This window comes from uncultured Dokdonia sp. (genome assembly GCF_947492535.1).
Classification (GTDB): domain Bacteria; phylum Bacteroidota; class Bacteroidia; order Flavobacteriales; family Flavobacteriaceae; genus Dokdonia.
This window is the reverse complement of sequence record NZ_CANLNH010000004.1, coordinates 288,357-344,488: the sequence shown is the minus strand read 5'-3', so window position 1 is coordinate 344,488 and position 56,132 is coordinate 288,357. Positions and strand designations below refer to the sequence as shown.

The following is a 56,132-nucleotide window of genomic DNA, read 5'->3' as shown; positions in this document are numbered from 1 at the left end:
AACAAAATACACTCATTAGTTATAAATTATTGAAAATCAGATAATTTACTGATAAATTGATTTATTCGGTTCGATAATGAACTAATAGGGGGAGCTATTAAACCCTTTGGCAATGCCAATAAAAAAGCCCTCTGAAAAGAGGGCTTTAAATCATTTATTATCTAGTTGTTTATTACACAACCATCGTTCTATCTTTTCCTAATATAATAGGAGTCCCGTTTACCAAGATTTCCAGATCACTCCCCTGATCTATACTAAAGTGCGCATTATCTTTCGTCACCTCGACGGTAAGGATTTGTCCTCTAAAGTTGACTTTAAAAGAATAGCTATCCCATGCATCAGGAATTTGAGGTTCAAAAGATAGTTTCCCATCCTTCATACGCATCCCTCCAAATCCTTCTACCACACTCATCCATGTTCCTGCCATACTTGTGATATGAAGCCCTTCTTCCACTTCCTTATTGTAATCATCCAGATCTAAACGAGAGGTACGTAAATAGAAGGTATAGGCTTGCTCCATACGTCCTAACTTAGCTGCCTGTATCGCATGTACACACGGTGATAGTGAACTCTCATGTACCGTAAAAGGCTCATAAAAATCAAAATGCTTTTCTAATTGTTCTGTCGTAAAATGATCTTCAAAAAAGTAAAACCCTTGTAAAGTATCTGCTTGCTTAATATATGGCGAACGCAAAATACGATCCCAAGACCATTTCTGATTGATAGGGCGTTCAGACATCGGTAAATCGGCTACAGAAATGAGTTCTTTATCTAAGAAACCATCTTGCTGTAAAAATACATCGTGCTTTTCTGAAAATGGAAAATATACCTGACTCGCGACCTGTTGCCATTCGGTGATTTCGGCATCGGTGAGTCCTGTTTTTTCTAGGATACGGGTATAATCTGCTTTAAAGTGTTGTTTTACATCGTGCGCTTTCGCGAAAGCGTACTCCAAACACCACATCGCTAAATAGTTTGTAAACCAATTGTTATTAATATTATTTTCATACTCGTTAGGTCCCGTAACACCAAGCATCACATACTTTTCTTTAGCCGTAGACCACGTAAAGCGCTGTTTCCAAAAACGAGCTACACCAATAATCACTTCCAGTCCCATCTCTGGGATATAGGACATATCACCGGTAAAACGCTCATAGTTATGAATCGCAAAAACCATAGAACCATTTCGGTGTATTTCTTCAAAGGTAATCTCCCACTCATTATGACATTCTTCCCCATTCATGGTCACCATAGGATACAACGCAGCTCCATCTGTAAACCCTAATTTTGCAGCATTTTCGATGGCTTTATCCAGTTGTTTATAACGATATGTCAACAAATTACGCGCTACGCCTTGATCTTTGGTCGCCATATAAAACGGAATACAATACGCCTCTGTATCCCAATACGTAGACCCTCCATATTTCTCTCCTGTAAATCCTTTAGGACCAATATTGAGACGGGCGTCTTTTCCAGAATAGGTTTGATTGAGTTGGAAGATATTAAAACGGATACCTTGCTGTGCTTTGACATCACCTTCTATCGTGATATCAGCCATGGCCCAAACGGCCGCCCAATCTTCTTTTTGCTGCTGTAATAAGGCATCAAAACCTATAGTTTCTGCTTTTTCAAGCACTGTTTTTGCGGCAGTAACTAACGTTTCTCTATCATGATTTAAATCACTTACATACCCTCCAAACTTATGAATCTCTAGTGTTTCTCCTTGCTTGACATCGGTTTCATAATAGTGTCCTATATAGGTAATGGTTTCTTGTTTGTTACCTACCGTACCTTGATAAGAAGATTTTTCAGTACGCTTTCGCGAAAGCTGAAGTTGCCTTCCTTCCACATACAATTGATTACTCATCATCGTACATACGTGAAACGCTGTCTTCATGGTATGTGCCACGATAAATGCACGCTGGGCATCATCTGTAATCGATAAGGTATTCCAAAACTGATCATCCCAATTGGAATCTTCATTGGTAATACCACTATCCAAATACGGTTCATAACTTATCGTCGCATCTTGATCAAGTGGTGTCACTTCATATTTAATCGCTCCAATTTCATCAATCGCAAGACTTAAGAAACGAGTTACGTGTACCGCAATGGTGATTCCGTTTTTTAATGTCGCTTCAAAACTACGATAGAGTACCCCTTCTTTCATATTAAGGGTTCTCTTAAAGTTCTGAACAGAAGTACATCTATGTAAATCAAATTTCTCTCCGTTTACAGTGACTTTAATACCTATCCAACTCGGGGCATTCAAAACCTTAGCAAAATATTCTGGATAGCCATTTTTCCACCAACCTACACGTGTTTTGTCTGGATAATAGACCCCTCCTATATAACTACCCTGAAAGGTAGCACCACTATATTTTTCTTCAAAATTGGCACGTTGCCCCATGGTCCCATTTCCAAGGCTCATCAAACTCTCTGATGATTTTACATAGTCTGGATTCCAGTTTTCTTCTATAATAGACCAAGCGTCGGGAATAATATATTCTAAATGCATGTGTATATTTTGGAATCAAGAATCAGGATCGTTCGCTTTGCTCACTTCTGGAGACAAGACTTTTTAAGTGCTTGTACTTCATTTTGATTCTTGAAATACTATTTAAGTACTAATTGATGGATTATTTATTCTTTTCAAAATTTATAATTCTATTAATTTCTTTAAGAAACTATCAGATAATTCTGTAAAATCTCTAAAGACATGAGTGGCTTCATGTAATACATCTGAATCACCAATACCGATACTAGTCATTCCTGCGGCATTAGCTGCTTGAATCCCTGCAATAGAATCTTCAAATACGATACAATCATGTGCTTCTGTTTCTAATGCTTGTGCTCCTTTGACAAAAACCTCTGGATCGGGCTTGGCAGCAGTCACATCATTACCATCTACAATGGCTTGAAATTTATCAATAAGTGAAACACGTTCCAAGATAGGACGTGCATTTTTACTAGCACTCCCTAAAGCAATGCCTTGTTGATTTTCAATTAAGTAATCTAGCACACGAGGGACATCAGGTAAGATTTCGCTCTGATCCATTTTCTGAATATACTTCAGATATTCCTCATTTTTTTGTACCAACCACACCTCTTTTTGTTCTTGTGTTGCCGTATAGTTTGCCATGTCTAGTAAGATCTCTAAAGATCGTACACGGCTCACGCCTTTAAATTGTTCATTCTGTTCTTCTGTAAAGTCAAAATCAATTCCTTTAGCAAGGTTTCGCCAGGCGAGGTAATGAAATTTTGCAGTGTCTACAATCACACCGTCTAAATCAAATATAAATGCTTTCTTCATAAAGTTGTATCTCATTTCCGCGAACCTGCCTGTCGGCAGACAGGGGTGGAAATCCTATCCCTCTCATCGCAAATCATATTTTAGTAACACGTCTCATACTCTTATCAGTGTAGAGACTATTTTTTTATCTTTTTTGTACTCTCTCGTTCTATAAGTGTGGTATCAATATACGCGGTGGTATATTCTTCGACCTCATCTTCTGGACGTTCTAATTTGTTTATTAATAGCTCAGCTGCTTTACGCCCCATTAATTCTCCATGCTGACTTACCGTAGTCAGGCTAGGAATAAAATGCTTGGACAACTCTCCATCACTAAAACTTACAATAGATACATCATTAGGCATACTTTTACCAAACTCATGTAAATGTTTTGCTGCAGTTACTGCAAACAATTCATTGACGGTAAAAAGTCCATCAATATCTTTTCCTTTCAAGAAATTTTTAATCTTTTTTGAACATTCACCTTCACAATGATCAATATTATCTAGTTTTAAAATAAGCTCTTTTTCTACTTTAATACCGTACGATTCTAGCGCTTCTATATATCCTTTGGTGCGTAATTTCCCGATAGTCACATAGTCTTCGGTTGTGATGATTGCTATTTTGCGACATCCTGTTTTTAAGAGGTGTCTTACGCCCATTTTTGCACCTTCGCGATCATCTATGAGTACTTTGTCACATGGGATTTCATCTACAATACGATCAAACATCACTACAGGCATTCCTTGATCTATGGCTTCAGTAAGATGTCTAAAATCATCTTTGTGTAAGGTTTCTTTTGCCAGAGATACAATAAAACCATCCGTACTTCCATTTGCCAGCAATTCCATATTTAAAACCTCTTTGTCAAAATCATTATTAGAAAGCGTAATGATCACATTGTAATTATGCTCTCTTGCCATTTGTTCAATCCCTCGTATTACTGTTGTAAAAAAGTGATGCACAATTTGAGGAATGATAATTCCAATAGTTCGTGTTTTACGGTTTTTAAGACTTAATGCTATATTATTAGGCTTGTAATTATACAGCTTGGCAAATGCCTTAATCTTTTGGCGTGTATCTTCGCTTATTTCGGCGCTATCACGCAATGCTTTTGATACTGTCGAGATAGACACATCAAGTTCTTTGGCAATTAGTTTAAGGGTGAGTTTACGTTTCATATGCTATATCATGTAAAAATAAGGGGTTCGCTATTGACTTACAATTTAGGCAAATCCTTTTTCCTACGAAAACGTTGTATTCTTAATAACTAATTTTGTTATACCATGTAAATTTTAAAATGGCACTTGTAGAAGTTGGATTATTTTAAAGTTTAAATGGTATTAGTATATTTAAGCAAACTTAAAACTATGCGAATTCTTCCATTTTTGTTTCTTTTTTTAGTTTTGACAGGTTGTAAAAAAGAAGCCACTTCAGATGTAAAAGAAGAGTCTACAGAAAAAAAGGACGTAGTCCGCTTTCGCGAAAGCTACCGACCTCAATACCACTTCACACCACCAGAAAAGTGGATGAACGATCCTAACGGATTGCTATTTTATAAAGATACCTACCATTTATTTTATCAATATTACCCTGAAGATATTGTTTGGGGCCCGATGCACTGGGGACATGCGACAAGTAAAGATTTAGTTTCTTGGGAACACCAACCTATTGCCTTATATCCGGACGAATTAGGCTATATATTTTCTGGAAGTGCGGTCATGGATCTTGACAACACGTCTGGATTAGGCACCAAAGACAATCCGCCGATGGTGGCTATTTTCACACATCACGAACCCAAAGGAGAAAAAGAAGGACGCAATGATTTTCAATATCAAAGTATTGCTTACAGCTTAGACGAGGGTACTACGTGGACCAAATACGAAGGCAATCCTGTGATTGGCAACCCAACAAGTATTCGTGATTTTAGAGACCCTAAAGTCATGTGGCACAAAGCCTCTCAAAAATGGATTCTTACGCTTGTTGCTGGTGATCATGCAAAATTTTATAGCAGTCCTGATCTAAAATCATGGACTTATCTCAGTGATTTCGGAAAAGAGAAAGGCGCTCATGGCGGGGTTTGGGAATGCCCAGATTTATTTCCGCTTACCGTTGCGGGAAGTGATGAAACAAAATGGGTCTTACTCATAAGCATGAATCCTGGCGCTCCCAATGGCGGTTCAGGTACGCAGTATTTTATAGGTGATTTTGATGGTACATCTTTTACTACCACTCAAAAAGATATCAAATGGCTAGATTATGGTTCTGATAACTATGCTGGTGTTACCTATAACGGTTTACCAGACAATGACCGAACTTTTATAGGGTGGATGAGCAACTGGAACTATGCACAAAAAACCCCTACTAAAAATTGGAGGAGTGCAATGACGCTTTCGCGAAAGCTTACCCTGCATAAAAACGATGCTTACTATCTAAAGAGTTACCCAGTACCTGCAATAGAAGAATACACCTATAGTTCGCATACCTACGACAGTATTACAAATAACTATTCTCTTACTTCTGAAAATTTTAATGAAATGCGTATTGATTTTGAAATCGAAGGCGACCTGAAGGATTTTGAAGTGAAGTTTTCAAATATCGCTAATGATCAGTTATTCTTAGGATATCATAAAGCAGATCATTCCTTTTACGTAGATCGTAGAAAATCTGGAAAAACTAATTTTGAACCTAAGTTTGCAGAAAAAGTACATGTAGCACCTGCCCTAAATGATGGAAATGGTAACACAGTATTCAGTATTTTTATGGACGCTTCTTCTCTTGAATTTTTAGTAGATCAAGGAGCCACCGTAATGACAGAACAGCTATTTCCAACACAGCCGTATACGGCGATGACATTTACAAGTAAAGATCATAAAATGACACAGGTACGCGTCTCAAAAATGAAACGTATTTGGGAATAATAATTAGATAATACTAACCCTAAAACTAGATACCCACCTTCGTGGGCATGAAGAACATATGAAAGAAATTACAAAATGGAGTATCACCGTTGCCTTAGCTGGCTTTCTCTTTGGATTTGATACCGTAGTTATTAGTGGTGCTAACCAACCTATCAAAGATATTTGGGAACTCTCTCCGCTATTTCATGGGACATTTATCATGAGTATGGCCTTATGGGGAACTGTATTAGGGTCTTTAATGGGTGGGATTCCTACAAAAAGATTAGGACGTAAAAAGACTTTGTTCTGGATAGGGGTACTTTTCTTTGCTTCTGCAGTAGGAAGTGCGCTTGCACCAGATCCGTATTCATTTTCTTTCTTCCGTTTTATAGGAGGTGTAGGTGTCGGTATTTCATCGGTAGCAGCACCTATTTATATTTCAGAAATCACCACAAGTTCCAACAGAGGAAAATTAGGAGGTTTATACCAATTTTGTTTAGTATTTGGTATTCTCATCGCGTTTGTATCTAACTATTTACTAAAAGGATTTGATGGCGCTAATGACTGGCGATGGATGCTTGGTATAGAAGCCATTCCTGCTTTACTATATACGCTTATGGTATTAAAAGTACCGAATAGTCCAAGATGGCTTGCTTTACAGAAGAAAGATGATGCAGGTGCATTAGAAGTACTAAATAAAATATATACGCCAACAGCTGCAGAAACTCAATTGAAAGAAATCAAAGCAGATTTTGACAACCAAAAAGGAAGCAATACCTTATTCCAAAAGAAATACAACCGTGTATTATGGTTAGGGTTTTTAATTGCTTTTTTTAATCAATTATCGGGAATCAACTTTGTATTATACTATGCACCAGAAATATTAGAACAAGCCGGACTTGGTGGTTCTGAGTCCCTATTTAACTCCATTGCTATTGGGATTGTAAACTTAGTGTTTACCATCATAGGGGTACGATTATTAGATAAACTAGGACGTAGACAACTTATCATTATAGGATCGATAGGGTATATTTTTAGTTTGGTAATGGTCGGTATTTGTTTCCAACAAGAACTAAGCTCTACACTTACACTGACATTTATTTGTTTATTTGTAGCCTCTCATGCTATTGGACAAGGTGCAGTGATCTGGGTATTTATCTCTGAGATTTTCCCGAATCGTGTACGTGCCTATGGACAATCATGGGGAACAGGAACACACTGGGTATTTGCCGCTATTATTACCTTAATCACACCTTTCTTCTTAGATGGTAAAGAAGGTATTCTTAAAGATGCTGTTTGGTATATTTACTATTTCTTTGCAGCAATGATGGTATTACAATTGTTATGGGCGATTTTTAAAATGCCAGAAACCAAAGGAGTTTCTTTAGAAGCCCTTGAGAAAAAATTAATTCCTGAAGATGAGTAAAACACCGCATATTGTTTGTTATGGCGAAATCCTTTGGGATGTATTTCCTGATGGCAAAAAATTAGGAGGTGCGCCTCTCAATGTAGCCTTACGACTACATTCGTTTGGTGCCAATACCTCCATTATAAGTACGCTTGGAAAAGATGCGCTTGGAAAAACAACACTGAAAACCTTAAAAGAAAAAAACTTTCCTGCCACATATATCCAACAGTCAAAACGTCCTACGGGGCAGGTGACTGTGACATTAGACAGCACGGGAAGTGCTCGTTATGATATACAGAAAGATGCTGCTTGGGATTATATAGCGGCGACTCCTGAAGCTATTGAAGAAGTCAAAAAAGCCGATGTTTTTGTATTTGGAAGTTTAGCCTTACGCGACACCTATAATCAAGCACAATTTGAGGCCTTAGTGACCGAAGCAACCTATACGGTATTTGATCTCAACTTAAGAGATCCGCATTATGATTTGGATGTGGTGTTACCGCTCATGGAAATTGCCAATTGTATCAAACTCAATGATGAGGAGTTAGAACTTATCGTTACGCTACTTGACCTAGAAAAAGAAACTTTAGAAGAGGAGTTAAAGGCTGTTGCCAAAGCAACAAATACCGACACGATTTGTGTCACGCTAGGCCCCGATGGTGCGATGTTGTATCATAACAAAACGATCTATACTCAGGTAGGTTTTCCCACCAAAGTAGTAGACACCGTAGGCGCGGGTGATTCCTTCCTCGCTGCACTCATCTACGGATTAGTATCAGAACAAACTCCAGAAGATTCCCTTGAAGTCGCTGCTGCTATCGGAAGCCTTGTCGCTGGTAAAGCAGGCGCTAATCCTGTAGTGACTAATAATGAGATTGATGAGTTATTGGATAGCTATTAGCTTGTAGACGTTAGCTTTTAGAACTTAGCTCTTAGATGAACTATATGTCACTTTGAGCTTGTCGAAGGGCTTAGTTGATAGTTTGTAGTCGGTGATTTTGATACAATTTTCGCGAAAAGCGAAAATCACTCAATCATCTTGCATTACGTATAAAATGTTGACTACAACCTATATTTCTTTTCGCGAAAGCGAAAAGACACACCCCTTACTCCCCTCTTCCTAGAGGGGAAACTCATACTCTTATTTTTAGTTATAAATATATGAGTCTTCCCTCCTAGAAAGGAGGGCTAGGGAGGTGTGAAGAAAAAATAGAGTAACACTCTATTTTAGAGTACTACTCTATTTTTATAGTATATAAATTTTCACCACACAAGAGTTCCTTCTCCCTCGGGGAGAAAGCTAGAGCCTGTGCTGAACTCGTTTTTAGCAATGAGGGGAAGTAAAGGAATTCAATGCTTCCGTTTATACCTCTTCCCACGTTTTAACACCTGTCCTTCATAGTCTTCAAAATAGATAGGTACGGCAATATCTCCAGGCTCGCGAACGACAAAATGCAAATGGGGTCCGCCGCTATAGCCTGTATTTCCAGAATAGCCTATATGTTGTCCTTTAGTGACGTGATCTCCTTTTCTGACAAGTGTACCTTTATGCATTAAATGCGCGTAGGATGCTAAGGTCCCATCCGAGTGAGCAATAACAATTTTATTGGCTTTGTGGGTAAGTTCTTTGCGCTTTCCTCCTTCTGTAAAACGATCTATCGCATAGACGACAATACCTTCTCTAGCGGCATATACTCTATCTCCTGTACGCATCCCAAAATCAATAGCATATCGAGAGGCGATACTTTTGTGTGATGACTTTCCAAAAAAGGTTTGTTCTATTTCTACTTTTCTTCCTCTTTGAAAGGGCAATGTGTAAAAATAGGTGCTATCATGTTTTGCATTTCTACGATCTCCATAATGAGCTTCGACAGTATAAATCTTTCGTTCTTTTCGGGCTTGTTTTAAGTTTTCAAAATCATCTATATGTACTTTAATAAATCCGCGGACGCTATCATTGGGTTGCACAGTAACTAATTCTTTATAGACGACTTTAGGAAACAGTGTATCTACTTGTTTGCTCACTACATCTATAGGAATGATAGCAGCACTCTTGACTTGAAAGAAAATAGAATCATTTTCTTGAATGTATTCTAATTTCACTTCATTATTTTGTGCGTAGTTATACGTACAGAAAAACAGAAGTAAAAGTAGTGTAACAATTTTAGTCATGTAGGTATTCATATATAAAGGCATTGTTCCTCACATCGTTGCAACAATTAAAATGCCATAATTTAATACGGTGTAAGGGGGTTTATTTCTTTCACTAAAATTACGACATCATAGGCAAAGATATTTTTTGCACTTCTTTAGAAAAGGTATGTGATTTAAATAATCATACCCGCTTTCGTACTCATCAAGCTCAATATAAACTTCACTTTCGTGAAAGCGTATACATCCAACCTCATTTCTTAGCTAATTTATTAATTCATAATACATTGTATAGATAACATTCACTATGTAAGGAATTCTTATTTTTAAGACTATTATACCGAACGTTAGTTAACATTATTATGAGACCTCAAAAAATTGATGACACAGCACTATTAGCAAGGCTTATAGACGTTTTCAGATCCAAAGGATACGAAGGCTCTAGTCTTAATGACCTTGCAGCATCTGCAGGACTAAAAAAAGCAAGCTTATATCATAGATTTCCTGGTGGAAAAGAAGAGATTGTTACCGCAGTACTTGAACATACCACTACATGGGGTAAAACACATATAGAAGAAACATTAGCAGATCAAACAGTTCCTGCCCGACAACGCTTAGAAAAAGTAATAGATAATATTGATGCTTTGTACGCGCAAGGAACAAAAACGTGTCTTTTTAGAGCACTTTCTATGGACACAGGTGTTCCAACATTGGACAGCCTTATTCAGATAGATATGAATAATTGGGTACAGGCTTTTAAGACTTTTGCTCAAGAAATAGGGTTTACATCTGAAGTAGCTCATCAAAAAGCGTTGCAAACATTAATTAATATTCAAGGTTCTTTAATCATTACAAAAGGCCTTAATGACACGACTATTTTCAAGAATACACTACACACTATAAAATATTTGTATTACCCAACCCTATAAATAGCATGGAACAGAAACATCCTTTACCCCCATTTACATTAGAAACTGCAAAACAAAAAATACAACTTGCAGAAGATGCTTGGAATAGCCAAAATCCAGAAAAAGTAGCTATGGCATATTCTATAGGTAGCGAATGGCGCAATCGATCTCAATTTATAAATGGACGCGAAGAAATACGTCAATTCCTATCAGGAAAATGGGATCAGGAACTAGATTATAAACTCAAAAAAGAATACTGGGCACACAGTGACAACCGTATTGCAGTTCGTTTTGAATATGAATACCATACGCCAGAAGGACAATGGTATAGAGCCTACGGAAATGAAAACTGGGAGTTTGATCAAAATGGCTTAATGAAAAAACGCTATGCAAGTATTAATGATGTCGCCATTAAAGAAGCAGACCGAAAATTATAAATCCAACTCAACCCAATTAAAATCATAAACAAATGAAAAGAATAGCAATCAACGGAATGGGACGTATAGGACGTGCTGCTCTCAAAGTAATTTTAGACACACCAGAACTGGATGTAGTGGCTGTAAATGATCTTGTACCTGTAGACAATATTGCGTACTTACTTAAATACGACTCTGTATACGGTATTTATGAAAAAGAAGTTACCCACGATGATAATCACCTGATTATAGATGGAAAAAAGATCAAGTATTATTCTAATCGTAATCCTGAAGAACTTCCTTGGAAAGAATATAACATTGAGATTGTCATAGAAAGCACAGGGTTTTTTACTAATAGTGAAGACGCTGCAAAACATATCACTGCAGGTGCAAAAACAGTCGTTATTTCGGCACCAACCAAAAGTGAGGATACACCTACCGTCGTGCACGGTGTAAATTCTGAAGAAGGGAAAACATCTATCTTTTCGTGTGCAAGTTGTACTACCAATAATATAAGTCCTGTTGTAGAAGTCTTAGGAAGACGTATTGGAATCAAAAAAGCAATTATGACAACGGTACACGCCTATACCGCTTCTCAAAATATGGTGGATTCTGTTTCTAAAAAGAACTATCGCATGGGGCGTGCAGGTGCAGCAAATATTGTTCCTACCTCAACTGGAGCCGCTATTGCAACAACTAAAGCATTACCGCAGTATAAAGGGAGATTTGACGGTGTAGCCTTACGCGTTCCGATTCCTGTAGGGTCTATTTCTGATATGACATTTGTCACAGAAAAACCAGTGACGGTAGAGGAAGTAAATGCAATCCTTGAAGAAGAAGCAAAAACAGCTCGTTATACAAATGTATTAGCGACTACACATGAGCCTATTGTTTCTTCAGATATTGTAAAAAGTCCGTATGCTTCTACCGTAGATTTAAGTATGACGCGTGTGGTAGATGGTGACTTATTAAAAGTAATGACGTGGTATGATAATGAGTGGGGATTCACCAACCAAATGATACGTCAGATTTTAGAAATATAATATGATGTTTCTGTATATGCTTTCGCGAACCTGCCTGCCGGTAATCAGAAGCGTATAAAGAAACTTTAAAACCATAAGACAAAGAGACTGTCTAAAAGATATAGTTTTCGTCAAACTGAACTTGCCTGTGCTGAACTTGTTTCAGTATTTCAGTTTCTCAATAGCATAACAATTAGTTATGATGAGATTCTGAAATAAATTCAGAATGACGTTTACCCAGTCTTTAGACAGTCTCTTTTTATTGTAATCAACTTTAATAGTTTATACGTACATTACAGAACAGTAGAAAATCACCTAATATTGAGTACTAAAAAAATAGGATTCTGGTCTAGTACATCCCTTGTGGTAGGAAACATGATTGGATCTGGTGTGTTCTTATTACCAGCTTCGCTAGCAGCTTACGGAGCCATTAGTATTATTGGATGGATCTGTGCTTCTATAGGAGCAATCCTATTAGCTATTATTTTTGGCAACTTAGGAAAATTGGCTCCTGAAACAACAGGAGGTCCTTATGCATATACCCGATTAGGGTTGGGTAGATTTCCAGCGTATTTAGTTGCGTGGGGGTATTGGATTTCTATTTGGTGTACAAACGCAGCCATTGCCGTTGCATTAGTAGGGTATCTAGAAGTATTCTTCCCTATTCTTGGACAAAATCAACTCCTCGCCGTACTCACAGGATTAGGATTTATTTGGGTCTTTACTTGGGTAAATTCAAAACCTATAAAAACGGTTGCTTTTGTACAATTAATCACCACCATTCTGAAGGTAGTTCCTATTATATTGATTGGTTTTATAGGGATTGCCTACATGAAAATGGAACACTTTACACCGTTTAACCTCAGCGGCACCTCTAGTCTTTCTGCTATTACGGCAACGACAACATTAACGCTCTTTGCTTTCTTAGGAATGGAAACCGCTACGATTCCTAGTTCTTCTATTAAAAATGCAGCGACCACAATAAAAAAAGCAACTGTTTTTGGCACATTGATCACCATTATCGTATACATCTTAAGTTCTGTGGCAATTATGGGAATCATTCCGCCAGAAGTTTTGGCCAAGTCAAACGCTCCATTTGCAGACGCAGCAGCGTTATTCTGGGGAGCATCTGCCAAGTATATTGTAGCGGGTGGTGCCGTGATTGCTACATTAGGAGCATTAAACGGATGGATTTTAATACAAGGCCAAATCCCAATGGCAGCCTCCCAAGACCAGCTTTTTCCAAAAATATTTGGCAAAGTAAACAGTAATAAGTCCCCTATTATAGGGATTGTACTATCCAGTATTTTGGCATCTATTTTAATGGGGTTAAATTATACAAAAAGTCTTGTAGAAGCTTTTACATTTATGATGAAGCTTTCTACACTTTCTGTACTAACCCCATATATATTATCTACTTTAAGTTTATTGATTTTACTTCGAAAAAAAGAAGGTTCTATTCCTGTAAGTAAACAGATTTTATCAGGAATAAGTATTCTATTTTGTATCTGGGTTATTATAGGATGTGGCGCCGAAACAATCCTTTGGGGACTCGTTTTATTAATCATAGGAATCCCTTTTTATCTATACCTAACCAAAAAAAGTTCTTAACTTAGTGAGATGGAACACTTCTATATTCATCCAGATATCACGCAAGCTGAAACCCTACCTGCCTCTTTTTATCGTAGTCAAGAGGTTTTTGACGCCATAAAAGAACGCGTTTTTAAATCTACATGGCAATGGATTGGTGATGCAAATTCTTGTATTCCATTAACAGAAAGTGTATTCCCTTTTGTTTTATTAGACAACTATCTCACAGAACCCATGATGGTGGTAAGAGACAAAGAAAATAAGATCTTGTGCCTCAGCAATGTATGCACTCATCGTGGAAACATTGTTGCGCACCACCCCGGGAAAATGAGAAGCTTCACGTGTATGTATCACGGAAGAAGATTTGATTTAGATGGTACTTTTAAATCAATGCCCGAATTTGAAAAAGCGAAAGATTTCCCAAGACCTTGTGATAGTCTACATACATTTGAATTGCGAGAATGGGGCTCTCACTTATTTGTTGGTCTCCATCCTGTATTTGATTTTTCTGAAGTTATTGAAGTGATGAAAGAACGTGTTGGTTTTTTACCGCTTAACGAATTCAAACTAGACACAAGTCTAAACAAAGATTATATCGTTAATTGTCATTGGGCATTATACTGTGATAATTATTTGGAAGGATTTCATATTCCATTTGTACACGAAGATTTAAACGATGCACTAGATTATGGACAATATAAAACCGAGGTTTATGAGCATGTAAACCTACAAATCGGATATTCAGGTAGCGGAGAAGAAGTTTTTAAACTCCCTGAAGGGCATCCTGATCAAGGAAAACATGTAGCTGCGTATTATTATTGGGTATTTCCTAATATAATGTTCAATTTCTACCCATGGGGATTATCTGTCAATATTGTAAAACCCATTAATATCCATAAAACAAAAGTGTCTTTTATCACCTATGTATATGACGAAACAAAATTACATACGGGTGCTGGTGCATTATTAGACAAAGTAGAACGCGAAGATGAGTTTGTGGTAGAAGGTGTCCATAAAGGATTGCAATCTAAATTTTACAAAGCTGGAAGATTTTCACCTACTCGTGAAAAAGGGGTGCATCATTTTCATAGTCTACTAGCTAAGTACCTTAACACCTAACTTATATCTAAACGCTTTTCTAATGCTTATGCTGCTAAGTACGCTTTAACGCTACGCTCTCCCTTTTGGTCGTGAATCTCGCTAGCTCGATTTCGCGAAAGCGTATAAAGAAGATTTTAAAACACCTATGAATATGAAGTATCCAAAACATCTCCAACCTCCTCATAATATTGATTTTGTACACGGAATTAATATCGCATGGCTTGACTTTGGAAAAGATGTTGGGATACATCCAATAACAAAAGAAGAATATCATCCAGATTGGGATAAATTCGATGAGATTATGGAACTAACTGTTGCAAACGGCGGCAATGTGATCCGATGGTGGTATCATACAGATACAAATCCAAGACTTGATGACACTAAAAAAGCACTTCCAAATCCTGAATTCTTCCATCAAGATGTCTTGCAACTATTAGATATGGCAGCTTCTAAAGGTTTAAAAATTCAGATCTGTTTATGGTCTTTTGATATGCTGAAAACCAAAGAAGGAGTAGATGCAAAAGCAAACAAAAAACTACTGACCGAAGTTGCGCATTATACCTCTTATATTGAAAATGCATTACTCCCGCTGGTTAATTATATAGGAGTTCATCCTGGGCTTTTCGCATGGGAAATTTTTAATGAACCCGAAGGAATGACCAATGAATATGCAAGTCATTGGGAAGGTTTTGCAGAACGTGTTACCATGGAAGACATTCAACGATTTATTAATAGAACTGCTGCTTATATACGTAAAGCGCAACCAGACGTTAAAATAACGAGCGGTGCTTTAGGTTTCTTATCTTGTGTAGATGATCCTGTGCATGGATTTCAAAACCGATATTCAGATCAAGTATTGGAAGACATTGGTGGCGAAATTACAGGCTATTTAGATTTTTATAATATCCATTACTATACATGGGCCAAAAAAGAAGGATCTCCTTTTCATAAGACATATGATACTACAAAATTGGATAAACGAGCTATTATTGCTGAGTATTATCCTGATCCTATATTTGAAGTACCTACAGAAGATCTTGTCAAAAAACTAAGAAATAATGGATGGCATGGCTCTATGGTTTGGTCATGGACAGATAAATCATGGGAGCTTATAGAGGCAGTCCTACAAGGAGGTTCAGATCTAAACATTACATAGCGTTTTATATTAAAATACTACACTTCTAGTATACGCTTTCGCGAAATCGAGCTAGCGAGACCTGAAGACAGGCAGGTTCATGACCAAAAGTAGAGCATAACGTTAAAGCAAATACAGCACAAAACCATAATTTTTCAAAAAATATAATTCAATACTGTAAGGAGTGAAATATGTTTCGACTTATTTTACCGAACGATCGGTAAAATATTAATTAAAAACACACTATCAATGAAACCAATTATTAAATTTTCACTCATTACCTTTTTAGCTATTATATCCTTCTTTACATTTTCTTCTTACACTGTAAAAAATACTAGTCACTCATTAACTGAAGATACCATCTCAAAGTATCCCACCATGTATCGCTCTTTAAAAGTAGATGGTGTGAATATTGCTTATAGAGAAGCTGGAAATCCTAAAAATCCAACCATTGTATTATTACACGGTTTTCCTTCCTCTTCACATCAATATCGTAAGGTTTTAGATCAACTTTCTGATGAGTATCATTTGATTGCTCCAGATTATCCAGGATTTGGGAATAGTGATTTTCCTTCTCCTGATGACTATACCTATACCTTTGATAACCTTGCTAACTCCATAGAGGGATTATTAGAAAAATTAGGACTTACTTCCTATGCACTGATGATACAAGATTATGGAGCGCCTGTAGGATTTAGAATTGCCACAGCACATCCTGAAAGAGTTACAGCTATCATTAATCAAAACGGGAATGCATACACAGAAGGTCTAGGTCCTGCTTGGGGAGATGTGCGTAAATTTTGGGCAAATAGAAATACCGAAACAGAAAAAACCTTATTACCTGTTTTCTCTTTAGAAGGTCTTAAATGGCAATATACACATGGTACACGTGATCCTGAAACGATAAATCCTGATACTTGGCATTTAGATTATTTACGTCTGTCAAGACCGAATGCACATAAAGTAAACCTTGACTTATTTTATGATTATCAAAATAATATTAAGCAATATTCGAAATGGCAACAGTACCTAAGAAACAACCAACCACCTATGTTGATTGTATGGGGTAAAAACGACTTATTCTTTCCTGAAAGCGGTGCAGTTGCTTACAAGAAAGATGTCAAAAGCATAGATTACAACATTTATGATACGGGTCACTTTGCACTTGAAGAAGAGGGGGATGCTATTATTTCTAAGATCCGTTCTTTTATGAAGAAAATAAAGTAAAATCAAATCGTTGCGTACATTTATATCTCCATGAATCGATGATGATATTTAACTTAGACGTAAGTCTAAAGAGATATGAAACATGTATAATAGCCTTACTTTCGTGAGGCTATTACGTTTTAGCTACTTATCTTTAATAGCGAATTAAATAATATTTTTCTTATGAATACTAGATGTCTTCATGTTATGAATTCCAAATAAAACCGACAATTTCACTGAATAAATGATATGATTTTAGATCGATTAACATTTGAATATCAAGAAAAGATTCTCATAGAGAAAATAAAAGTGAAAACGCCTTTTAAATATGAAGGTGTTTTTCAGGACAGTGGATGTTTTATTTATTTTAAAGATAACGCTCCTAAACTCCTATCTTCTGAAGACAATGCTCAAATAAAGCCTCAGGAAGCTGTGCTTTTAAAATGTGGGACACATTTTTTAGATTTATTACAACAAAAAGATAATGAAACAATTGAGGTCATTATCGTACATCTATATCCTGAAATATTAAAGAAATTATATGTAAGTGAACTACCTGCATTAATAGAAAAAAATAAATCTAGCAAACAAAGCCAAATTGTTGCTTCTCAAGACATCATCTCAAAATTTATTGATTCTTTAGAGTTTTATTTCAATAATCCTTCCCTTATTAACAATGATCTTCTCGAGTTAAAAATCAAAGAATTAATTTTATTATTAGTACAAACTAAAAACATTACTTCAATCGTAGAACTAGTTGCTGATTTATATGCTTCAAAATCTGTTCAGTTAAAAAAAATAGTTGACTTACATCTATTTTCAAATTTAAGCGTAGAAGATCTTGCAAAATTGAGCAACTTAAGTTTGTCTTCCTTTAAAAGACAATTCAAGAAAGAGTTTAATGATAGTCCAAACAACTATATAACGACAAAAAGACTTGATAAAGCAAAAGAACTTTTAAGCATTACCGATATGCCTATAAATGAAATTGCATACGATATAGGATATAATGATCCTTTATACTTTACAAGAACCTTCAAGAAAAAAATTGGGATTTCGCCTACGGCTTACCGAGTAAAGTAATTTTGAGCTAAAAATCCATATCAACGGACCTTTCCTCCATTCTTACCTATTTTTAATTAGCTAATTTTGAGCTTTAATTGTATAGAGTTATAGACAATATTAGTTATAAATTTCATACCATTTAGTAACCATACATCTGCTTTCACTATATTTAAAAAACACGTATATACTTGTCTATGAGCAAATCCTTCTCGACTTTATCAAAAAGAGGAAACAATCTAGCAACAACTCCTGCAAGAATAGATTCTGAAATATTTATAGAGGCATCTCAAAATCTTTATTGCCCAATTGAAAATCCAAATGGATCATTCCCTTTAAATATTGCAGAGAATCATTTAATGGCTTCTAAAATTAAAGATAGAATCACTTTAATTACTAAAAACAATGCTATTCCTGATTGGGTACTTAATTATACACATTTATTAGGAAACCCAGATGTTAGAATGGAAATTGCTACGTTTATGGAAGCATATCTTTGTGGTTGTCCTATTTCACATGATACTATAGGACTTTCGGCAGGAGCATCGGCTGTTATTGAGGCTAGTTCATTTGTTTTAGCTAATACGGGTGATGTTGTTGTAATTCCTGCACCGTCCTACCCTATGTATACTAATGATTTAGGATTAAAGAGTGATGTCACGCGTTATGATCTTCAAACACATTACGATATTAAAGAAATTAACTCAGGTTCTTTAATATCAATAGCTTCTTTAGAGCAAACTTGGGATGAATTAAAAGCACAGGGAAAACGTTTCAAAATCTTATTAATAACTTCTCCAGATAATCCAACCGGATATAGGTATAACGAGACCGAATTAAAAGAATTAGCTCATTGGTGTATTGAACACGAAGTGCACATGATTGTTAACGAAATTTATGCTTTATCTTTAATTGAAACATCGGTTGTCACTTCTAAAAATAATGAGGATGTAACCTTTTCTTCATTTGCCAAATTGATGAATGAATTAAAAAGTGATTACTTACATCTTTGGTATGCATTTTCTAAAGACTTTGCTATGTCTGGTTTACGCATAGGTGTTGTACATTCTTTAAATGAAGCATTTATAAAAGGGTTTGAAAATGTAAATGTTCCTCACTTAGTATCCAATCTTACACAATGGGTTGTTGGCGAGTTATTAAAAGACAACACCTTTCTTAAACCTTATATCGCAGAAAATAAATTACGCCTTACACATAGTTATAAATTAGTCATAGAACATCTAGAAAAGATTAATGTTCCATACTATTCTAGTAAAGGGAGCTTTTTTGTCTGGGCAGATTTCTCTCAATACTTAGAAGAAAAGAATGATGAAGGAGAGAAACAATTATGGTTAGATATTTATAAAAACACAGGAGTACTTTTAACGCCAGGCATAGGTTTTATGCATCAGAAAAAAGGATGTTTTAGAATTGTTTTTACAGCCGTACCCTTTGAACATTTAGAAGTATCAATGCATAGAATGACTACCTATTTTTCTAATAGAAATCAATTGAAAAGTGATTAATTAAAGTTTCTGAAATAAAAAAGTAATGATTTTAGAAAGACACACATTCGAATATAAAGATAGAGTTCTTATTGAAAAAGTGAAGATTGGAACTCCTTTCAAGTATGAAGCTATTTTTGAAAACAGTGGTTGTTTTATATACTTTAAAGATAGAGGACCTAAGTTATTATCTGCAGAACAAAATGTTCAAGTACATGGGCAAGAAGCTGTGTTATTAAAATGCGGAAATCATTTTCTAGAGTTATTAAAACGCACAGATGACGAGGAAGTTGAAGCAATGATTGTTCACTTATACCCAGAAGTATTAAAAAAAATATATTCAAACGAATTACCTAAAATAATAGAAAAAACTCCTTGCAATATTCAAAGCGAGGTGGTGGTATCTAAAGAAGTTATTTCTAAGTTTATTGAGTCTTTAGAGTTTTATTTTCAAAACCCTGTTTTGATAAATAATGATTTACTTGAACTAAAAATAAAAGAACTTGTTCTTTTACTGATACAATCTGAAAACGTGTGTTCCATACAAGAATTGATATCTGATTTATATTCCATTAGAAATGTTCAGTTAAAAAATGTAGTCGAATTACATGTATATTCAAATTTAGGATTAGATGAATTAGCTAAACTATGTAACTTAAGTAAGTCATCTTTTAAACGAGAATTTTCAAAAGTATTCAACGACACTCCTAACAATTATATCACTAATCAAAAGCTAAAAAGAGCAAAGGAACTTCTTCATATTACAAAAATGCCTATCAACGAAATTGCTTACGGAATAGGTTTTAATGATCCTTTATATTTTACACGAATTTTCAAAAAGAAAATAGGTATATCCCCTACCGAATATCGTTATCAAATAACTGTTTGAACTAATTATCCATATCTAAGGACTTTTCCTCCATTTGTCACACACTTGCTCTCTATATTTTTGTACTAGAAATATTTAGAAAAAAATGACATTCTCTTAAAAATCATATGAGCATGTCTCACAATGAATATATTATGGGAAAAACATTGGTTATCGTAACTCATCCTAAATTAGGAAGTTCTAAAATTAACAAACGTTGGATTGAAGAACTAAAAAAACATCCAGAGAATATTATTATTCATGATCTACATGCTACCTATCCTAGTTTAGAAATAGATGTCCAAAAAGAACAGCAATTATTAGAATCGGCAGACAAAGTTATACTTCAGTTTCCGTTTTACTGGTTTAATTGCCCTCCATTCTTAAAAAAATGGATAGATGATGTATTAGCACATGGATGGGCTTTCGGAAAAAACAGTGGGTATAAGCTTGCAGGAAAGAAATTTGCACTAGCAGTCACCGCCGGGATTAAAGAAGAAGATTACAGTGCAACTGGAAAGTATGATTTTACTCTTGAAGAGTTAACCACTCCTTTTGCAACTACGTTTAAATATGTAAAAGCAGACTACAAACCATTATATGCTTTCTATGGAGAAGAATACAATCCAACTCAAGAAGACATTGACACTAACGCTAAAAATTACATTGATTATATAGAAAACTTATAAATGATAAAATAATAATTAAATAGAAAAATTATGGAAACAATAACAAAAGAAACAGCTCAAGACGAAATTCAAAATTTTAATGAATACCAAGAAGTGGTAAAAGCGCTTCAACCTTATATTGAAAGTGCTCGTACTGGGGATGGAAAAGTGATGCGTTCTGCTTTTTATGACCATGCTCATATATTTGGCTCAATGAATGGTGAATACGTTAATAACACAGCCGACGAATTTGGAGAAGCTATAGGCACTTTTGGTAGTTCTGATAATGTAAAACATCATATCGCTTGGATAGATATTTCAGGACCTGCTGCAGCTGCTAAAGTAGAATTTATTGATTGGTTAGGATTTAGATTTACTGACTTCTTTGTACTGTACAAAAAAGATGGACAGTGGAAAATAAGTGGAAAAGTCTATGACTCACACGCCAAGAATTAACTTCCCGTCAAAATAACAAGGGTTAGATTATAAAAGAGTACGCTTCTTAAGCTTAAAATTATGTAATCTAACCCTATTTATATCTCATTTATTCTCGTGTAAAGCACACTAATAACCTATAAATAATTACATCATGAAAAAAGCATTTTTAGCACTTATCATTATAGCGATGTCAGCAACAAAATTACAAGCACAACAAACAGATTTACAACGCATTGAGACTACATTAAATTATTATCTCACAGGACTCGTTAATAACGATGCAAAAACACTTACAAAAGCTTTTCACCCTACTGCAACAATGAAATGGATTGGCAAGGATTACAAAGAAGTAAATGCTATTGAGGGATTAACCGAAGGTATGGACGGAACTCCATATAAAGAAGAGATAAAAACAAGGGTTGTTACTGTACATGTTGCAGGCAATACTGCAAGCGCTCAACTTGAAATTCAATTTCCAACATTTACATATATCGATTTTATGCATGTATTAAAGATAGATGGGCAGTGGAAAATTGTAAGTAAAATATTTTATACAAGACAGGATTCAAAATAGTAACATTCAATAAAAGGATATGATTTAATATATAGGAGAGTCATTATTTTAAATCTGAATCTAATTAAAAAAATAGAACTGTAACATAAATCATTAATACAAATGGACAAAAACAAAACTACCAATGTAAATGATATAGTACATTTTACTAGTGGTAAAAAAATGAAAAATCGATTTATGTTGGCTCCGCTTACAAATAAACAAAGTCATGACGATGGTACATTATCAGACCAAGAAATCAAATGGCTAACCATGAGAGCAAAAGGGCAATTTGGTTTAGTAATAACTGGTGCTTCTAATGTACAACCCAATGGAAAAGGCTGGCATGGAGAATTAGGCATCTATTCTGATCATCAGATACAAGGACATCAAAAGCTAACTAAAAGTATCAAAGTGCATGGAAGTCTTGCCGTTATTCAAATTTTTCATGGGGGCATGCGATCTCCAAAAGAATTAATAAACAGTCAACCTGTAGGACCTTCAAATAACAAGACTTATAATTCTAGAGCATTGACCTTACAAGAAATACAACAGCTCAAAAACGATTTTATTTCTGCTGCCCTAAGAGCACAAAAAGCAGGTTATGATGGGGTAGAAATACATGGCGCACATGGATATGTACTTGCTCAGTTTTTAAGCAGCGAATTTAATCACAGAAAAGACGTATATGGAGGATCTCTTGAGAACAGATCTCGACTTTTATTTGAAGTTTTAGACGGTATTAGAGAAGCTTGTGGTTCAAATTTTTTAGTTGGTGTCAGATTATCTCCAGAACGATACGGAATGGTCTTAGAGGAAGTTAAGGTCATTGCTCAGAGATTAGTAAACACTGGCAAAGTTGATTTCTTGGACATTTCTTTGTGGGATGTTTTCAAAAAACCAGATGGGCAAGAAGATACTAATATAATGCTTCTCGATCATTTTTTAGAATTAGATTATAAAGATGTAAAACTTACAGTAGCTGGAAAAATTACTAGTGGTTTTGAAGTCCATAAAGTCCTTAGTTATGGAGTTGACTTTGTAACTATAGGAAAGTCTGGAATTATACATCACGATTTCCCAAAAAAAGTTCTAGAAGATAAATCATTTACACCATTAAAACTTCCTGTAACTGTCTCTCACTTACAGAAAGAAGGTCTTAGCCAAAAGTTTATCGAAATGATGAAATCATGGCCAGATTTCGTTGAAAATTAATATTAAAATATAGTAATGTATGAAGTGTTTTTTTCGAACAATCAATATGGTTTTTTTTCCAAGAAAAATAACGTTACAAAAACAAAAAACTGAGTTAGAACGTGTGCAAACAACGCTTAACTATTACTTAAATGGACTAGTAAAGAATAATTACGAACAATTAAAAAAAGCGTTCCGCCCTAATTCCAGCATAAAATGGATTGACACACAGTATCATGAAGCTAATGCTGTTGATACTTTAGTTGAAAGGCTAGAGTCATTTTCGCGAAAGCGAATAAATACTGAAATAATTTCTATAGATATCTCAGGAAATGCAGCGAGTGCTCGATTAGAAATACAACTTCCAGCATTCACTTTTATAGATTATATACACCTATTGAAGATAGATAGTAACTGGGAAATTGTAAGTAATATATACTACAAAAAAGAGTTGAAAAACACATTAAAACGGTTTTAAAAAATAAATAAAAATGGAAAAATCAATTAAATTCTTATTCTTAATATTTTTTTCAGCATTCTCAGTATCTGCTCAAGATGCTAAAAAAATTGTCGCTGAAATGATTAATGAATTAGGAGGGAAAGAAACTTTTTATAATTTAAAAAATGTCACTTATAACGTTGAATATAAAGATCCTAATACACCTATGATTCTTATCAGTAAAGAAACGTATGTTTTTGATAAAGAACGTTCTTATTCAGAGTATTCTGAACATTCAATTTTAGGAGCTAATGGTAACATTTCTGAAGGGTATGATGGAGAGAAAACATGGATAAAATTTAATGGTAAAATCTCTACCGACAAGCAGGCAAATGCCATAGCTGATTTTTGGAGAAAAACAAATTATTATTGGTTTGCGATGTTTTTTAAGTTACAAGATGAAGGTGTAAACCTAAAACATATGGGCAATAAAAAAATAGAGGGTCGTGACTATGACTTAATAAAAGTTACTTTTGGTCAGAATGTTGGAGATGATCAAGACACTTATGTATTATACATTAATCAAAGAACAAAACTTGTAGATCAATTATTGTTTACTGTCATTGCATTTAACATCACAGAACCAGAATTAATGAAATTTAATTATGAGACTATAGATGGAATTAAAATACCTACAGAACGTGTTGAGATTTCATCTAACTGGGAAGGTGACTTTTTAGGAAAAAAATGGTCAACAACCTACTGGACAAATATCAAATTCAACACTAAAGTAGACTTAGAAATGTTTTCTAAATAAGCGACTATTAAATTTTAAGAAACAAAAATCCGACGTATATACATCGGATTTTTATATGTAAGGGTAAGTTAATCAACCTGTATTGTAATCACTTAAACAGAAAGCACATCCATTATATCCTTTATCAATACCATCGTTTATATTTCTAAAAGGAATCTTATTCTTATCTGATATTTTTTCCCAGAAAGGACAGTCGGTCGTATGAAGTTCCAAACTTCTTGGATTCCCATACACATAGTCTTCAGAATCTTTAATCGCTATTACGTCAAAAGTGATTCTTCCAGCAATTTCTCCATCTTGTTCTTGTGTTACTACGATAGGATACAGTTTTTCATGCTCTGCATTTACAGAAAAATCAATATCTAACCTAAAGTTTTTGTCTGCATTAGCTGCTAAGGTAAACCCTTGGAGAATTCCTTTTCTATTTCCTCGCATCTGGAAGGTTACAAATCTAGAGTTCCTTTTAACTTCCTCAAAGTTTTCTAGTGTAATCCCATCTGAAATACTCGCTGGAATTCGTAATGATATTTCTGTATCTGCAGGAAGTGCAGTTACATCAATTTCAAAATCATTGATGGTTTCTATAATAGAACCTCGTACTCTAATGGATTCAGAAATAGTACCTCCAGCAAACGCATTAATAGGAGATACATTTCGCTGTCCTACGTTATTGTCAAACCTAATAGGTTTCCAATGAGGTTCTGGACTATGGAACATCCTGATATCATTTGGGTCTTCAGGTGAGTTTGCCACCGCCATAAGGCATTCGTGATTCAAGATTGTTGGAGTCCACAAAAATGGTCCTACCTGCATATCCCCTCCTGCAGAAATGGTTCCAGGAGGATTTAAAATTCCCATAGAATTAAAATCTGTAGGCCAAATCATTCCTGTCGCAGGAATACAGTTATAGGCTTCGACAGAAATATTTCCAATGGAAGTACTACCACTGTTTCTAACAGTAACATATAGATAATTTACCTGATTAACGATAGGATGCTGGTGTCCTGCTGCTGGGTTTTCACCAGGAGTAGATGGTGCATTGTTCCTTACCCATATATCTGGAGATTCCCAATGAGGTATCGGACTTGGGTACGTTCCTGTATCAGGATTAGAATCTTTAATAAAAAGATTTGCAGATCGAGCATCACCTGTAGCAATAGACGTACCTTCTGATTGATACCAAGCAATCTCTAGTAAGATATCTCGCTCGTACAAATACCCTAAAGCAGTATGATCTAATACACTATTTGGAGTTGCTGTAGTTCCTACTTGCATAGAATCATTGAGTCCTACTACGTTTGGATTGGGTGATATATCTGAGCTATGCCCTATTGTGCTATCATATTGAGTAGCAGTTGGGTTTTTTTGTTGCCATATAGCCCAGAGTCTATCCAAATTACAATGGTGGAGAAAAAACAAGGGGTCTAATGGCGAATTTCCACTAGCCATAGTTCCTCCAGTCCATGTATGTCCTGGAACATGACTTCCTGATTCCATCTCCCTATAATCAAAATAGGTAGTTGGCTTTAGTTCACTTATAATATCGGCGAGTGATGGAAGTACGTTTCCTCCCGAAGTACTTCCTCGGGTATAAGTCCAATGGTCAAATTGCCCACCCGAGTTACTACGGCCTCCAAAAAATGTTTCCCAAATTCCTCCATCATCCAAATTTCTTGAATCCGCACGCGTCCAATCCCAATACGGAAGATTGATACTTGGATCAACGGCTTGTAAATCTAATTCTAACCTTCTCAGAAAATCCCTATGCCAAGGCAAGAATGAAGGACACCAGTGAATTTGTCCTCCGTTGAAATTGGCACTATGTAAATTTGCATATGACTGCATGGTACCATTAGCTTCTAGTACATTAAAGGCATTAGCTAATGCAGTTCTTTCTGTATTTGTGAGCTGTGTAAAATCTTTTCTATACATGGTTACTTTTTTAAATGGTTGTTCATTTAGTGCTGTGTATCGATAAAAGCTTTTAATGCTTCTTCAATGGTATCATGGTTCTGATTATAGAAAATTCCAAATTTTCCATTCTTTTCCATTACTGGAATTACTTCTCCATCAAGAGTTGTTGTATTTCCATCTTTAATTTCAATGTTCACCCCTTTGTATGTTAGTTTCTTCATAATAGATGTTTTGATATTATTTATTTTGAGATTTTGTAATCATGAAATTTTAGACAATAACTATCTAAAAATCAAAACTACACGCCATCTGCTTAATAATCAGTAGGTAAAAAACTATTATAAAAAGGGCATATACCCTTTTCTTCTATTTCTTCTGCGTTTTTGATGTGGCTATCTTTTTTCAAGGATGTTTCGCATCATATAGGGTAGCGTCATTTTACTAGTAGAAAATGTTTCGTTTAATACAGTGTGAAAGTCCTTAAGGTTTTATTTTAGCGAAAGCCTATCGATTAAAATAAAAGGGAGAGATTTAAAACAAAAAACCTCACCATTTCTGATGAGGTTTTCGTGGTACAGGCGGCGAGACTCCCTTCGACTACGCTCAGGATAAACTTCTCGTCTGCTCATATATCATATTTCTGCAATAAAAAAGCCCATCATTTCTGATGAGCTTTTCCTTTGTACGGGCGGCGAGACTCGAACTCGCACACCGTGAGGCACTAGATCCTAAGTCTAGCGTGTCTACCAATTCCACCACGCCCGCATTTCAATACATCGTTACGCATCTCTTTGTAACGGGGTGCAAATATAAGAATAGTTTTTAATTGCAAAATAATTTTTTAGCAAATTTTAATCAAGAATTTAATATGTTTTGAATCAACTCTTGAGATACTGCTGTTCCTTGTCGTTGTAGCTCCTCAATAATACGTTGTTTTTCTTCTTCAGAATACAATACTTGTTGGTTTTCTTGCTCAAAATCATATCCTAATTTTCCAAACAATGCATCACTCCACGCATTTCGTTTACAATCCATGACTAAATGTACACGATCTGACGTTCCATTATTTTCAACTGCATGTGGTAAATTAAAATTTCCATACCAGCAACTCCCTACCTCCATAGTCACTAATTCTTTATTGATATAAAAACGTACATCCTTATTGGTCGTAATAGGTACATGCACTCTAAACAATCCATCTTCATACCCTAAATCAAGATCTGTATGTTCATGTATTCGACTTCCAGGCCTAAGGTTCAGTAAACGTATGGCTTCTTTATCACACTCAAAGGTTTCTATAATTTCTTTAAAATAAGTGCATTTCTCTAGTAAAGGGGTATCAAAAAATTCCCCTGTAAGAGAAAATGCCCTCACATTATCGGTCGCACCATCCATAGATCGAAGGGCAATCAACTTCCAACTACCCTCATAGTCCGCATTATTATAATGCTCAGAAAAAGCAAAAGTCTCACAAATTTTATAATCTTCAAGAAGTCGGTCTTCAGAAAAATTAAAAGGAAAGCGGGCACTAGCAAGCGTCATAGTTCTTTGGTTTATACTCCTTAAATGTAGTTCAATTTTAGTACTTTTAAACAAAAATTTATAATCTACATGGAATCTATAACATCCTATATTCAAGAACACAAACAACGCTTTATCGACGAACTTATCGAGCTACTAAAAATCCCTAGTGTGAGTGCTGATTCCGCTTTCGCGAAAGCGACCACACAAACAGCCACCGCAGTAGCCGACAGTCTAAAAGCCGCTGGATGTGACACCGTAGAAATATGCGAAACGCCTGGATACCCTATTGTATATGCCGATAAAATTATAGACCCTAATCTTCCTACCGTATTGGTATACGGTCATTATGATGTACAACCGCCAGATCCATTAGATCTTTGGGATTCACCACCGTTTGAGCCTGTTATCAAAACTACTGATAAACATCCTGACGGCGCTATTTTTGCACGTGGCGCTTGTGATGATAAAGGGCAAATGTATATGCATGTCAAAGCCATGGAATACATGACAGCCAATGGAAAACTGCCTTGTAATGTCAAATTTATGATCGAAGGCGAAGAAGAAGTAGGAAGTGTGAATCTTGCGTGGTATGTAGAACGTAATCAAGAAAAACTAGCTAATGATGTGATCTTAATTTCAGATACGGGAATGATCGCTAATGATATTCCAAGTATCACTACAGGACTTCGCGGCCTTAGCTATGTAGAAGTAGAAGTAACAGGTCCAAATCGTGACTTACATAGTGGTTTATATGGAGGAGCTGTTGCTAATCCTATTAATGTACTCTCAAAAATGATTGCATCCCTTCATGATGAAAACAATCATATTACGGTAAAAGGATTTTATGATAAAGTAGAAGAACTTACTGCTGCAGAACGTGCAAAGATGGGAGAAGCGCCTTTTAGCCTAGAGAACTATAAAAAAGCTTTAGACATTAATGCTGTGTATGGCGAAAAAGGATATACAACCAATGAGCGTAACTCTATACGCCCTACCTTAGACGTAAATGGTATCTGGGGAGGCTATACAGGTGAAGGTGCCAAAACAGTTATTGCGAGTAAAGCCTATGCAAAAATATCGATGCGACTCGTACCTCATCAAGATTGGGAAGAAATTACCGAATTATTTAAAACCCATTTTGAAAGTATTGCACCCGAAGGAGTCACTGTAAAAGTAACACCGCATCACGGAGGGCAAGGGTATGTAACTCCTATTGACAGCATAGGATATCAAGCCGCCGAAAAAGCCTATGAAAAAACATTCGGAAAAACACCGATTCCTCAACGTAGTGGAGGAAGTATTCCCATTGTAGCACTCTTCGAAAAAGAACTAAAAAGCAAAACCATTTTGATGGGATTTGGTTTAGACAGTGATGCCATACATTCTCCAAACGAACACTTTGGGATCTGGAATTATTTAAAAGGTATTGAAACAATCCCTTATTTTTACGAGTATTTTACGGCTCTAAAAAACGCATAAAAATCATTATATAAAATGCTAAAGTCCTTTAAGTTCTCATCAACTTAAAGGACTTTTTCTATTTTAGAGGATAACTAACGACACCTTTATGATACTATCACATGAGTTAAGAGGATATTGGTCTCCTACCCGTAAACTTGTATTCAGGTTTGTTTTCCTTTATTTTTTGAGCTATATCCTCTTTACCTATTTCGGGAGACTATTTTTTGAATCACTCTTTGTTTGGGTAGGAAAAAACATACTGCAATCTGAGGGTCGTTTAGCATATTTCTCTACAGGCAGCGGAGATACAACGATGGCCTATATCAGTTGGCTTGTACAAAGTAGCATGACTATAGTAGGTTTGTTAGTATGGTCTCTTTTAGATCGGAAACGCCCTTCTTATAATCAGCTTTTCTATTGGTTTATAGTCATACTACGTATGTATTTAATAATACAGCTATTTATATATGGTTTTGCTAAAGTATTTAAAGGGCAATTTCCAGGACCTTCTTTAACCCGTTTATTACAACCTATTGGAGAGATGTCTCCTATGGGACTTGCATGGACATACATGGGACATAGTGAAGGGTTCAATATGTTTGTAGGCGGTATGGAAGTATTAGGAGGACTTTTATTAATCCCTCGTAAAACAATTACACTAGGAGCTATCGTCACGACAGGAGTCATGTTACAAGTACTTATGATGAATCTGTTTTATGATATTCCTGTTAAGTTATTTTCTGCACATCTGATGGCCATGGCATTCGTAATTTTTGCGGCAGATTGGAAACGATGCAAACAAGTATTTATCAAAAACGAAACAGCCCAAGCCATCAATTATTATGAGGTTTCTGAAGATTCTCATTACAAAAAAATTATCTTCTGGCTTAAAATTATTCTCACCTTATTTTTAGGAGGAGCTATGTCATGGCAAGGATATCATGGAGAACGCACTTATGGCGATAAAAGAGAAAAACCCGCATTATACGGTATTTGGGAAGCAAATACGTTTGTAAAAAATAAGGACACACTGCCTCCATTAATTACAGATGCAACACGTTTGAGATATTTAATTATAGATCGTAAAGGCAGTGCTACCCTTCAATTTATGGATGATCAAAAAAAGCGCATGACCTTACATGTAGATACCATAAAAAAGCAACTTACTTTATATGAAGGAGAATGGGAGCTAAGTGATAACTTTACCTATACGCATTCTGATGATAGACTACATATAAAAGGAAAGCTCTATGGAGATACGTTAGATATCCATCTTAAAGCAAAAGATTTACGTGATTTTGAACTCATAAATCGTGAGTTTCATTGGATTAATGAAACTCCATATAATAGGTGATGGTAGTATATTCAAACATATAGGTTGTAACATCCTTGATCATTAGTATACACATACGTATAACACAAAACCCAAACACTATATGAATACACTATTGACCAAGCTTAACTTACTTATAACTACTACTATTGAACTTCCAATAGAAAAATATAACTTCATCTCAATTGTAAATACGAGTATTGATCAAAGTGATTTAGGGTATTTTTCTGATATGGGAGATGTTTTTTCTTCTAGTAAAGCTGAGTATAAAGGTCATATCAATTCTTATGGTTTTAAGTTAAAGAAAAAACGAAAATTTTTTGATTACAATATGAATCTTGCAACAGCAAAAGGACATTTTAATCAGCAAGGAGATACCTTAAAAATTAATATGGAAATCAATGGTTTTTCAAATCAAATGGCTCCCTTTTTTATAATAGTTCCCATATTCTATATTTTCTCTATTACTATGACATTACAAGGAGAAGATGTAGCTTCCTTAGCTATCATTCCATTTTTACTACTACACGGATTATTTATGCTTGGAATTCCTTACTTTATAATGCGAAGATCTGTAAAGCGTATGCAGTATGAATTAGAAAGAGATTTCTATTTTATGATTAAAAAATAATAGTGTTGCTTGTATACGCTTTCGCGAAAGCGAACTCAACAATACGCAAAACGTAGCCAACTGGTTTCGGAAAAAAGTAGCTATCGGACTAGAAAGACATCAGCATGCCAAGGGAAATTGAAATCAAATCAGTACTTAATAAAACCAAACGTCGCGACACATGGTTTCTGGATGATTACACCGTAAACCTCTATAGTAGTTGCTCTTTTAATTGTCTGTATTGTTACATCCGAGGAAGCAAATACGGAAGCAACTTGGAAACCAGTCTTTCGGTAAAAACAAATGCGATTGAAGTCTTAGATAGACAATTGTATAATCGATCTAAAAAAGGGCAATACGGAATCATTGTTCTCTCTTCTGCTACAGACCCCTATTTGCGCATTGAAAAAAAATATGAACTCACTAGACAAGCATTAGAAATTATTGCGAAGTATCGTTTTCCTGTACATATCATCACAAAATCTGATTTGATTGCACGTGATTACGATCTGTTACATCAAATAGATAAAACAGCTATTTTACCTGGTGATTTGCAACAGTCATTAAGTCGTGGCACCATTATATCCTATTCTTTTTCTACATTGGATGATCAAGTAGCTCGTATTTTTGAACCAGGTGCTACACCTCCATCCCTACGACTACAAAGTTTAAAAAATACAATACAAGAAGGCTTTTTATCTGGAGTAAGTTTGATGCCGTTACTCCCTTTTATCTCCGATACTACCGCGCATCTTGATCTATTATTTTCTACTTTTAAAGAAGCTAATGCACATTATGTATTACCTGCTACACTTACCGTATTTGGAGAAGGAAAAGCTGCTAGCAAAACATTAATGCTTCAAGCCATACAAAAGCACTACCCAGAACTCTTCCCTAAATATCAGAAGTATTTTCAATATGGCTCGGAAATGCCTGCCTATTATAAAACAGCTTTTGCTAAAAAAATGAAAGAGCTTTCAGATCAATACAAGCTAAAATCATCGATTCTGTAAGGATTAAAAAAAGTAACTGACTATTAAAAATGAACAGACTTGTCTGTTTTTAAAAAATTAGTATATATTTGCAGTATAATATTAAAATAGATGAAACACAATCTTGTCAGACAAACTATTATAGAAACGGCTTCTCGTTTATTTTACGAGAAGGGCTATAATCTGACAGGTATTAATGAGATTATTAAAGAAGCAGGTATTGCAAAAGCGACTTTATATAATCATTTTAGATCTAAAGAAGAGATTTGTGTTGCCTATTTACAATATAAAGATCAGTTATTTTTTGAGCAACTAAAACCTTTTATTGCAACCTATACGCCAGGAAAAGATCAACTTATTGCTTTGTTTGATTTTCTAGCGGCATTTTATAATCAAAATGATTTTAATGGATGCTGGTGTTTAAATACGATTTCTGAAATTCCTAAAGAAAATAAAGAGATCCGAGCTGTGATTCAAAACGGAAAAGAAACGCTTATCACCTATATACAAGAACTCTTAGCTGCTATTCCTGAACTTACAGAAGCAGATCTGAACATATATGCAAAACAAATATATGTGCTCTACGAAGGTGGCTTATCAGAAAGTCATTTACATCAAGAAATATGGCCTATTGAAACCGCTCGTGGGCTTTGTAAAAAATTAATAGCATAAAAAATTTATCAATAAAAAGACAGACTTGTCTGTCTATAATTTAAACTCTAAAATAAATAAACACACAATGGCAAACAACAAAACAGCATTAGTAATCGGAGGTACCAGCGGTATCGGTCTAGCAACAGTAGAAAATTTACTAAATGAAGGTGTAACTGTACATATTGCAGGACGTACACCTAGCAAAGTAGCAGATACTCCTAATCTAGTAAAGCACCAACTAGATATTACAGATACTGCCGCAGTACAAAACTTCATCAATGAAGTGACGAGTTGGGATAACCTAGACTATCTAGTAAATGCATCAGGTATTTTTGGACCAAAAGCTTTCTTAGATCACACACAAGAAGATTATGATTCATATCAAGACTTAAACAGAGGTTTCTTTTTTATCACACAAGCTGCTGCTAAAAAAATGAAAGAGACACAAGGAGGTGCTATTGTAAATGTAGGATCTATGTGGGCAAAACAAGCCGTAAAGGCAACGCCTTCTTCTGCTTATTCTATGCAAAAAGCAGGATTACACTCATTAACTCAGCACTTAGCTATGGAACTTGCAGATGATAATATTAGAGTAAATGCAGTATCTCCAGCAGTAGTCTCTACACCTGTATACCACGGTGTTTTTGGAGGGAAAGAAGAAGCAGAAAAAGCCCTTGAAGGTTTTCACGGTTTTCATCCTATAGGACGTAATGGTACACCACAAGATGTAGCCGATAGTATCACCTTCTTACTTTCAGACAAAGCTTCTTGGGTAACAGGCGCTATTTGGGATATCGATGGTGGTGTACGTGCAGGACGTAATTAATTTTCACTTTATTAATAAATACCATATAAGGGCAATACATATTTTTAGTATTGCCCATGTTTTAATTTAAAAAAATAGATCTTTATGTATGATATGAGTCACCTAAAGAAGTTAGGTACATTAGGGAAAAATGCAGAACAAGCTATGAAAGCTTTTCAACAATTAGATCAAGCTGCACTTGCTGATGGTGCTATTCCAAAAAAATATAAGGAGTTAATAGCCATTGCTGTTGCACTCACTACACAATGTCCATATTGTTTAGAAATTCACAAAAAACATGCAATTGATGCTGGAGCAACACAAGAAGAACTTTCTGAAGTTACTTTTGTGGCAGCTGCATTACGAGCAGGAGCTGCAGTAGTTCATGGCACACATTTAATGAATGATTAACACAATTTACATATCAAAATGTAAACGTGAATGTAGTGTCATACGCATTTAAACATTACCTCATTTTATCAAAAACTTCATTATAACCAATAAATTAGTTGGTGTAATGAAGTTTTATAGTTAATAGTAATTCCTCCAAAAACTTTATCGGTATTCTCTAATTGATACTTTTTAAATTCACTTAATTTCATAATTATCTTTTTTTAATTAAACAATTACATAACAAAAACACACCATTTTTTGTTAAATTTTTACTCTACACTTGTAGAATTAAAATTTTATTCTACATTTGTAGAGTTAATTCTAAAAATGTAGAAAGAAATGGCATTATCTGCTTCAGAAGAACAACTCATGCAACTCCTTTGGAAACAAGAACGCGCATTTATGAAGGACCTTATAGATGCGTACCCTGATCCCAAACCAGCTACCACGACTATTGCTACCTTACTTAAAAGAATGCAGGATAAAGAGTTTGTAGATTATGTACAATACGGACGCTCTAGAGAATATTTTCCATTGGTAAAGAAAACGGATTATTTTTCTAAACACGTAAACGGACTTATTAAAAATTTCTTTAACGACTCTGCTTCCCAGTTTGCTTCTTTCTTTACACAAGAAACAGATCTAAGCGAGAAAGAATTGGAAGAATTAAGAGGGATTATAGACAGTCAACTTAAAAAGAAAAAGCAATGATTACTACATATCTTATAAAAAGCACCTTGTGTCTTGCGGTCTTATTTGGGTTTTATAAAATCGTATTAGAAGCAAAAGCACTTCATCATTTTAAACGGTATTATTTATTAGCGAGTCTTATTTTTTCATTAACGATACCATTAATAACATTTACATATACTACTTCCGAGGCACCTCAAGAAATTTGGATAGGCGAGTTTGCACACGCTTGGGATCAAGTTTCAGCACCTGTACAATCCGTACCTATAGAAGAAAAAACAAATTACCTTCCCTATATTTTATGGGCCATATATGGATTAGGAACCCTTATTTTTGGAGGACGTTTTCTATTAAATTTAATTCGCTTAAAGCGAAAAATCACAACGGCAGAAACCCTAGACCGAAGACATTTTACGTTAGCGCTCTTACAACAGTCTATTATTCCACACTCGTTCTTGAAGTATATTTTTCTTTCGCGAAAGCGGTATGAAAACAAAGAAATACCAACAGAAGTAATTGCGCATGAAGCTACACACGTACGTCAAAAGCATTCTTTAGATATCTTATTTATAGAATTTTTACAAGTGGTATTTTGGTTTAATCCGTTGTTTTGGATGACTAAAAAATCTATCACATTGAATCATGAATTCCTAGCAGACCAAGGGGCAATTCAAAAAGAACACGACATTTATCAATACCAACATATACTCTTAAACTATGCCAGTAGTGCTCATCACACTACCCTTGAGAGTCCATTTAATTATTCATCAACAAAAAAACGAATTCTTATGTTATCACAATCATTTAATCGAAAGCGACTCGCAATAAGTGCGCTACTACTCATTCCCATTATTGTAGGCTGTGTATTGGTCTTTAATCAAGGGATTATTGCACAACCAAATAACGATCTTGCTATTGAGGGACATTGGATAGACCATGCTAATGAAAATCAAGACGTATTTATCTATGAAGAGGATGGAACACTCTGGTGGGATCAGAAAGTTGTAAAAGCCCCTATCACAGTTAAGGATGGAAATTATTTTTTACCATCTGGTAATTTACCTGATAGCGAATTATGGGAGTTATCTATTGCAGATAATGGATTTTTAAAATTAGGTGACAGCACTTATTTTACGCCGCCAGAAGACACCGTAAGTTATCGTATTGATGGTATTTGGTCAACACCAGATGGTGAAACCAAGTATCATTTTATCACCAAAAATGGAGGTCCGACCTGTGATGTTATTAATACATCTACAAACAAAAGTACACGCTATTATCCAAATCTTGTTGACAATGGAATGGAATTTACAATAGGTAATGATTGGCACACATTTACATTTGACAACGGTAAACTTACGATGCAAGATGGCACTGAACTTAAACGTATTGAAAACCATTCTGTGTATAAAACCCATACCACAAATGAGGATGTAAATTATCTAAATATTGAAATTATAGATAATGATAATTATACAATCAATGATATTCCAGCAACAAATGCTACGTTAATGACAGTACTGGAGAGCTTTAACACAAATAATACAAAAGAAGAAAGACAACAGCTTATTAGTGCCACAATTTCAGAACCAAAACCAGAGCAACAAGATCAAGTAGACATGCTACATAACGTTCTTTATGAATACGGTGTTAAAGAAGTACAAGTGTATATGGGTAATATTTTCCCAAACACTACCCTTGAAAACTCTTTAAAAGAGAAACACCCAACAAAGCAAGATCTTAAAAGATGGTTAGACACAAATCAATATGGCATATGGATAAACGGAGTAAAAGTTAGCAACGAAGTGTTAACTGCATATCAACCAGATGATATCCCTTATTTTACAGAAAGCACTATAGAGAAAAATACTATAGACTATGGGAAGTATGATGTACAAGTAAATCTAATGACAAACACCTATTGGAGAGAAAAAGGAGGATATCCAGAAGGGCATAAAGAATATCTAGAAAAATTTTTGGAAAAAAATCAAGAAGGAAATTCACAAAAACAAAATATTGAAAAAGAGGCATTTGAAGCTATGTATAACCAAACAAAGCAAAACTATGCTAAAGAGTTTGTAGAAGGCGCCGAAAGAAATGGAGAGAAAGGACTCGTTATTGAAATAAGAAAGAACACTGTTCGTGTAAACGGAAAGCCTTCGTCTCTAGCAACACTACGTAGCGATATTGATGCCATTACAAGAGATTGGTCAGCAACAGATTATGCAGAAGCATTTCCTTCTACACTTGTTAAAAATCCAGCTAAAGGTTTTATTAAAAAACTAAATGAAGAATTCTTAAAAACCAATTTTTCAAAAGCCAATGGAGGGATGGATTTAGTGCCACCACCTCCACCGCCACCACCAGCACCAGGAGCTCCTGAAGCACAATTACCGCCACCGCCACCACCGCCAAGTGTAGAAGACCATCTAAAAAGCATGAATGATATAGGTGGCGTGTTTTATTATGAAGACAAACAGGTAACTTTTGAAAAAGCGGTGAGTCTTGTAAAAGCAAATGAAAATCTTAATGTACAGACAAGACATCCTTACACAAATGCTCCTAAAACTTATATTTCTGCAAAACCTATTGTCGTAGAAACTCAAAAACAAAGCAAAAAACCTGTCTCTAAAAAAGACATTAGCGTTTATAATAAACTTGCAAAGAAGTATGGTAAAAATCCTAATGGGGAAATACTAAAAACGGAGGTGGCTTTTATGTATGAGATTTATAGCAGAATGACAAAAACGCAAAAGAAAAATGCTGAGCCCTATCCTGCACTTCCTCCACCACCGCCACCTGCTCCTGTAAAAGTTAAAACAGCGACTCCTAACTCAGGTCAGAAAATGGCAGCAATAAAATCTGGTGATACAATTCCTATAGAAATAAGAGGTCCTATATCTGCTAGAGACACTAAATTTTTCTATCAAGGAAAGGCTTTATCTACACAAGAAGCGTTGGATTATTTGAGCACACATCAGTATGGTATAAAAGATCAAGTTATTAAGGATGAAGTAACGTATCAAAACATATTTATGGCTACATTATATAAGCTTACCGATAAAGAAATACAGTATAATTTAGATTCAGGCATAGACAATAACATCTATGCAAGTGACTATGAAAGATTAAAGAAAAAAACCAGAAAATTTCGTTATAATGGGAAAGAATTATCTGTAGCAGAAGGCGAAAAATTATTATTAGCGAGACCCACTATTGTCACAGGAAGAAGACTTGCTGAAAATGAGAAAGAAATAACCATCCTTTTAGCAGACATTTAAGCTATAATTCCATAAAAAAGCATACCAGAGAAGTTCACTACTAGTGAGCTTCTCTTTTTATATATCTTTACAAATAGATAAAATTTTCCTTTTCTATATTTACAGAAGGAAGTTTCTATAATAAGACCAATCATCTTATTGAGTTTAATCGCTATCAAACGTAACATCATTCATCATGAAATTTAAATCACTCTTTCTTTCTGTTTTTCTTGTATTCGCTTTCGCGAAAGCGGTCTCAGGACAAATCAAAACTCCACCTACGCACATTAAAATTACTCCAGAACTTGCTGCACAAGTAGATGCTGTATTTGCAGATACTGACAAAGCAGATCATCCAGGAGCAGCTTTAGGCATTTTTAAAGATGGAGAAATCATCTATGCAAAAGGATATGGATATGCTAATTTAGAATATGACATCCCTATCTCATCAACCTCTGTATTTAGAATTGCCTCTACGTCAAAACAATTTACAGCAGCTTGTATTGTATTACTTGCTCAACAAGGAAAACTATCTTTAGACGCAACATTAGATACCTTTTTGCCTGCATTTCCTAGCTATGCAAAAACAATCACCGTACGACACCTCCTTAATCATACCAGTGGCATACGTGATTATCTAACACTTGCATCGCTAAGCGGCTTAGGTGATGAAGATTTTTATACAGACCAAGATGTTATGAAATGGCTCATCAACCAAGAAGAGCTTAATTTTAAGCCTGGAGATGAGCATTTATATAGTAATTCTGGGTACTGGCTACTTGGCCAAATTGTTCAGAAAGTAACAGGAACATCTATGGCAGATTATGCCCAGAAAGAGATTTTCAAACCTTTAGGAATGAATAATACGCATTTTCATAATGATTATACAGCGATTGTAAAAAACCGTGCTTCAGGATATTCTCCTACACAAGATGGAGGGTTCCAAATTAGTATGACCACGCTTAATATGATAGGTGATGGAGGGATCTTTACAACTATAGAAGATGTAAAGAAATGGGACGATGCCTATTATAACTCTACCGTTCTTACTCAGAATTTCTGGAAGACGATGACAACCACAACAATACTTAATGACGGAACCACCAATGAGTATGCTTCAGGTCTTGAAGTGGGTTTATATGATGGTCATAAAATCATAAGTCATGGTGGTGCCTTTGTGGGATTTCGTGCACAAAAATTTCAATTTCCTGATAAACATTTTACCGTTGTTGTTCTTGCAAATCGAGGTGATGCAAATCCTGATGACCTTGCTTCTAAAGTAACAGACCTATTTTTAGACCCTATTGAGACATCTACTCATGCTGAAGATGCTGCTGTTTCTAATTCTGCTTTCGCGAAAGCAAACTCCATAAAAATCCCAACAGCCGATCTTAAAAAACTAGAAGGTTCCTATTGGGGTGCAGATTCAAAAATAAGTAGAAACCTAACCTTAGTGAACGATACACTCGTATATGATCGTGGAAACGGAAGAATCACAAAAATGGAACCTATCTCAAAAAATACGTTTAGATGGATAGGCCCTAATATTCCTATAAAACTTACCATAGACAATCCAAACAAACCTTCAAGTTTTATATTAGATATTCCAGGACAAGGAGTTTCTAATTTTCAAAAATACGAACCTGTTACACAACTTACACCAGAACAGATACAACGCTATGAAGGTGATTATTATAGCAAAGAACTTGATGTGACTTACACCTTCAAAAATGAAAATAACCAATTAACTTTATACGTAAATGGAGAAAGTTTTTCTTCGGTTGAACCAATTATGAAAGACGTATTTAGTGTCTTTGGATTTATAACATTTGATTTCGCAAAAGATCAGCAATCATTTAGAACTTCTGCTGGGCGTGTTCAAAACCTGCATTTCGTAAAAAAATAAATTAGGCCTCTAATTAAGTAAATCGTCATGGCTCAGGCATCTTCAAAACGCATCGAATCTATAGACATCCTGAGAGGTTTAGTGATGATTATTATGGTATTGGATCATGTAAGAGATTATTTCCACATCAATGCTTTTGCAGGGAATTTTCCTGAAAACTTAGAATCAACAAACCTCGCATTATATTTTACACGTTTTATAACGCATTATTGCGCACCTGTATTTGTATTTCTAGCAGGAACTTCAGCATTTTTATACGGACAAAAGAACGGCACAAAGACACTTTCAAAGTTTTTGATTACCCGAGGAATATGGCTTATTATTGTCGAAATCGCAATTAATAATTTACTTTGGTGGTTTGATATTAGTTATGGAATGATTAATCTACAAGTAATCTGGGCGATTGGTTTCTGTATGATTGTTTTAGGGATACTCATTCATCTTCCAAAAAAAATATTAATAGCACTTGGTTTTCTCATTGTACTAGGTCATAATACACTTGACGGTATTAGTATTCCTGATGAAAATCCATGGTCTACCCTATGGAAAATATTTCATGAGTTAAGTTGTATTTCTATAGGCGAAGCCCGTCTATTATGTTTTTCATATCCTGTACTCCCATGGATAGGGGTTATTATTTTAGGGTATTGTTTTGGACATTTTTATAAAAAGAATGCCTCTATAGATACAAGAAAAAAAGGATTACTTATTTTAGGGATTTCATCTATTGCACTCTTTTTCATTTTACGAAGTTTCAACATATATGGAGATCGTATGTTATGGTCTGAACAAGAATCTTTTTCTAAAACGATTATCTCTTATTTTATACTCTCAAAATACCCGCCATCATTGTTGTTTCTATTAATCACTTTAGGGCCTGCATTTTTATTTCTATATGCTATTGAAAACATAAAAAACCGAATTACCAATTTTTTAATTGTTTTTGGAAGAGTTCCTTTCTTCTTTTATGTCATACATGTTTTTGTGGTACATGCAGGTGCTGTACTAGGCCTCCTTATCACAGGCAAAGACTGGCGCACTATGATCTTAGATAATGAAACCATGAGTTCTGGAGCACTTTCTGGCTATGGATACTCCCTAGGGATTGTGTATCTTGTATGGGTTGTTATGATCATACTGTTATATCCCATTTGTAAATGGTTTATGAAATACAAAGCAACACACAAAGGAACTTGGTGGCTCAGCTACATATAACACAAACAGAATGAACATAGTAAAATCTTTTTTCGTATTTCTCTTCTTAGGATTTGGTATCACATCAACACATGCACAGGAATTCTCTGACACAGTAAAACGTTTTATCACAGTAGATAATGCCCATTTTGCTATCACGAATGTCACTGTTATCGATGGTACAGGAAACACCATCAAAGAAAATCAAACCCTTATCATAAAAGATCAACGTATTGAAGCTATAGGAAATACAGCTTCTATGACACTCCCTAGTGATCTTAAACAGATTGATGGTATAGGAAAAACAGTTATCCCGGGACTTGTCATGTTACATGAGCATATGTTTTATACCAAGCCTTTCGAAGATTGGTTTAGTGTAGGACAAATGACATTCACATTCCCCAGACTCTATTTAGCTGGAGGAGTTACCTCTATGCGAACAGGTGGAAGTATTCAACCACAAACTGATTTGAATGTCAAAAAATGGATAGAAGAAGGGAAAATGACAGGACCTAAAATGCATATCACAGGACCTTTTATAGAACGGGAAGGACCACGTGTTCCTGAATTAGGTTTTATAGGAAACACAGATGAAGTTTCTAAAATTGTCAACTATTGGGCAGATAAAGGAGTGACTTCATTTAAAGTATATAATAATATCACAAAAGAAGACCTTAGAATCTGTGTCGCCGAAGCACATAAACGCGGTCTTAAAGTAACCGGACACTTATGCTCTATCACCTATGAAGAAGCTTCAGAAATAGGGATTGATAATTTAGAACATGGATTTATGGCTTCCAGTGATTTCCTTGATGGAAAAGAAGAAAATAAATGTGATCCTTTTGGATCCAGAAGTGCCTTGATACGCGAACCTGAAGATGGAGAAAATATCACAAAACTTATTGATTTACTAATCAAAAACAAGACGGTAATTACAACAACGCCTAATGTCTTTGAACCTTATACCAATCATGAGGTAGTACCCGGAGGTGGTCTGGAGGCCTTAATGCCACAAATACAGGAACGCTTACAATCTGGGTATGACAGAGCACAAGGTAGAGATGATATTGCTGCAAAACTCTATCACAAAAACCTAGCTTGGATCAAAAAATTCTATGATAAAGGCGGGTTTCTTGTTGCCGGAACAGATCCAACAGGCGCAGGACGTACCGTCGCTGGTTATGCTAATCAGCGTACGGTAGAGATTCTCATAGAAGCTGGATTTACACTTGAAGAAGCTATCAAGATATGCACACTTAATGGCGCTACCTTTTTAGAAGTAGATAACGAAGTTGGAAGTATTGCTGTAGGTAAAAAAGCAGATCTTTTAGTAATAGATGGAGATCTCAGAACAGATATTAAAAACATCAGAAAATTAGAAACTGTTTTTAAAGATGGTATTGGCTTTGACTCTCAAAAGCTCTTTGAATCCGTAAAAGGAAAAGTAGGTTTAAACTAAACCATAATAGCATTTCAATTAGAAAAAATTATTCCAGTTTTAGAACGCACTCCCGTTATTCTAAAAACATTTTTAGAAAATTTAGATCCCGATTGGGTGCATCAAATTAAAAGTATAAAAACACATGGAGTCTATATAATAGTATTTGGCACATCATCCATGGGGAAAAAACAGACTGGATTCCGCGTATAAAGCAAATTTTAGATTCTACACATACAGATGCATTTGAGCCTTTTGATCGTTTTGCTCAATTTGAAAATAGCAAAGGAAAAACATTAGAAATGCTATTAGAGGAATTTAAAATTCTAAGAGCGGAAAACATCGACATCTTAAAAAGTCTTGCCCTCACTCAAGAGGAGCTTGCTAAAGAGGGAAAACATCCTCAATTAGGTAGTGTCACTTTAAAAAATCTACTGGCCGCTTGGACAATTCACGATCTTAGCCATATCAATCAGATTACGAGAGTACTAGCAAAATATTTAAAACATGATGTAGGTCCTTGGGAGGCTTATCTAACTGTTATAAAATCATAAATACAACTTGTTGTACATTTTGAGTAATTCCATTGATTTCTTCCCTAACCCTAAAGGGAATATCGACGAAATTTTTAGTTCTTCCTTTAGGATTGAGGTAAAAACTAAAAATTTCACTAGAAAATTAGAGTAATGAACAGATAAATACATTCTTAAAGTAATGGTTTCTTTATACGCTTTCGCGAAAGCGTATAGTTATGCACTCACAGGTAATATAATCGTAAATGTAGTTCCTTCATCAGGCATGCTTGATATTTGTATATCTCCATGATGCTTCTCAATAAATTCTTTACAGAGTATTAAACCAAGACCTGTACCTGTTTCCCCACTTGTTCCTTCTCTACTTACCATCTCTCCTAATTGGAACAAGGAAGAAGCGAGTTCTGGATTCATCCCAATCCCATTATCTTTTATAGAAATATGAATTTTATCATCTTGAAGGTACGAATTGATAACAATCTCCCCACCTATATCTGTATACTTTATAGCATTAGACGTTAAATTACGCACAACCGTTCGGATCATATCTACATCTCCATAAAAACGAATGGTATCATCTAAATTTTGAACAATCGTAATCTTTTTTGCCAGTGCCTGTTGATCTACCAATGCAATTGTTTTTTGAATAACTGTTGTCATATTAAACGTAACTGGATCATAAGCAAGTTCTCCTGTTTGCGAAAGTGCCCAACGTAATAAGTTATTCAATAAGTCAACTGTATTTCTTGTAGCCTTTCTAATCTCCTTAAAAAGAGAATTGATAGAAGGATCATTTGTTTTTTCATTCTGCAATAACCCCAATAACCCTTCCACCGATTGTAATGGTTGTTTTACATCATGACTTATCATGGTAAAAAACCTGTTTTTTGTTTGATTCAAGTCTTGTAATTCTTCATTTTGACTTGCAATCTCTGTATTTGCAATTTCTAATCTGTTGTTTAATTTTCGATATCTATCTAATTGCCACGTAATAATGAATAGCACTAAAATCAGAAGCCCATAATACAATAACAAAATATTTCTGAAACGTTTTCCCTGAAGTGGCAATTCTTTATACGCTGTTGCTATGGTTATCTCAAAACCAAAATATTCTTTTGTTGTAGAGATAAAAGCATCTTCTGGAACATCAAAGTTTTTATAAAACTCTGTATCTACTTCCTCTGTATATACGTCTGTCCCATTATATGATCGTGTACGATCAAACTCATGCCCATGCTCTGTAGAAAACTTAAAGACAAAATCTTTAGTCACCGCATCATCATCATAAATACTAGACATAATGGTAGCAAAATTTAGAATAGGAGCTCCATATCCTTCTACAATACCATGGCGTTTTATTCTAAAATTTATAGGTATTCCTAACCAACCCTCTCTTAGATTTATAGGCGGAAACATCGTAAGATCATCAGTTTCCATTAAAGTATCTAACGCTTTTATTTTTTCTTCACTACGAAAATCTCTTACAGAACTACCTATTAAATTTGCTGGATCATTTTCATACCGAGTAAATGCTTGCCTAAATATATGTGATGTATCTATCACTGAAATAACGATAGAATCTTTGCTATTTATATCATTTAGCTGACTTTGTACAAACTTCTGAAATTGATGCTGACTCGGCATCTCCTCAGACATATTAACATATGATTTCATACCTGCTACAAGTCCTGCTAGATTCTGTATACTACTAGAAAATTGATTTACAGCACGATTATGTATGTAAGCTAATTGCTGTTTATTAGAAATCTTAACTTTCTCTACATTATTTTGGTGCAATAGATAGACAGCAACTCCTCCTAGAAAGAGTAAGAAAAAACATAAATACCAATGAATGGAGCGTTTCAAAATAATTAAATTTTAACTAGCTAAAGATACAACTTATACATATGGTGTATTACAATATCTTTTTTTATGCTTTAATGCTTCGCTCTCCCAATGATTGTGAACCTGTCTGCTCGCAGACAGGTCTCACATGTTCGATATCGTAAAAAATATACTGAGTTTATCAAAGTAACGTATATCCCAGAATTCAAGTAGCATATCACACTTCTTCTAAAAAAAATGTAACATTCTATACATTTTTGCGTTCTTATAGGCACAGCATCATCAATCAACCAGTTCGTTACTAGCGAATACAAAACATACTTTTATGATACAGCAATTTTTCATTCTCTGTTCTGGAGCAGACAGAGATGTGCTAGACACCTGTTCTCGTGGGGAGAAAAATAAATATGCAGGCATAGGCGCCACCGTATTTTTTACAGCTGTTCTAGCAGCTATCGCAGCAACCTATGCATTATACACTATTTTTGACAATGTATATAGAGCCATTCTTTTTGGAGTTCTTTGGGGCTTTGTTATTTTTAATTTAGATCGTTTTATTGTCTCTACACTCAAAAAAAGAGATAATTGGTGGAGAGAATTTGGCATGGCAGTACCACGTCTTATTCTAGCGGTAATTATTGCTATTGTAATTTCAAAACCTCTGGAACTTAAGATTTTTGAAAAAGAAATAGATCGGGTGATGCTAAGCCAAAAGAACGATTACACCGTTCAGAATCAAGGCGAAATCCTAGCTGCGTATACTCCAGAAATCAATAAACTTGATGGAGAAATAACAAGTCTTAAAGACGAGATTGCAACCAAAGAAACAGAGGTCAATAACCTCTATGAAATCTATATTGCCGAAGCAGAAGGCACGGCAGGCACCGAACTTTTGGGCAAGGGTCCCGTCTATCAAGAAAAGCGTGATAAACACGATGCTGCCTTGGAAGAACTTACCGCACTTAAAGCTTCCAGTGCTGATAAGATCGCTTTCGCGGAAGCGGAAAAAACACGCCTTAGAGATGAGTTCAATACAGCCGTAAGCACGAGCCAGCCTATCATTAATAATTTTGACGGACTCATGGCACGTATAGACGCCATGAAAGAATTACCTTGGCTTCCATCCCTATTCATATTTCTATTATTTCTAGCGATCGAAACAGCGCCTATATTTTCAAAATTGATCTCCCCTATGGGAGAATACGATATAAAACTCGCCGATCACGAAGCCACCATAAAAGCATGGAGCGCACAAAAAGCAGCACAACGTAAAATCTTAACAGAAACAGATCATATTTTAAATGATCGTATCTATACTGATATTGCCAATGAGGAAGAGCTTTATAGCTATAAGAAAAAGATGGCCAAAGAAATTATGAAGCGACAGCAAGATGCTTTTTATCGCAGGCAAACTAAGATATTAGGATAATCATATACGGGTGTGATGAATCTATCCATATAGTAGATAGATACCGCTTCATCGTCACACCCTTTTTAGTAAAACGCTATTTTGAGAAATTTGAAAAATATACTCAAAATAGTTCGCTGAACCTGTGTTTTCTGGCAGGCAGGCTAATCCCGTTTTTTTAGCGAAATCGAAAACTACCTTTTATTTATTAATATATTATATCTTTATAGCAAAACAACCTACTACTTGAATATTCAAATAAATAGCGTAAAACTCTATCATAGAGGATTACGCTATTTTTACACACAATGTTTACTAAATACTATATTCGGGTATATAGTATAGAATTATATATGAGGATATGTTATAATTCTATAACACTATTTTCTGCAGCGGCATATGAGTTCCATTCAAAACGATCTGCTTCCTGCTCATTCGTCCATTCTCCATCTATCACATAACGGAATTCATACGACTGTTCTGTTGGAATATCAAAAGTTCCTTTAAAGTTTCCATTTTTAAGTTTCTTTAAAGAGGCTGTAGTGTCCCAATCATTAAAATCTCCAGCTACAGCTACCGTAGTTGCTTCGGCTGCAGGAACAGTAAATGTTACTTTACATACAGGCTTTGTTTTTAGGTATTTCTTTGTAAGTGGCATACGATGATTTATTTAAAATTGTACGCTCCAAATATAGAAATAGCACCTAACAAAAAACAGTTTATCAAGGAGTTAACAGCATTTTTTACAGAATGACAATATTCACTAGGTAAAACAAACAATACGGTAAAACGCAAACGTTTTCAACTATGAATTTGCTAGTAAAATTTCCTATTTTCAATAACTACGTATCACAAATACAACCTAAAAAAACTACAAAACCTCCAATAATTGCTGTAAATCGTCTTCTGTATTGAAATAATGAAACCCAACGCGCAACCCATTACCACGTAAAATACTTACGATATTCTGAGACTCAAGACGTTTTAGAAGAGCCTCATCTCCTTTTAAATTAAAGATGGAAGAATGTGCCGTTCGTTGTACAACAGCTTCTTCCAATAAACCTCGTTCAATAAAAGCTTCCTTTGCTTTTTTAGAAAGTGTCTGTATTTGTTGTGCAATGGTATCGATTCCAAATTCATTAATAAGATCTATCGCAACCCCTAGACTTCCGTAGTTTAAGGTATCTTGATGTCCTGGTTCAAAACGTCCTAAAAAGCTCCCTTCTTGTGCTTTATATTTCCCCTGTAAAGAATTGAATCCTGTCGTTTTTGGAAATACCTTTTCTGCTACCGATTCTTTAATAAGGAAAATCCCATTCCCATAGCCTGCATTCATCCATTTATAACAGCTTCCTCCCATCACATCAATAGCCGATGTATCAAAATCAAAAGCTTCCGTTCCAAAATACTGCGTTGCATCGGCAAAAAATAAGGTGTCAGTATAAGTAGCTTTCAACTGTTTGAGAAAGTCAAAGTCTATTTTGATTCCGTTGATGTATTGTACGACAGAAAATGCAAATATATCAGGCTGCGCTTTCGCGAAAGCGGAGACAATATTTTTCTCCAAATCACCATCTATGTGCGCATATACAATCTCAAAATCACGCGACTCAAACGGCCAATTTACCGAAGGATAATCGTTCTCCAATAACAATACTTTTTTAGGCGTTGGCACACCTTCTAAAAGTGTATTAAATCCGTACGAAAAGTTAGGCACCAATGCCACTCGGTTAGGAGCACAAGAAAATAAGGTTCCTACTTTCTCACGTACTGCTGTGAGTGCAGGACCTCGATTATCTTTAATCGCACTTCCCATCACAAAAAAATCTAAATCATGTTCTTGTCTATATTCCAATACTGGTTCAGGCAACAAACCCGAAGCGGGTGTATTTAGATACGTACATTGTTTTGTGATAGGGAAATATTTTTTAAATGCTGTCATAACTTTTCTGTGCGGGTTAAAAATCTTAATTTTGAGTAAAGGTCGTATATATGTCTATATTCTCAAAGAAAACACCACCCGCTATCGATCCAGAACAACGTGCATTAATTGAAAATGCACAAGCGCGTATGCGTCAAAAAAAGAGACTGTATCGTCATTTTGTGCTTTTTTTAGCAGGCGCTATCCTGATGATTATTGTAAATCTTGCATTGGGTTTTGGAAAAGATATTAAAATATTTGATACTGATTGGTTTGTGTGGGGTATTTTACTGTGGACCTTTTTCTTCCTCGTACACGGAATCAATGTCTTTGTCTTAAACCGTTTTATGGGTAAAGATTGGGAGGAAGAACAAATCAATACACTCGTAAAAAAACAACAGGATAGAATTGCTGTATTAGAAGAGAAAGTAGCAGTAGAACATCCATTACCTGAAAAAAAAACTTCAGCCGAAAACACAGTAACACCTATAGATCCGAATACTCCCCTATGATAACAATGATCGCTGCTGCGGCAGAAAATGACGCCTTAGGAAAAGACAATGACCTTGTATGGCACTTACCCGATGATTTTAAACGTTTTAAAACCTTGACTACGGGACACCATATCATTATGGGACGTAAAACATGGGAATCGTTTCCAAAACCCTTACCTAATCGTACACATGTAGTCATCACCCGTAATACCGATTATAAAGCCGAAGGCGCTGTAGTGGTACATTCTATGGAAGATGCGCTCGCTTTCGCGAAAGATGACTCAAACGCATACATTATTGGTGGTGGAGAAATTTATACGATTGGTCTCGACTTTGCTACCCATATCGAACTCACCCGCGTTCACAGTGAATTTGAAGCCGATGCGTTCTTTCCAAAAATAGATACCGCTATTTGGGAATTACAAGAAAGTGTGTTTCACGATGTAGATGACAGGCATAAATTTGGGTTTACGTATGAGACGTGGAAGAAGCGTTAGTAAAATACAAAAATTACAAACAAAAGAAACCACTTTTAATACGACTAAGACAGGACTAAAACAAACACGATGAAAAATCTAATAGGGATTGACCAAGGTAAAGCCAAAGTACTAACTAGTGAGCTCAACCAATTACTCGCAGACTATCAAGTTTTTTATCAAAACTTACGCGGGTTTCATTGGAACATCAAAGGACGTGAGTTTTTTGAATTGCATTTAAAATTTGAAGAATTTTACAATGATGCCGTGATTAAAATAGATGAAATTGCAGAACGCATCCTTACCTTAGAAGGAGAACCTTTACATACCTTTACGGCCTACGTAAGTCATGCCGATATCAAAGAAGAAAAAGGAATCACTAATGGTATTGAAGGTGTTGAAATTGTAGTCAAAAACTTTGCAACCATTATCTTAAAAGAAAGAGAAATTTTAACCCTTGCCGCCGAAGCAGATGATGAAGGAACCGTTGCATTAATGAGTGACTATATCTCTCAAACAGAAAAAACCCTTTGGATGTTAAACTCATATTTACAATAAAAGGTATAAATCCAAAGGCAAGTACTAAACCCGATAAAGAAATCGACCCAAGGGTTGAGATATTAAACCAAGAGCCCGCTGAAAAAGCGGGATTAGCCTGCCTGCCGGCAAAGGCAGGTTCAACTATCTATTTTATATGCGTCTTACAGACTTTACAAAATAATATTTCACTAATAATCTAATGACAAAACTAAGAGACCAGAACACCGCTTTACTTTTGATAGACCTTCAAAAAGGGTTTTCTGAAGAAGCCCATTGGGGTGGCAATAGAAACAATAGAGATGCCGAAGAAAAGGCATTACAGTTACTAGAAACATGGAGATCATTAAAACTCCCTATTTTCCATATTATTCATAGTTCGCAGGACCCAAACTCATTACTTCATAAATCCCATCCAGGATTTGAAATGATAGACGCCTTAAAGCCTAAAAACGACGAACCGTTAATCATTAAAGATGTGAACAGTGCCTTTATAGGTACTGATCTGAAAGAACGTCTAGATGCTCAAAATATCAATAAACTAGTGATTGTAGGATTGACTACAAATCATTGTATTTCTACCACGACTAGAATGGCTGGAAATTTGGGATTTGATGTGCTATTAATTTCTGATGCAACTGCTACGTTTGACAGACAGGGACTCAACGGACAAACCTATTCTTCAGAGATGATTCATGAAACCGCATTAGCAAGTTTGCATAAAGAATTTGCCGAAGTGGTGGATAGTTCGGTGCTGCTTGAGATGGTTTAAAAAAGAGTCAGGAATCAGGTTTTAAAAACGAATACTCTTTTGTACGCTTTCGCAAAAGCGTATACTGCTTAAAAATTATTCTTACGGTATAATGATATAATATTACGAGTACTAATCATCAAAAAAATATTCTTTGGTCAAGCTGAACTTGTTTCAGCTTCTCACTAATTTGCGCTTAATTTGATGAGATTCTGAAATAAATTCAGAATGACGTATGAAGTCACTTTCGTATTTTAACACTCAAGACTTAGGACTTAAAAAACGAATACTCTTTTGTACGCTTTCGCGAAAGCGTATACAGGATCATTTGCCAAAAGATAAACATATGAGTTTCCCCTCTAGAAAGAGGGGACTAAGGGGTGTGTTATTTATAAACATTCTCTTCCTTCCGTCTGTGTCTCGTTACCTCGATACAGCCACCTTCCCTCTCCAAGGGAAGGAGCTTTTTAAATACAGAAAGTTTGCTTACAATACACTAAAATAGAGTATTACTCCGTCATTAGAGTGTTACTCTATTTGTATTCGATATTATTTTCGCGAAAAGCGAAAATCACTCAATCACCTCACATAGTCCATGTAATTCCTTCAAAGGAGGGAATCTTATTCTTCGCTCCTTAATATCTTTTTTCAAAACCCATAACTAAGAATAAAACGTCGTGATCCCTGATTCCCTTTAGTCATGAGTCACTTTGACAAACAACACAAAACTTTCTGTATTTTTGCAGACACAACTAAATAAACAAACTATATATGAATGCATATATTTTTCCAGGACAAGGAGCACAATTTTCAGGAATGGGACTTGACTTATTTGAAGCCTCTGGACTGGCACAAGATTACTTTCATAAAGCAAATGATATTTTAGGTTTTGCTATTACAGACATTATGTTTGAAGGAGATCCTGAAGATTTAAAACAAACCAAGGTAACACAGCCTGCTATTTTCTTACATTCTGTTATTTTAAGCAAAGTATTAGGAGATTCTTTTCAACCAGATATGGTTGCAGGGCATTCACTAGGAGAATTAAGTGCGCTTGTTGCTAATGGTACTTTAGGTTTTGAAGATGGATTAAAACTGGTATCACAACGTGCCCTTGCCATGCAAAAAGCATGTGAAATGCAACCTTCAACAATGGCTGCTGTATTAGGATTAGAAGACCAAGTAGTAGAAGATGTATGTAAAACTACTGATGGAATTGTAGTGGCTGCAAATTATAACTGTCCCGGACAATTAGTAATTTCTGGAGACATTCCTGCTATCGAAGCTGCCTGTGAAACACTAAAAGAAAAAGGAGCCCGTCGTGCATTGGTACTTCCTGTAGGTGGTGCTTTCCACTCTCCTTTAATGGAGCCTGCTCGGGAAGAACTTGCTGCTGCTATAGAAAACACAACATTTAACACACCAACCTGTCCTATATATCAAAATGTATCTACGACAGCAATTACAGATCCAAAGGTCATTAAAGAAAATTTAATGGCACAGCTTACGGCTCCTGTAAAATGGACACAAAGCATACAACATATGATCGCAGATGGAGCTACTCACTTTGTAGAAGTAGGTCCAGGAAAAGTATTACAAGGATTAATGCGTAAAATAGATCGTAATGTTACAGCAAGTGGTGCTGCATTGCCAGAATAGGTAATTACTTTTATATACGACTATAAAAAAAGCCCGGCAATGCCGGGCTTTTTAGTTACTTTCTTTTAATCACAAATATTAATGGTCAGTAACATTTTTTACAGCGTCTTTTGCATCTTTAGCAGCATCTTTCGCTTTATCTACAGCATTTCCTGCTGCATCTTTTACATCTTTTACAGCTTCACCAGCCTTATCTACAGCATTTCCAGCAGCATCTTTAGCATCATTTACAGCTTCACCGGCTTTATCTATCGCTTCACCCGCAGCATTGGTTGCACTCTCTACTGCTTCACCTGCAGCATTTGTTGCATTCTCTACTGCTTCCCCAGCAGCATTTGTTGCTTCGTTAACAGCATCTCCTGCAGCGTCTGCTGCATTGTTAGCAGCTTCACCAGCAGCATTAGCCGCATTTTCCACAGCATTTCCTGCTTCTTCAGCATTTTCTTTTACTTCTCTACAAGAAGTAATATTGAAAACTAAAGCTACAGCAGCAATACTCAAAATAATTCGTTTCATGTCGTTATAAGTTTTGACGATTAGTTATGGACCAAAATTAACATATACATCCTAATCAATAGTGCAATCAAGATGAATGTTTTGTTTTTATCGATGAAATACACAAACAACACCTTTAAAAACACCTTTAGTCTTTAAATTATACTTTATATACGTCTATACCTTCCTAACTGGATCACGACACATATAGAAAAAACGGAAATATTCCTAATTAATAACTAGGAAATATTCCTAAAATTCTTATATTCACCAAATGGGAACAAATGAATTACCTTCAGAGATACGCCGTTTTAAAGAAATACGTGAAGATCATGATTTTACACAGTCTGAATTTGCAGAACAATTAGGCATTAAACATTCTACTGCCGATATAGAACGTGGTCGTACAAAACTTTCGGGTCGTGTAGTAACAGAATTATTACGCCTTTTTAATGTCAATCCATTATGGCTGTTTGGATATAGTAATCAAAAGCAACTTACAACAGATAGTGGTGATATTAGTCCTAAAGTGGTTATCGTTGATAAAGAAGATCAAGAAAATATGATCTTAGTAAATCAGAAAGCTGCGGCAGGATATCCTAATAATATTCAAGATGTAGAATGGTATCAAAAACTCCCAGCTTTTGATCTTCCACTACCTCAATATCGCAATGCAACTTATCGTGGTTTTCAAGTTGAAGGAGATAGTATGCTTCCTAATTTTAGACCTGATGATTGGGTACTTGCTAAAGGTGTAGAAAGCTTAGATTATGCGAGTGATAATAAAGTGTATGTAGTTGTTATGCAAGACGCCGTTGTGGTAAAAAAATTACAAAAACTACCAAACTCTTCAAAAGTATTATTGGTTTCTCTTAATGAAGAATATGTCCCTTATGAAGTATTTGTAAGTGATATTCAAGAAATATGGCAAGTCAACAGTAAGCTTACTTTTAATATAGATTCAGGCTCTGAACATACATTACTTCGAGAATTGCAAGCATCTATGCAAGAGTTAAAGAGTCAGATTAAAAATTTAAACACTTAATGCAATTTTATGGGTTTCCCAGAATTATTTGATTTCTTAGAACGCTTACAGCAAAACAATTCTAAGGAATGGATGGATCTCAACCGAAAAGAATATAAGGCGGTACGTACTTTTTTTGTGAGTTGGCTAGATGAGCTTAACAGCAAACTAGCGACAGTAGATCCAGATTATTTTGATACCCCAGGAAAAAAGGGAATCAATAGAATTAATAACAATCTGATGTTTGCGCCTAATAAACCTATTTACAAAGATCATTTTGCTGCTGGATTAGATCAACTGACCAAGCAAGGCGATTTTTATATAGAAATAGGACTGAAGCACAATCTACTCGCGGGTGGTTTTTGGCGTCCTGAAAAATCAGTATTACGAAGTATTCGAGATGCTATAGATTATAATGGAGAAGAACTTTTAGCTATACTTGAAAAGCCATCCTTCAAAAAAATGTTTGGGACACTCTATCATGATGATCCTTTAAAGACAGCTCCAAAAGGGTTTTCAAAAGAGCATCCGCATATTGAATTATTGAGACATAAAACATTTGGTATTGAAATGACGCTTTCGCGAAAGCAAATACTAGATCCTAACTATCAGGAAAAATGTATAGAAGTCTATTTAGAGATGCTTCCTTTTAGACGTTATTTACGAGAAGCTGTTACGGTACAATAGTCATTGTAAAACAATCAAAACGTATCTTTGTATTTCTTCTTATGTAAATGCAGTAAAAAAAGCATTTGCATCCCTTGTAAATTAATAGATTAGTGGTATATTTGCACCCGCTTAAATCGAAAGATTAAGTTATTTTTAATCATTAATTAATAGCTATGTACGCAATTGTAGAGATAGCAGGGCAGCAATTTAAAGTTGCAAAAGACCAGAAAGTCTTTGTACACCGCCTAGCAACCGAAGAAGGAAAGAAAGTGTCTTTTGACAACGTTCTTTTAATCGGTGACGGTGACAAAGTAACGATCGGCGCCCCGGCTATAGACGGAGCTCAAGTAGGAGCTAAAGTCGTTAAACACCTAAAAGGTGACAAAGTAATCGTTTTCAAAAAGAAAAGACGTAAAGGATACCGTGTTAAAAACGGACACCGTCAGTCTCTTACTGAAATCGTAATCGAAAACATCACAGCATCTGGAGCTAAGAAAGCTGCTCCTAAAAAAGAAGCTAAAAAAGCTGAGCCAAAAGCGGCTGCTCCTGTAAAGGAAGCTGCTCCTAAAGCTGAAGCTAAAAAAGCACCCGCAAAGAAAGCTGCTTCAAAAGGTGATGATCTTAAGAAAATAGAAGGTATCGGACCAAAAATTGCTCAAACATTAACAGACGCTGGAATCGCAACGTTTGCTGAGTTAGCAAAAACTGATGCTGCTAAAATTTCTGAAATCATAGCAGGTGTACGTGGAAATCACGTTACAGACACATGGCCAAAGCAAGCTGAAATGGCTGCTGCAGGTGAGTGGGATGCTCTTAAGAAATGGCAAGACGAATTAGACGGCGGTAAAGCATAAGCTTCCGTTAAGTATAACTTATATCCCGTTGCAGAACGGGAACTAAAACCGAAACAAGATGGCTCATAAAAAAGGAGTTGGTAGTTCTAAAAACGGTCGTGAATCAGCATCGAAACGCTTAGGCGTTAAGATTTTTGGTGGCCAAGCTGCAATCGCAGGGAACATCATCGTACGTCAAAGAGGAAATACACACCATCCAGGTGAAAATGTATACGGTGGAAAAGATCACACACTTCACGCTAAAGTGGACGGTGTTGTAAAATTCACTAAAAAGAAAGACAATAAATCTTACGTTTCAATCGTACCGTTTGAAGCATAAGAACTGTTTTTTCCTTATAAACAAAAGCCTTTTCTAAATAGAAAAGGCTTTTTTATTTTATGAAAAGAATTGATCCTATAATAATAAGAGACATCTTATAGACTTTTCTACATTGAGTTTCACTAATAAATTTTAGGCATCCTTTTTGATATTATCCGTAAAACTAACAATCCTACTATGAAAAATATACAGCTCCTTTTAATAGCCGTTTTACTTCAATCTTGCTTTCCTGTTAGCATTCCTCCTAATCTAGAAAATGGAAAATGGATGGAAGCTCAAAAATTTAAACGCAAACTCCCT

54 protein-coding genes and 1 tRNA gene (1 of these 55 only partly in view) are annotated in these 56,132 nt (G+C 35.4%); 43 read left to right on the top strand and 12 right to left on the bottom strand.

Features of this window, described 5'->3' with window-relative positions:
- Positions 1 to 172: 172 nt before the first annotated feature.
- The 3 genes from Q1A60_RS07910 to Q1A60_RS07900 all read right to left on the bottom strand — a co-directional run bounded on the left by Q1A60_RS07910 (position 173) and on the right by Q1A60_RS07900 (position 4,473).
- Positions 173 to 2,518, bottom strand: coding sequence for a glycoside hydrolase family 65 protein (locus Q1A60_RS07910; protein ID WP_299763802.1), 2,346 nt, complete (start codon positions 2,516 to 2,518; stop codon positions 173 to 175).
- A 141-nt stretch (positions 2,519 to 2,659) separates the two neighbouring features.
- Positions 2,660 to 3,313 (bottom strand): beta-phosphoglucomutase, encoded by a 654-nt coding sequence (pgmB, locus tag Q1A60_RS07905; protein WP_299763804.1) that lies wholly within the window; start codon positions 3,311 to 3,313, stop codon positions 2,660 to 2,662.
- Positions 3,314 to 3,429: 116 nt separating this feature from the next.
- Complete coding sequence (locus Q1A60_RS07900) at positions 3,430 to 4,473, bottom strand: LacI family DNA-binding transcriptional regulator (RefSeq protein ID WP_299763806.1); 1,044 nt, start codon at positions 4,471 to 4,473, stop codon at positions 3,430 to 3,432.
- Between the two features lie 189 nt (positions 4,474 to 4,662).
- Between Q1A60_RS07900 and Q1A60_RS07895 the strand changes: the two genes are divergently transcribed.
- From Q1A60_RS07895 to Q1A60_RS07885, 3 genes are read left to right on the top strand one after another with little or no spacing between them, the layout of a single operon-like run.
- The gene (locus tag Q1A60_RS07895; RefSeq protein WP_299763808.1) at positions 4,663 to 6,213 is read left to right on the top strand and encodes a glycoside hydrolase family 32 protein; all 1,551 of its coding nucleotides are present in this window, start codon (positions 4,663 to 4,665) and stop codon (positions 6,211 to 6,213) included.
- A 58-nt stretch (positions 6,214 to 6,271) separates the two neighbouring features.
- On the top strand, positions 6,272 to 7,618 hold the full coding sequence (locus Q1A60_RS07890; protein WP_299763810.1) for a sugar porter family MFS transporter: 1,347 nt from the start codon (positions 6,272 to 6,274) through the stop codon (positions 7,616 to 7,618).
- Positions 7,611 to 8,501 (top strand): carbohydrate kinase, encoded by an 891-nt coding sequence (locus Q1A60_RS07885; protein WP_299763812.1) that lies wholly within the window; start codon positions 7,611 to 7,613, stop codon positions 8,499 to 8,501. Before Q1A60_RS07890 ends, Q1A60_RS07885 begins: the two co-directional genes overlap by 8 nt.
- Before the next feature lie 449 nt (positions 8,502 to 8,950).
- On the opposite strand, the gene Q1A60_RS07880 is transcribed toward Q1A60_RS07885, so the two are convergent.
- Complete coding sequence (locus Q1A60_RS07880) at positions 8,951 to 9,772, bottom strand: M23 family metallopeptidase (protein WP_299763814.1); 822 nt, start codon at positions 9,770 to 9,772, stop codon at positions 8,951 to 8,953.
- Between the two features lie 341 nt (positions 9,773 to 10,113).
- Between Q1A60_RS07880 and Q1A60_RS07875 the strand changes: the two genes are divergently transcribed.
- The 16 genes from Q1A60_RS07875 (at position 10,114) to Q1A60_RS07800 (ending at position 24,673) form a co-directional block, all read left to right on the top strand.
- A complete protein-coding gene (locus Q1A60_RS07875; RefSeq protein WP_299763816.1) occupies positions 10,114 to 10,680 on the top strand; it encodes a TetR/AcrR family transcriptional regulator in 567 nt (188 codons plus the stop codon).
- 5 nt (positions 10,681 to 10,685) lie between these two features.
- Positions 10,686 to 11,096, top strand: a complete 411-nt coding sequence (locus tag Q1A60_RS07870) for a nuclear transport factor 2 family protein (protein WP_299763818.1) — start codon at positions 10,686 to 10,688, stop codon at positions 11,094 to 11,096.
- Positions 11,097 to 11,128: 32 nt separating this feature from the next.
- On the top strand, positions 11,129 to 12,118 hold the full coding sequence (gap, locus tag Q1A60_RS07865; RefSeq protein ID WP_299763820.1) for a type I glyceraldehyde-3-phosphate dehydrogenase: 990 nt from the start codon (positions 11,129 to 11,131) through the stop codon (positions 12,116 to 12,118).
- Positions 12,119 to 12,418: 300 nt separating this feature from the next.
- Positions 12,419 to 13,708 carry an amino acid permease gene (locus Q1A60_RS07860; protein ID WP_299763822.1) on the top strand — a complete coding sequence of 430 codons (1,290 nt, stop codon included), beginning with the start codon at positions 12,419 to 12,421 and terminating at the stop codon, positions 13,706 to 13,708.
- Between the two features lie 9 nt (positions 13,709 to 13,717).
- Positions 13,718 to 14,806 carry an aromatic ring-hydroxylating dioxygenase subunit alpha gene (locus Q1A60_RS07855; protein WP_299763824.1) on the top strand — a complete coding sequence of 363 codons (1,089 nt, stop codon included), beginning with the start codon at positions 13,718 to 13,720 and terminating at the stop codon, positions 14,804 to 14,806.
- Positions 14,807 to 14,939: 133 nt separating this feature from the next.
- Positions 14,940 to 15,944 (top strand): hypothetical protein, encoded by a 1,005-nt coding sequence (locus tag Q1A60_RS07850; RefSeq protein WP_299763826.1) that lies wholly within the window; start codon positions 14,940 to 14,942, stop codon positions 15,942 to 15,944.
- A gap of 228 nt (positions 15,945 to 16,172) precedes the next feature.
- Entirely contained in the window at positions 16,173 to 17,150 is a 978-nt protein-coding gene (locus Q1A60_RS07845) for an alpha/beta hydrolase (RefSeq protein ID WP_299763828.1), read from the top strand.
- A 228-nt stretch (positions 17,151 to 17,378) separates the two neighbouring features.
- On the top strand, positions 17,379 to 18,212 hold the full coding sequence (locus Q1A60_RS07840; RefSeq protein ID WP_299763830.1) for an AraC family transcriptional regulator: 834 nt from the start codon (positions 17,379 to 17,381) through the stop codon (positions 18,210 to 18,212).
- Positions 18,213 to 18,388: 176 nt separating this feature from the next.
- Positions 18,389 to 19,717, top strand: coding sequence for an aminotransferase class I/II-fold pyridoxal phosphate-dependent enzyme (locus Q1A60_RS07835; protein WP_299763832.1), 1,329 nt, complete (start codon positions 18,389 to 18,391; stop codon positions 19,715 to 19,717).
- Positions 19,718 to 19,742: 25 nt separating this feature from the next.
- Positions 19,743 to 20,585, top strand: a complete 843-nt coding sequence (locus Q1A60_RS07830) for an AraC family transcriptional regulator (protein WP_299763834.1) — start codon at positions 19,743 to 19,745, stop codon at positions 20,583 to 20,585.
- Between the two features lie 113 nt (positions 20,586 to 20,698).
- Positions 20,699 to 21,253 (top strand): NAD(P)H-dependent oxidoreductase, encoded by a 555-nt coding sequence (locus Q1A60_RS07825; RefSeq protein ID WP_299763836.1) that lies wholly within the window; start codon positions 20,699 to 20,701, stop codon positions 21,251 to 21,253.
- A gap of 30 nt (positions 21,254 to 21,283) precedes the next feature.
- Positions 21,284 to 21,688 (top strand): nuclear transport factor 2 family protein, encoded by a 405-nt coding sequence (locus tag Q1A60_RS07820; RefSeq protein WP_299763838.1) that lies wholly within the window; start codon positions 21,284 to 21,286, stop codon positions 21,686 to 21,688.
- A 133-nt stretch (positions 21,689 to 21,821) separates the two neighbouring features.
- Complete coding sequence (locus tag Q1A60_RS07815; RefSeq protein ID WP_299763840.1) at positions 21,822 to 22,244, top strand: nuclear transport factor 2 family protein; 423 nt, start codon at positions 21,822 to 21,824, stop codon at positions 22,242 to 22,244.
- A gap of 102 nt (positions 22,245 to 22,346) precedes the next feature.
- Positions 22,347 to 23,438, top strand: a complete 1,092-nt coding sequence (locus Q1A60_RS07810) for an NADH:flavin oxidoreductase (RefSeq protein WP_299763841.1) — start codon at positions 22,347 to 22,349, stop codon at positions 23,436 to 23,438.
- A gap of 19 nt (positions 23,439 to 23,457) precedes the next feature.
- Complete coding sequence (locus tag Q1A60_RS07805; RefSeq protein WP_299763842.1) at positions 23,458 to 23,895, top strand: nuclear transport factor 2 family protein; 438 nt, start codon at positions 23,458 to 23,460, stop codon at positions 23,893 to 23,895.
- A gap of 13 nt (positions 23,896 to 23,908) precedes the next feature.
- On the top strand, positions 23,909 to 24,673 hold the full coding sequence (locus Q1A60_RS07800) for a DUF6503 family protein (protein ID WP_299763843.1): 765 nt from the start codon (positions 23,909 to 23,911) through the stop codon (positions 24,671 to 24,673).
- A gap of 72 nt (positions 24,674 to 24,745) precedes the next feature.
- Here Q1A60_RS07800 and Q1A60_RS07795 read toward each other — a convergent pair whose 3' ends face one another.
- The 4 genes from Q1A60_RS07795 to Q1A60_RS07780 form a co-directional block, all read right to left on the bottom strand.
- Positions 24,746 to 26,605 carry a tyrosinase family protein gene (locus Q1A60_RS07795; protein WP_299763844.1) on the bottom strand — a complete coding sequence of 620 codons (1,860 nt, stop codon included), beginning with the start codon at positions 26,603 to 26,605 and terminating at the stop codon, positions 24,746 to 24,748.
- Positions 26,606 to 26,631: 26 nt separating this feature from the next.
- Positions 26,632 to 26,808 (bottom strand): hypothetical protein, encoded by a 177-nt coding sequence (locus Q1A60_RS07790; RefSeq protein ID WP_299763845.1) that lies wholly within the window; start codon positions 26,806 to 26,808, stop codon positions 26,632 to 26,634.
- Between the two features lie 462 nt (positions 26,809 to 27,270).
- A tRNA-Leu gene (locus Q1A60_RS07785) sits at positions 27,271 to 27,352 on the bottom strand.
- Positions 27,353 to 27,442: 90 nt separating this feature from the next.
- Positions 27,443 to 28,129: an aspartyl/asparaginyl beta-hydroxylase domain-containing protein gene (locus tag Q1A60_RS07780; protein ID WP_299763846.1), complete on the bottom strand. Its 687-nt coding sequence runs from the start codon at positions 28,127 to 28,129 to the stop codon at positions 27,443 to 27,445.
- 69 nt (positions 28,130 to 28,198) lie between these two features.
- Here Q1A60_RS07780 and Q1A60_RS07775 point away from each other — a divergent pair, with 69 nt between their 5' ends.
- The 13 genes from Q1A60_RS07775 (at position 28,199) to Q1A60_RS07715 (ending at position 43,401) form a co-directional block, all read left to right on the top strand.
- The gene (locus tag Q1A60_RS07775; RefSeq protein ID WP_299763848.1) at positions 28,199 to 29,590 is read left to right on the top strand and encodes a dipeptidase; all 1,392 of its coding nucleotides are present in this window, start codon (positions 28,199 to 28,201) and stop codon (positions 29,588 to 29,590) included.
- An 88-nt stretch (positions 29,591 to 29,678) separates the two neighbouring features.
- On the top strand, positions 29,679 to 30,926 hold the full coding sequence (locus Q1A60_RS07770) for a hypothetical protein (RefSeq protein WP_299763850.1): 1,248 nt from the start codon (positions 29,679 to 29,681) through the stop codon (positions 30,924 to 30,926).
- 82 nt (positions 30,927 to 31,008) lie between these two features.
- Positions 31,009 to 31,536: a hypothetical protein gene (locus tag Q1A60_RS07765; RefSeq protein ID WP_299763851.1), complete on the top strand. Its 528-nt coding sequence runs from the start codon at positions 31,009 to 31,011 to the stop codon at positions 31,534 to 31,536.
- Positions 31,537 to 31,640: 104 nt separating this feature from the next.
- Positions 31,641 to 32,528: a radical SAM protein gene (locus tag Q1A60_RS07760; protein WP_299763852.1), complete on the top strand. Its 888-nt coding sequence runs from the start codon at positions 31,641 to 31,643 to the stop codon at positions 32,526 to 32,528.
- Between the two features lie 90 nt (positions 32,529 to 32,618).
- On the top strand, positions 32,619 to 33,179 hold the full coding sequence (locus Q1A60_RS07755; RefSeq protein ID WP_299763854.1) for a TetR/AcrR family transcriptional regulator: 561 nt from the start codon (positions 32,619 to 32,621) through the stop codon (positions 33,177 to 33,179).
- A 67-nt stretch (positions 33,180 to 33,246) separates the two neighbouring features.
- Entirely contained in the window at positions 33,247 to 33,987 is a 741-nt protein-coding gene (locus Q1A60_RS07750) for an SDR family oxidoreductase (RefSeq protein WP_299763857.1), read from the top strand.
- Positions 33,988 to 34,080: 93 nt separating this feature from the next.
- Positions 34,081 to 34,377, top strand: a complete 297-nt coding sequence (locus tag Q1A60_RS07745; protein WP_299763859.1) for a carboxymuconolactone decarboxylase family protein — start codon at positions 34,081 to 34,083, stop codon at positions 34,375 to 34,377.
- A gap of 321 nt (positions 34,378 to 34,698) precedes the next feature.
- Positions 34,699 to 35,070, top strand: coding sequence for a BlaI/MecI/CopY family transcriptional regulator (locus Q1A60_RS07740; protein ID WP_299763861.1), 372 nt, complete (start codon positions 34,699 to 34,701; stop codon positions 35,068 to 35,070).
- Complete coding sequence (locus Q1A60_RS07735; protein ID WP_299763863.1) at positions 35,067 to 38,330, top strand: M56 family metallopeptidase; 3,264 nt, start codon at positions 35,067 to 35,069, stop codon at positions 38,328 to 38,330. Before Q1A60_RS07740 ends, Q1A60_RS07735 begins: the two co-directional genes overlap by 4 nt.
- A 175-nt stretch (positions 38,331 to 38,505) precedes the next feature.
- Entirely contained in the window at positions 38,506 to 40,215 is a 1,710-nt protein-coding gene (locus Q1A60_RS07730; protein WP_299763865.1) for a serine hydrolase domain-containing protein, read from the top strand.
- 27 nt (positions 40,216 to 40,242) lie between these two features.
- Complete coding sequence (locus Q1A60_RS07725) at positions 40,243 to 41,430, top strand: heparan-alpha-glucosaminide N-acetyltransferase domain-containing protein (RefSeq protein WP_299763868.1); 1,188 nt, start codon at positions 40,243 to 40,245, stop codon at positions 41,428 to 41,430.
- A gap of 10 nt (positions 41,431 to 41,440) precedes the next feature.
- Entirely contained in the window at positions 41,441 to 42,868 is a 1,428-nt protein-coding gene (locus tag Q1A60_RS07720; protein ID WP_299763870.1) for an amidohydrolase family protein, read from the top strand.
- 143 nt (positions 42,869 to 43,011) lie between these two features.
- Positions 43,012 to 43,401 (top strand): DinB family protein, encoded by a 390-nt coding sequence (locus Q1A60_RS07715; protein WP_363322576.1) that lies wholly within the window; start codon positions 43,012 to 43,014, stop codon positions 43,399 to 43,401.
- Positions 43,402 to 43,596: 195 nt separating this feature from the next.
- Here Q1A60_RS07715 and Q1A60_RS07710 read toward each other — a convergent pair whose 3' ends face one another.
- A complete protein-coding gene (locus tag Q1A60_RS07710; RefSeq protein WP_299763872.1) occupies positions 43,597 to 45,246 on the bottom strand; it encodes a HAMP domain-containing sensor histidine kinase in 1,650 nt (549 codons plus the stop codon).
- Between the two features lie 304 nt (positions 45,247 to 45,550).
- Here Q1A60_RS07710 and Q1A60_RS07705 point away from each other — a divergent pair, with 304 nt between their 5' ends.
- Positions 45,551 to 46,654, top strand: a complete 1,104-nt coding sequence (locus Q1A60_RS07705) for a DUF4407 domain-containing protein (protein ID WP_299763873.1) — start codon at positions 45,551 to 45,553, stop codon at positions 46,652 to 46,654.
- A gap of 343 nt (positions 46,655 to 46,997) precedes the next feature.
- Here Q1A60_RS07705 and Q1A60_RS07700 read toward each other — a convergent pair whose 3' ends face one another.
- Both Q1A60_RS07700 and Q1A60_RS07695 read right to left on the bottom strand, forming a co-directional pair.
- Entirely contained in the window at positions 46,998 to 47,291 is a 294-nt protein-coding gene (locus Q1A60_RS07700; protein ID WP_299763875.1) for an isoamylase early set domain-containing protein, read from the bottom strand.
- Between the two features lie 213 nt (positions 47,292 to 47,504).
- Positions 47,505 to 48,575 (bottom strand): aminotransferase class V-fold PLP-dependent enzyme, encoded by a 1,071-nt coding sequence (locus tag Q1A60_RS07695; protein ID WP_299763877.1) that lies wholly within the window; start codon positions 48,573 to 48,575, stop codon positions 47,505 to 47,507.
- A 50-nt stretch (positions 48,576 to 48,625) separates the two neighbouring features.
- On the opposite strand from Q1A60_RS07695, the gene Q1A60_RS07690 reads away from it, so the two are divergent.
- The 5 genes from Q1A60_RS07690 (at position 48,626) to fabD (ending at position 52,471) form a co-directional block, all read left to right on the top strand.
- Positions 48,626 to 49,066, top strand: a complete 441-nt coding sequence (locus tag Q1A60_RS07690; RefSeq protein ID WP_299763879.1) for a 2TM domain-containing protein — start codon at positions 48,626 to 48,628, stop codon at positions 49,064 to 49,066.
- Positions 49,063 to 49,545 (top strand): dihydrofolate reductase, encoded by a 483-nt coding sequence (locus Q1A60_RS07685; RefSeq protein ID WP_299763881.1) that lies wholly within the window; start codon positions 49,063 to 49,065, stop codon positions 49,543 to 49,545. Before Q1A60_RS07690 ends, Q1A60_RS07685 begins: the two co-directional genes overlap by 4 nt.
- 69 nt (positions 49,546 to 49,614) lie before the next feature.
- Positions 49,615 to 50,082, top strand: a complete 468-nt coding sequence (locus tag Q1A60_RS07680) for a Dps family protein (RefSeq protein WP_299763883.1) — start codon at positions 49,615 to 49,617, stop codon at positions 50,080 to 50,082.
- A gap of 181 nt (positions 50,083 to 50,263) precedes the next feature.
- Positions 50,264 to 50,833, top strand: coding sequence for a cysteine hydrolase family protein (locus Q1A60_RS07675; RefSeq protein WP_299763885.1), 570 nt, complete (start codon positions 50,264 to 50,266; stop codon positions 50,831 to 50,833).
- A gap of 750 nt (positions 50,834 to 51,583) precedes the next feature.
- On the top strand, positions 51,584 to 52,471 hold the full coding sequence (fabD, locus tag Q1A60_RS07670; RefSeq protein WP_299763887.1) for an ACP S-malonyltransferase: 888 nt from the start codon (positions 51,584 to 51,586) through the stop codon (positions 52,469 to 52,471).
- A 78-nt stretch (positions 52,472 to 52,549) separates the two neighbouring features.
- Here the strand turns inward: fabD and Q1A60_RS07665 are convergent, their stop codons facing one another.
- Positions 52,550 to 52,987 (bottom strand): hypothetical protein, encoded by a 438-nt coding sequence (locus Q1A60_RS07665; protein WP_299763889.1) that lies wholly within the window; start codon positions 52,985 to 52,987, stop codon positions 52,550 to 52,552.
- Between the two features lie 253 nt (positions 52,988 to 53,240).
- On the opposite strand from Q1A60_RS07665, the gene Q1A60_RS07660 reads away from it, so the two are divergent.
- The 5 genes from Q1A60_RS07660 to Q1A60_RS07640 form a co-directional block, all read left to right on the top strand.
- Positions 53,241 to 54,011 carry an XRE family transcriptional regulator gene (locus Q1A60_RS07660; protein WP_299763891.1) on the top strand — a complete coding sequence of 257 codons (771 nt, stop codon included), beginning with the start codon at positions 53,241 to 53,243 and terminating at the stop codon, positions 54,009 to 54,011.
- A 9-nt stretch (positions 54,012 to 54,020) separates the two neighbouring features.
- Entirely contained in the window at positions 54,021 to 54,677 is a 657-nt protein-coding gene (locus tag Q1A60_RS07655; RefSeq protein WP_299763893.1) for a DUF2461 domain-containing protein, read from the top strand.
- A gap of 155 nt (positions 54,678 to 54,832) precedes the next feature.
- On the top strand, positions 54,833 to 55,513 hold the full coding sequence (gene rplU, locus Q1A60_RS07650) for a 50S ribosomal protein L21 (protein WP_299763895.1): 681 nt from the start codon (positions 54,833 to 54,835) through the stop codon (positions 55,511 to 55,513).
- A gap of 58 nt (positions 55,514 to 55,571) precedes the next feature.
- Positions 55,572 to 55,832 (top strand): 50S ribosomal protein L27, encoded by a 261-nt coding sequence (gene rpmA / locus Q1A60_RS07645; RefSeq protein WP_089369816.1) that lies wholly within the window; start codon positions 55,572 to 55,574, stop codon positions 55,830 to 55,832.
- Positions 55,833 to 56,009: 177 nt separating this feature from the next.
- On the top strand, positions 56,010 to 56,132 hold the start of the coding sequence (locus Q1A60_RS07640; protein ID WP_299763897.1) for a hypothetical protein. The gene runs 420 nt beyond the window's last position; 123 of the gene's 543 nt are visible here — the first part of the coding sequence; its start codon is at positions 56,010 to 56,012; its stop codon lies beyond the right edge, outside the window.

Coding starts and splice junctions, on each gene's coding strand:
- Q1A60_RS07910 (WP_299763802.1), bottom strand. CDS start 2,518: ATGCATTTAGAATATATTATTCCCGACGCTTGGTCTATTATAGAAGAA.
- pgmB (WP_299763804.1), bottom strand. CDS start 3,313: ATGAAGAAAGCATTTATATTTGATTTAGACGGTGTGATTGTAGACACT.
- Q1A60_RS07900 (WP_299763806.1), bottom strand. CDS start 4,473: ATGAAACGTAAACTCACCCTTAAACTAATTGCCAAAGAACTTGATGTG.
- Q1A60_RS07895 (WP_299763808.1), top strand. CDS start 4,663: ATGCGAATTCTTCCATTTTTGTTTCTTTTTTTAGTTTTGACAGGTTGT.
- Q1A60_RS07890 (WP_299763810.1), top strand. CDS start 6,272: ATGAAAGAAATTACAAAATGGAGTATCACCGTTGCCTTAGCTGGCTTT.
- Q1A60_RS07885 (WP_299763812.1), top strand. CDS start 7,611: ATGAGTAAAACACCGCATATTGTTTGTTATGGCGAAATCCTTTGGGAT.
- Q1A60_RS07880 (WP_299763814.1), bottom strand. CDS start 9,772: ATGACTAAAATTGTTACACTACTTTTACTTCTGTTTTTCTGTACGTAT.
- Q1A60_RS07875 (WP_299763816.1), top strand. CDS start 10,114: ATGAGACCTCAAAAAATTGATGACACAGCACTATTAGCAAGGCTTATA.
- Q1A60_RS07870 (WP_299763818.1), top strand. CDS start 10,686: ATGGAACAGAAACATCCTTTACCCCCATTTACATTAGAAACTGCAAAA.
- gap (WP_299763820.1), top strand. CDS start 11,129: ATGAAAAGAATAGCAATCAACGGAATGGGACGTATAGGACGTGCTGCT.
- Q1A60_RS07855 (WP_299763824.1), top strand. CDS start 13,718: ATGGAACACTTCTATATTCATCCAGATATCACGCAAGCTGAAACCCTA.
- Q1A60_RS07850 (WP_299763826.1), top strand. CDS start 14,940: ATGAAGTATCCAAAACATCTCCAACCTCCTCATAATATTGATTTTGTA.
- Q1A60_RS07845 (WP_299763828.1), top strand. CDS start 16,173: ATGAAACCAATTATTAAATTTTCACTCATTACCTTTTTAGCTATTATA.
- Q1A60_RS07840 (WP_299763830.1), top strand. CDS start 17,379: ATGATTTTAGATCGATTAACATTTGAATATCAAGAAAAGATTCTCATA.
- Q1A60_RS07835 (WP_299763832.1), top strand. CDS start 18,389: ATGAGCAAATCCTTCTCGACTTTATCAAAAAGAGGAAACAATCTAGCA.
- Q1A60_RS07830 (WP_299763834.1), top strand. CDS start 19,743: ATGATTTTAGAAAGACACACATTCGAATATAAAGATAGAGTTCTTATT.
- Q1A60_RS07825 (WP_299763836.1), top strand. CDS start 20,699: ATGTCTCACAATGAATATATTATGGGAAAAACATTGGTTATCGTAACT.
- Q1A60_RS07820 (WP_299763838.1), top strand. CDS start 21,284: ATGGAAACAATAACAAAAGAAACAGCTCAAGACGAAATTCAAAATTTT.
- Q1A60_RS07815 (WP_299763840.1), top strand. CDS start 21,822: ATGAAAAAAGCATTTTTAGCACTTATCATTATAGCGATGTCAGCAACA.
- Q1A60_RS07810 (WP_299763841.1), top strand. CDS start 22,347: ATGGACAAAAACAAAACTACCAATGTAAATGATATAGTACATTTTACT.
- Q1A60_RS07805 (WP_299763842.1), top strand. CDS start 23,458: ATGAAGTGTTTTTTTCGAACAATCAATATGGTTTTTTTTCCAAGAAAA.
- Q1A60_RS07800 (WP_299763843.1), top strand. CDS start 23,909: ATGGAAAAATCAATTAAATTCTTATTCTTAATATTTTTTTCAGCATTC.
- Q1A60_RS07795 (WP_299763844.1), bottom strand. CDS start 26,605: ATGTATAGAAAAGATTTTACACAGCTCACAAATACAGAAAGAACTGCA.
- Q1A60_RS07790 (WP_299763845.1), bottom strand. CDS start 26,808: ATGAAGAAACTAACATACAAAGGGGTGAACATTGAAATTAAAGATGGA.
- Q1A60_RS07780 (WP_299763846.1), bottom strand. CDS start 28,129: ATGACGCTTGCTAGTGCCCGCTTTCCTTTTAATTTTTCTGAAGACCGA.
- Q1A60_RS07775 (WP_299763848.1), top strand. CDS start 28,199: ATGGAATCTATAACATCCTATATTCAAGAACACAAACAACGCTTTATC.
- Q1A60_RS07770 (WP_299763850.1), top strand. CDS start 29,679: ATGATACTATCACATGAGTTAAGAGGATATTGGTCTCCTACCCGTAAA.
- Q1A60_RS07765 (WP_299763851.1), top strand. CDS start 31,009: ATGAATACACTATTGACCAAGCTTAACTTACTTATAACTACTACTATT.
- Q1A60_RS07760 (WP_299763852.1), top strand. CDS start 31,641: ATGCCAAGGGAAATTGAAATCAAATCAGTACTTAATAAAACCAAACGT.
- Q1A60_RS07755 (WP_299763854.1), top strand. CDS start 32,619: ATGAAACACAATCTTGTCAGACAAACTATTATAGAAACGGCTTCTCGT.
- Q1A60_RS07750 (WP_299763857.1), top strand. CDS start 33,247: ATGGCAAACAACAAAACAGCATTAGTAATCGGAGGTACCAGCGGTATC.
- Q1A60_RS07745 (WP_299763859.1), top strand. CDS start 34,081: ATGAGTCACCTAAAGAAGTTAGGTACATTAGGGAAAAATGCAGAACAA.
- Q1A60_RS07740 (WP_299763861.1), top strand. CDS start 34,699: ATGGCATTATCTGCTTCAGAAGAACAACTCATGCAACTCCTTTGGAAA.
- Q1A60_RS07735 (WP_299763863.1), top strand. CDS start 35,067: ATGATTACTACATATCTTATAAAAAGCACCTTGTGTCTTGCGGTCTTA.
- Q1A60_RS07730 (WP_299763865.1), top strand. CDS start 38,506: ATGAAATTTAAATCACTCTTTCTTTCTGTTTTTCTTGTATTCGCTTTC.
- Q1A60_RS07725 (WP_299763868.1), top strand. CDS start 40,243: ATGGCTCAGGCATCTTCAAAACGCATCGAATCTATAGACATCCTGAGA.
- Q1A60_RS07720 (WP_299763870.1), top strand. CDS start 41,441: ATGAACATAGTAAAATCTTTTTTCGTATTTCTCTTCTTAGGATTTGGT.
- Q1A60_RS07705 (WP_299763873.1), top strand. CDS start 45,551: ATGATACAGCAATTTTTCATTCTCTGTTCTGGAGCAGACAGAGATGTG.
- Q1A60_RS07700 (WP_299763875.1), bottom strand. CDS start 47,291: ATGCCACTTACAAAGAAATACCTAAAAACAAAGCCTGTATGTAAAGTA.
- Q1A60_RS07695 (WP_299763877.1), bottom strand. CDS start 48,575: ATGACAGCATTTAAAAAATATTTCCCTATCACAAAACAATGTACGTAT.
- Q1A60_RS07690 (WP_299763879.1), top strand. CDS start 48,626: ATGTCTATATTCTCAAAGAAAACACCACCCGCTATCGATCCAGAACAA.
- Q1A60_RS07685 (WP_299763881.1), top strand. CDS start 49,063: ATGATAACAATGATCGCTGCTGCGGCAGAAAATGACGCCTTAGGAAAA.
- Q1A60_RS07680 (WP_299763883.1), top strand. CDS start 49,615: ATGAAAAATCTAATAGGGATTGACCAAGGTAAAGCCAAAGTACTAACT.
- Q1A60_RS07675 (WP_299763885.1), top strand. CDS start 50,264: ATGACAAAACTAAGAGACCAGAACACCGCTTTACTTTTGATAGACCTT.
- fabD (WP_299763887.1), top strand. CDS start 51,584: ATGAATGCATATATTTTTCCAGGACAAGGAGCACAATTTTCAGGAATG.
- Q1A60_RS07665 (WP_299763889.1), bottom strand. CDS start 52,987: ATGAAACGAATTATTTTGAGTATTGCTGCTGTAGCTTTAGTTTTCAAT.
- Q1A60_RS07660 (WP_299763891.1), top strand. CDS start 53,241: ATGGGAACAAATGAATTACCTTCAGAGATACGCCGTTTTAAAGAAATA.
- Q1A60_RS07655 (WP_299763893.1), top strand. CDS start 54,021: ATGGGTTTCCCAGAATTATTTGATTTCTTAGAACGCTTACAGCAAAAC.
- rplU (WP_299763895.1), top strand. CDS start 54,833: ATGTACGCAATTGTAGAGATAGCAGGGCAGCAATTTAAAGTTGCAAAA.
- rpmA (WP_089369816.1), top strand. CDS start 55,572: ATGGCTCATAAAAAAGGAGTTGGTAGTTCTAAAAACGGTCGTGAATCA.